51 protein-coding genes are annotated in these 55986 nt (G+C 61.5%); 31 read left to right on the plus strand and 20 right to left on the minus strand.

What is annotated here, in order from left to right; translation table 11 throughout:
• Window positions 1–239 precede the first annotated feature (239 nt).
• The gene (gene treS, locus ACIGHL_RS08445; RefSeq protein ID WP_128119793.1) at window positions 240–2309 is read left to right on the plus strand and encodes a maltose alpha-D-glucosyltransferase; all 2070 of its coding nucleotides are present in this window, start codon (window positions 240–242) and stop codon (window positions 2307–2309) included.
• Window positions 2310–2385: 76 nt separating this feature from the next.
• Here the strand turns inward: treS and ACIGHL_RS08450 are convergent, their stop codons facing one another.
• Window positions 2386–4071 (minus strand): hybrid sensor histidine kinase/response regulator, encoded by a 1686-nt coding sequence (locus ACIGHL_RS08450; protein ID WP_128119792.1) that lies wholly within the window; start codon window positions 4069–4071, stop codon window positions 2386–2388.
• A complete protein-coding gene (locus ACIGHL_RS08455) occupies window positions 4061–4699 on the minus strand; it encodes an MEDS domain-containing protein (RefSeq protein WP_128119791.1) in 639 nt (212 codons plus the stop codon). Before ACIGHL_RS08455 ends, ACIGHL_RS08450 begins: the two co-directional genes overlap by 11 nt.
• Window positions 4700–4936: 237 nt before the next feature.
• Between ACIGHL_RS08455 and ACIGHL_RS08460 the strand changes: the two genes are divergently transcribed.
• Together ACIGHL_RS08460 and ACIGHL_RS08465 are read left to right on the plus strand one after the other, a co-directional pair.
• Entirely contained in the window at window positions 4937–5569 is a 633-nt protein-coding gene (locus ACIGHL_RS08460; RefSeq protein ID WP_128119790.1) for an eCIS core domain-containing protein, read from the plus strand.
• A 64-nt stretch (window positions 5570–5633) separates the two neighbouring features.
• Window positions 5634–5816: a hypothetical protein gene (locus ACIGHL_RS08465; RefSeq protein ID WP_128119789.1), complete on the plus strand. Its 183-nt coding sequence runs from the start codon at window positions 5634–5636 to the stop codon at window positions 5814–5816.
• A gap of 85 nt (window positions 5817–5901) precedes the next feature.
• Here ACIGHL_RS08465 and ACIGHL_RS08470 read toward each other — a convergent pair whose 3' ends face one another.
• On the minus strand, window positions 5902–7695 hold the full coding sequence (locus ACIGHL_RS08470) for a sensor domain-containing phosphodiesterase (protein WP_128119788.1): 1794 nt from the start codon (window positions 7693–7695) through the stop codon (window positions 5902–5904).
• Window positions 7696–8073: 378 nt separating this feature from the next.
• On the opposite strand from ACIGHL_RS08470, the gene ACIGHL_RS08475 reads away from it, so the two are divergent.
• From ACIGHL_RS08475 to ACIGHL_RS08515, 9 genes are all read left to right on the plus strand, one after another.
• On the plus strand, window positions 8074–10167 hold the full coding sequence (locus ACIGHL_RS08475) for a hybrid sensor histidine kinase/response regulator (RefSeq protein WP_253910912.1): 2094 nt from the start codon (window positions 8074–8076) through the stop codon (window positions 10165–10167).
• Between the two features lie 157 nt (window positions 10168–10324).
• Window positions 10325–10522: a DUF2934 domain-containing protein gene (locus tag ACIGHL_RS08480; RefSeq protein WP_128119787.1), complete on the plus strand. Its 198-nt coding sequence runs from the start codon at window positions 10325–10327 to the stop codon at window positions 10520–10522.
• Window positions 10523–10681: 159 nt separating this feature from the next.
• On the plus strand, window positions 10682–12721 hold the full coding sequence (locus tag ACIGHL_RS08485; RefSeq protein WP_128119786.1) for a hybrid sensor histidine kinase/response regulator: 2040 nt from the start codon (window positions 10682–10684) through the stop codon (window positions 12719–12721).
• Between the two features lie 220 nt (window positions 12722–12941).
• Window positions 12942–13940: an NAD(P)H-quinone oxidoreductase gene (locus ACIGHL_RS08490; RefSeq protein ID WP_128119785.1), complete on the plus strand. Its 999-nt coding sequence runs from the start codon at window positions 12942–12944 to the stop codon at window positions 13938–13940.
• 242 nt (window positions 13941–14182) lie between these two features.
• Entirely contained in the window at window positions 14183–14764 is a 582-nt protein-coding gene (locus tag ACIGHL_RS08495) for a hypothetical protein (RefSeq protein WP_128119784.1), read from the plus strand.
• 96 nt (window positions 14765–14860) lie between these two features.
• Window positions 14861–15688 carry an abortive infection family protein gene (locus ACIGHL_RS08500; RefSeq protein ID WP_128119783.1) on the plus strand — a complete coding sequence of 276 codons (828 nt, stop codon included), beginning with the start codon at window positions 14861–14863 and terminating at the stop codon, window positions 15686–15688.
• Between the two features lie 97 nt (window positions 15689–15785).
• The gene (locus ACIGHL_RS08505; protein WP_206606860.1) at window positions 15786–16340 is read left to right on the plus strand and encodes a hypothetical protein; all 555 of its coding nucleotides are present in this window, start codon (window positions 15786–15788) and stop codon (window positions 16338–16340) included.
• 499 nt (window positions 16341–16839) lie between these two features.
• Window positions 16840–17223, plus strand: a complete 384-nt coding sequence (locus tag ACIGHL_RS08510) for an ACT domain-containing protein (RefSeq protein WP_128119781.1) — start codon at window positions 16840–16842, stop codon at window positions 17221–17223.
• A 110-nt stretch (window positions 17224–17333) separates the two neighbouring features.
• Complete coding sequence (locus tag ACIGHL_RS08515; protein ID WP_128119780.1) at window positions 17334–17900, plus strand: DUF1993 domain-containing protein; 567 nt, start codon at window positions 17334–17336, stop codon at window positions 17898–17900.
• Between the two features lie 58 nt (window positions 17901–17958).
• On the opposite strand, the gene ACIGHL_RS08520 is transcribed toward ACIGHL_RS08515, so the two are convergent.
• The 5 genes from ACIGHL_RS08520 to ACIGHL_RS08540 form a co-directional block, all read right to left on the minus strand.
• The gene (locus tag ACIGHL_RS08520) at window positions 17959–18345 is read right to left on the minus strand and encodes a cupin domain-containing protein (RefSeq protein WP_128119779.1); all 387 of its coding nucleotides are present in this window, start codon (window positions 18343–18345) and stop codon (window positions 17959–17961) included.
• Window positions 18346–18436: 91 nt separating this feature from the next.
• On the minus strand, window positions 18437–19249 hold the full coding sequence (locus ACIGHL_RS08525) for an AraC family transcriptional regulator (protein ID WP_128119778.1): 813 nt from the start codon (window positions 19247–19249) through the stop codon (window positions 18437–18439).
• 88 nt (window positions 19250–19337) lie between these two features.
• The gene (locus ACIGHL_RS08530; RefSeq protein ID WP_128119777.1) at window positions 19338–19535 is read right to left on the minus strand and encodes a helix-turn-helix transcriptional regulator; all 198 of its coding nucleotides are present in this window, start codon (window positions 19533–19535) and stop codon (window positions 19338–19340) included.
• Entirely contained in the window at window positions 19532–19906 is a 375-nt protein-coding gene (locus ACIGHL_RS08535) for a hypothetical protein (protein ID WP_128119776.1), read from the minus strand. Before ACIGHL_RS08535 ends, ACIGHL_RS08530 begins: the two co-directional genes overlap by 4 nt.
• A gap of 362 nt (window positions 19907–20268) precedes the next feature.
• Window positions 20269–21450, minus strand: a complete 1182-nt coding sequence (locus ACIGHL_RS08540; RefSeq protein ID WP_128119775.1) for a patatin-like phospholipase family protein — start codon at window positions 21448–21450, stop codon at window positions 20269–20271.
• Between the two features lie 307 nt (window positions 21451–21757).
• On the opposite strand from ACIGHL_RS08540, the gene pnuC reads away from it, so the two are divergent.
• The 4 genes from pnuC (at window position 21758) to ACIGHL_RS08560 (ending at window position 25809) form a co-directional block, all read left to right on the plus strand.
• Complete coding sequence (pnuC, locus tag ACIGHL_RS08545; protein WP_128119774.1) at window positions 21758–22345, plus strand: nicotinamide riboside transporter PnuC; 588 nt, start codon at window positions 21758–21760, stop codon at window positions 22343–22345.
• Between the two features lie 337 nt (window positions 22346–22682).
• Window positions 22683–24518 (plus strand): ABC transporter ATP-binding protein, encoded by a 1836-nt coding sequence (locus ACIGHL_RS08550; RefSeq protein WP_128119773.1) that lies wholly within the window; start codon window positions 22683–22685, stop codon window positions 24516–24518.
• 25 nt (window positions 24519–24543) lie between these two features.
• Window positions 24544–25068, plus strand: coding sequence for an AAA family ATPase (locus ACIGHL_RS08555; RefSeq protein WP_128119772.1), 525 nt, complete (start codon window positions 24544–24546; stop codon window positions 25066–25068).
• A 114-nt stretch (window positions 25069–25182) separates the two neighbouring features.
• A complete protein-coding gene (locus ACIGHL_RS08560; RefSeq protein WP_128119771.1) occupies window positions 25183–25809 on the plus strand; it encodes a Type 1 glutamine amidotransferase-like domain-containing protein in 627 nt (208 codons plus the stop codon).
• Between the two features lie 180 nt (window positions 25810–25989).
• Here the strand turns inward: ACIGHL_RS08560 and ACIGHL_RS08565 are convergent, their stop codons facing one another.
• Entirely contained in the window at window positions 25990–26514 is a 525-nt protein-coding gene (locus ACIGHL_RS08565; RefSeq protein ID WP_128119770.1) for an REP-associated tyrosine transposase, read from the minus strand.
• A gap of 556 nt (window positions 26515–27070) precedes the next feature.
• On the opposite strand from ACIGHL_RS08565, the gene ACIGHL_RS08570 reads away from it, so the two are divergent.
• Window positions 27071–28549 (plus strand): YdgA family protein, encoded by a 1479-nt coding sequence (locus ACIGHL_RS08570; protein WP_128119769.1) that lies wholly within the window; start codon window positions 27071–27073, stop codon window positions 28547–28549.
• A gap of 95 nt (window positions 28550–28644) precedes the next feature.
• Here the strand turns inward: ACIGHL_RS08570 and ACIGHL_RS08575 are convergent, their stop codons facing one another.
• Together ACIGHL_RS08575 and ACIGHL_RS08580 are read right to left on the minus strand one after the other, a co-directional pair.
• Window positions 28645–29796 (minus strand): sensor histidine kinase, encoded by a 1152-nt coding sequence (locus tag ACIGHL_RS08575; protein WP_128119768.1) that lies wholly within the window; start codon window positions 29794–29796, stop codon window positions 28645–28647.
• 256 nt (window positions 29797–30052) lie between these two features.
• On the minus strand, window positions 30053–31864 hold the full coding sequence (locus ACIGHL_RS08580; RefSeq protein ID WP_128119767.1) for a bifunctional metallophosphatase/5'-nucleotidase: 1812 nt from the start codon (window positions 31862–31864) through the stop codon (window positions 30053–30055).
• Window positions 31865–32242: 378 nt separating this feature from the next.
• On the opposite strand from ACIGHL_RS08580, the gene ACIGHL_RS08585 reads away from it, so the two are divergent.
• From ACIGHL_RS08585 to ACIGHL_RS08595, 3 genes are all read left to right on the plus strand, one after another.
• Window positions 32243–33511, plus strand: a complete 1269-nt coding sequence (locus ACIGHL_RS08585) for a TrkH family potassium uptake protein (RefSeq protein ID WP_241509077.1) — start codon at window positions 32243–32245, stop codon at window positions 33509–33511.
• Entirely contained in the window at window positions 33501–34184 is a 684-nt protein-coding gene (locus tag ACIGHL_RS08590; protein ID WP_128119765.1) for a potassium channel family protein, read from the plus strand. The genes ACIGHL_RS08585 and ACIGHL_RS08590 overlap by 11 nt, the downstream gene beginning before the upstream one ends.
• 97 nt (window positions 34185–34281) lie before the next feature.
• A complete protein-coding gene (locus tag ACIGHL_RS08595) occupies window positions 34282–34773 on the plus strand; it encodes a DUF4126 family protein (protein ID WP_128119764.1) in 492 nt (163 codons plus the stop codon).
• Between the two features lie 82 nt (window positions 34774–34855).
• Here the strand turns inward: ACIGHL_RS08595 and ACIGHL_RS08600 are convergent, their stop codons facing one another.
• The 5 genes from ACIGHL_RS08600 to trpB all read right to left on the minus strand — a co-directional run bounded on the left by ACIGHL_RS08600 (window position 34856) and on the right by trpB (window position 41371).
• Window positions 34856–35644, minus strand: coding sequence for a hypothetical protein (locus ACIGHL_RS08600; RefSeq protein WP_128119763.1), 789 nt, complete (start codon window positions 35642–35644; stop codon window positions 34856–34858).
• Window positions 35645–36034: 390 nt separating this feature from the next.
• Complete coding sequence (gene yghU / locus ACIGHL_RS08605) at window positions 36035–36877, minus strand: glutathione-dependent disulfide-bond oxidoreductase (RefSeq protein WP_128119762.1); 843 nt, start codon at window positions 36875–36877, stop codon at window positions 36035–36037.
• A gap of 184 nt (window positions 36878–37061) precedes the next feature.
• The gene (locus ACIGHL_RS08610; RefSeq protein ID WP_128119761.1) at window positions 37062–38246 is read right to left on the minus strand and encodes a sensor histidine kinase; all 1185 of its coding nucleotides are present in this window, start codon (window positions 38244–38246) and stop codon (window positions 37062–37064) included.
• 1107 nt (window positions 38247–39353) lie between these two features.
• Window positions 39354–40163, minus strand: coding sequence for a tryptophan synthase subunit alpha (gene trpA / locus ACIGHL_RS08615; RefSeq protein ID WP_128119760.1), 810 nt, complete (start codon window positions 40161–40163; stop codon window positions 39354–39356).
• Window positions 40160–41371 carry a tryptophan synthase subunit beta gene (trpB, locus tag ACIGHL_RS08620; RefSeq protein ID WP_177327095.1) on the minus strand — a complete coding sequence of 404 codons (1212 nt, stop codon included), beginning with the start codon at window positions 41369–41371 and terminating at the stop codon, window positions 40160–40162. Before trpB ends, trpA begins: the two co-directional genes overlap by 4 nt.
• 132 nt (window positions 41372–41503) lie before the next feature.
• On the opposite strand from trpB, the gene ACIGHL_RS08625 reads away from it, so the two are divergent.
• The 5 genes from ACIGHL_RS08625 to ACIGHL_RS08645 all read left to right on the plus strand — a co-directional run bounded on the left by ACIGHL_RS08625 (window position 41504) and on the right by ACIGHL_RS08645 (window position 45190).
• Window positions 41504–42388 carry a LysR family transcriptional regulator gene (locus ACIGHL_RS08625; RefSeq protein ID WP_128119759.1) on the plus strand — a complete coding sequence of 295 codons (885 nt, stop codon included), beginning with the start codon at window positions 41504–41506 and terminating at the stop codon, window positions 42386–42388.
• A 313-nt stretch (window positions 42389–42701) separates the two neighbouring features.
• The gene (locus ACIGHL_RS08630) at window positions 42702–43031 is read left to right on the plus strand and encodes an EF-hand domain-containing protein (protein ID WP_128119758.1); all 330 of its coding nucleotides are present in this window, start codon (window positions 42702–42704) and stop codon (window positions 43029–43031) included.
• Window positions 43032–43171: 140 nt separating this feature from the next.
• The gene (locus tag ACIGHL_RS08635) at window positions 43172–43834 is read left to right on the plus strand and encodes a NirD/YgiW/YdeI family stress tolerance protein (protein WP_128119757.1); all 663 of its coding nucleotides are present in this window, start codon (window positions 43172–43174) and stop codon (window positions 43832–43834) included.
• Window positions 43835–44073: 239 nt separating this feature from the next.
• Window positions 44074–44688 (plus strand): S8 family serine peptidase, encoded by a 615-nt coding sequence (locus ACIGHL_RS08640; protein WP_241509075.1) that lies wholly within the window; start codon window positions 44074–44076, stop codon window positions 44686–44688.
• Window positions 44624–45190: a S8 family serine peptidase gene (locus ACIGHL_RS08645; RefSeq protein WP_241509073.1), complete on the plus strand. Its 567-nt coding sequence runs from the start codon at window positions 44624–44626 to the stop codon at window positions 45188–45190. Before ACIGHL_RS08640 ends, ACIGHL_RS08645 begins: the two co-directional genes overlap by 65 nt.
• Before the next feature lie 21 nt (window positions 45191–45211).
• On the opposite strand, the gene galE is transcribed toward ACIGHL_RS08645, so the two are convergent.
• On the minus strand, window positions 45212–46282 hold the full coding sequence (galE, locus tag ACIGHL_RS08650) for a UDP-glucose 4-epimerase GalE (RefSeq protein WP_128119756.1): 1071 nt from the start codon (window positions 46280–46282) through the stop codon (window positions 45212–45214).
• A 406-nt stretch (window positions 46283–46688) separates the two neighbouring features.
• Between galE and ACIGHL_RS08655 the strand changes: the two genes are divergently transcribed.
• The 6 genes from ACIGHL_RS08655 (at window position 46689) to ACIGHL_RS08680 (ending at window position 52838) form a co-directional block, all read left to right on the plus strand.
• Window positions 46689–47873 carry a glycosyltransferase family 1 protein gene (locus ACIGHL_RS08655; protein WP_128119755.1) on the plus strand — a complete coding sequence of 395 codons (1185 nt, stop codon included), beginning with the start codon at window positions 46689–46691 and terminating at the stop codon, window positions 47871–47873.
• Entirely contained in the window at window positions 47861–49102 is a 1242-nt protein-coding gene (glf, locus tag ACIGHL_RS08660) for a UDP-galactopyranose mutase (RefSeq protein ID WP_128119754.1), read from the plus strand. Before ACIGHL_RS08655 ends, glf begins: the two co-directional genes overlap by 13 nt.
• 13 nt (window positions 49103–49115) lie before the next feature.
• Window positions 49116–50270: a glycoside hydrolase family 1 protein gene (locus tag ACIGHL_RS08665; RefSeq protein ID WP_128119753.1), complete on the plus strand. Its 1155-nt coding sequence runs from the start codon at window positions 49116–49118 to the stop codon at window positions 50268–50270.
• Entirely contained in the window at window positions 50267–52066 is a 1800-nt protein-coding gene (locus tag ACIGHL_RS08670) for an ABC transporter ATP-binding protein (protein WP_216707020.1), read from the plus strand. The genes ACIGHL_RS08665 and ACIGHL_RS08670 overlap by 4 nt, the downstream gene beginning before the upstream one ends.
• Complete coding sequence (locus ACIGHL_RS08675; RefSeq protein ID WP_128119752.1) at window positions 52063–52278, plus strand: KTSC domain-containing protein; 216 nt, start codon at window positions 52063–52065, stop codon at window positions 52276–52278. Before ACIGHL_RS08670 ends, ACIGHL_RS08675 begins: the two co-directional genes overlap by 4 nt.
• 344 nt (window positions 52279–52622) lie before the next feature.
• Window positions 52623–52838 (plus strand): dodecin, encoded by a 216-nt coding sequence (locus ACIGHL_RS08680; RefSeq protein WP_045422835.1) that lies wholly within the window; start codon window positions 52623–52625, stop codon window positions 52836–52838.
• A 70-nt stretch (window positions 52839–52908) separates the two neighbouring features.
• On the opposite strand, the gene ACIGHL_RS08685 is transcribed toward ACIGHL_RS08680, so the two are convergent.
• From ACIGHL_RS08685 to ACIGHL_RS08695, 3 genes are all read right to left on the minus strand, one after another.
• Window positions 52909–54273, minus strand: coding sequence for a cation:proton antiporter (locus ACIGHL_RS08685; protein ID WP_128119751.1), 1365 nt, complete (start codon window positions 54271–54273; stop codon window positions 52909–52911).
• A 272-nt stretch (window positions 54274–54545) separates the two neighbouring features.
• Window positions 54546–55541: an LLM class flavin-dependent oxidoreductase gene (locus ACIGHL_RS08690; protein WP_128119750.1), complete on the minus strand. Its 996-nt coding sequence runs from the start codon at window positions 55539–55541 to the stop codon at window positions 54546–54548.
• 25 nt (window positions 55542–55566) lie between these two features.
• The gene (locus tag ACIGHL_RS08695; protein ID WP_216707019.1) at window positions 55567–55977 is read right to left on the minus strand and encodes a PA0061/PA0062 family lipoprotein; all 411 of its coding nucleotides are present in this window, start codon (window positions 55975–55977) and stop codon (window positions 55567–55569) included.
• Window positions 55978–55986: the final 9 nt, after the last annotated feature.

Consider the following 55986-nt stretch of genomic DNA (forward strand, 5'->3'; position numbering starts at 1 on the left):
TGCTGCTTTCGTTGAAGGGGTGATCGTAAGGACCAACGATATCTATCACCCAGTATCGGCATAGCGCCGTCTGTAGGAGCCAGCTTGCTGGCGATCTTTTGGCACACCGCGGAGGTCCGGATCGCCAGCAAGCTGGCTCCTACGAAAAAGTGATCCATGCGACTTCGATGCAACGATGCTGGCCCGCTCTACTCAAACGTCTACATTTCCCCTCAGCGCACCGGGAACCAGACATCGTTATGAGCACACCAGACAACACCTATATCGAGTGGCTGGAAAGCCAGTCCATGCTTAAAGCCGCCCGTGATCGGGCCCGACTCTACGCCGGTCAGGCGCGGCTCTGGCAGCGGCCCTACGCTCAGGCAAGGCCGCGCGATGCCAGCGCCATTTCCTCGGTGTGGTTCACCGCCTACCCGGCGGCGATCATCACGCCCGAAGGCGGCTCAGTGCTTCAGGCGCTGGGGGACGATCGCCTCTGGAGCGCCCTGTCTGAACTCGGCGTGCAGGGCATTCACAACGGCCCGATGAAACGCTCCGGCGGTTTGCGTGGGCGTGAGTACACGCCGACAATCGATGGCAACTTCGACCGCATCAGCTTCGACATCGACCCCAACCTCGGGACCGAGGCGGAGATGCAGCAGCTCAGCCGCATGGCGGCCGCGCACAACGCCATCGTCATCGATGACGTCGTCCCGGCGCACACCGGCAAAGGCGCGGATTTCCGCCTCGCCGAGATGGCCTACGGCGACTACCCGGGCCTCTATCACATGGTCGAGATCAGCGAGGAAGACTGGCCGCTGCTGCCTGCCGTGCCCAAGGGCCGCGACGCGGTCAACCTGCCGCCGCCGGTGGTCGACCAGCTCAAGGAAAAGCACTACATCGTCGGTCAGCTGCAACGGGTGATCTTTTTCGAGCCGGGCATCAAGGACACCGACTGGAGCGTGACCGGCATCGTGACCGGGGTCGATGGCAAGCGCCGGCGCTGGGTCTACCTGCACTATTTCAAGGAGGGCCAGCCGTCACTGAACTGGCTCGACCCGACCTTCGCCGCCCAGCAGCTGATCATCGGCGATGCGCTGCATGCGATCGACGTCTCCGGTGCGCGGGTGCTGCGCCTGGATGCCAACGGCTTCCTCGGCGTCGAGCGCCGCGCCGAAGGCACGGCTTGGTCCGAGAGCCATCCGCTATCGGTGACCGGCAACCAGCTCATCGCGGGCGCCATTCGTAAGGCCGGCGGCTTCAGCTTTCAGGAGCTGAACCTGACCATCGACGACATCGCCTCGATGTCCCATGGCGGCGCCGACCTGTCTTACGACTTCATCACCCGCCCGGCCTATCATCACGCCCTGGTTACCGGGGATACCGAATTTCTGCGGCTGATGCTGCGTGAGGTCCACGCCTTCGGCATCGACCCGGCTTCGCTGATCCATGCGATGCAGAACCACGACGAGCTGACCCTGGAGCTGGTGCATTTCTGGACGCTGCACGCCTACGACCATTACCACTACCACGGGCAGACGCTTTCGGGCGGCATCCTGCGCGAGCACATCCGCGAGGAGATGTACGAACGTCTGACCGGCGAGCATGCGCCCTACAACCTCAAGTTCGTCACCAACGGCGTGTCCTGCACCACTGTCAGCGTTATTACCGCGGCGCTGGGCATCCGTGACCTCAATACCATCAGCGCGGCCGACATCGAGCAGATCCAGCGCCTGCATATCTTGCTGGTGATGTTCAACGCCATGCAGCCCGGTGTGTTCGCCCTCTCCGGCTGGGATCTGGTCGGCGCGCTGCCGCTGGAAGCCGAACAGGTTGAACACTTGATGACCGAAGGCGATACCCGCTGGCTGCACCGTGGCGGCTACGATCTGGCCGATATTGCACCGGAGGTGGAAACCTCCAGCGAAGGCCTGCCCAAGGCGCGCTCGCTGTACGGGAGCCTGGTCGAGCAGCTTAAGAACACCGGCTCGTTCGCCTGCCAGCTCAAGCGTATCCTCAGCGTGCGCCGCGCCTACGACATCGCCGCCAGCAAGCAGATCCTGATTCCTGACGTGCAGGCGCCGGGTCTGCTGGTCATGGTCCACGAACTGCCGGCAGGCAAGGGTGTGCAGATCACGGCGCTCAACTTTAGCGCCGAGACCATCAGCGAGACGGTCACCCTTCCCGGTGTTGCGCCCGGGCCGGTGGTGGACATCATTCACGAAAGCATCGAAGGCGACCTCACCGAAAACGGCGAGATGACCTTCAACCTCGACCCCTACGAGGGCTTGGCGTTGCGCGTCGTGAGTGCGGCGTCACCGGTGCTCTGACGGCGCAAACCAGGATCACGGCGCGCCGCTACCAGGCGCGGCCGTGATCGCTCTGTCGGTCGAGATGCAGGTTGGTTCAGGCCGAAGGGCCGGGTGTACGGCCAGGAGGTTGCTCTTCGCCGCAGTTGCGCCCGATCGCCGCTTCCAATGCTTCCAGCGAAACCGGTTTGACCAAGTGAGCTTCGAATCCCGCCGCTCGGGACCGCTCGAAATCCTTCGCCTGGCCATAGCCGGTGAGCGCTACAAGGCGTAGCGCGTCTGCCGGAAAGGACTTTCGCAGCGCTTGTGCCAGGGCGTAACCGTCCATTTCAGGCAGGCCGATATCCAGAACGGCAACAGTCGGTCGAAACTGCGCGGCCATGCGCACCGCCTGAAGGGGCTCGCTAGTGGCGATGACCTCGTGGCCCCGATGGATCAGGTAGTCGCGCACGCTTTCGAGCGCATCGAGGTTGTCGTCGACCACCAATATGCGCGCTGAAGGGTGGGCTGTAACAGCTGGGCTCTCGAGCGCAACAGGCGCTTCATTCGGCTGGCTGAGCAGCGGGAGCGTGACCGTGAAGGTTGAGCCACAGCCGATCCCGTCGCTGTGGGCCGTCACCGAGCCTTCGTGCAGTTCGACGAAGGTCTTCACCAAGGCCAGGCCAATGCCGAGGCCGCCTTTCGATCGATCGATCGTGGCGGTGCCCTGCTCGAAGATCTTGAACAGCTTCGGATAAAGCGCAGGACTGATGCCCGAGCCATTGTCCTGAACGGTGACCTTGACCTGCCGGTGACTGGCCGCCATCTGGATATCGATCCTGCCGCCACGGTCGGTGTACTTCGCCGCGTTGGTAAGCAGGTTGGCAAATACCTGCATCAACCGGGTGGGGTCGCCGAACATCCATACCGGCCGTTCCGGCAGCGCAACGTGAACTGCGTGGCTGCGTTCCTGAAAAAGCGTGCTGGCGGATTCGATGGCACGGGTCAGTAACCCGATCAAGTCCAGCGGCTCAGGCTTAAGCTCGACTTTGCCGCGCACGACGCGTGTCGCATCCAACAGATCATCGAGCAGGCTGGATAAATGTTTGGCCTGGCGTTCGATGATCAGATGCTCGCGGGGCAGCTCCTCGCCCTTGTTACGCAGCCGGAGCAGATCGATCACCGTAATGATGGGTGCCAGCGGATTGCGCAGCTCGTGTCCCAGCATCGCCAGGAACTCGTCCTTGGCACGGCTGGCCTGCTCGCGTTCGTAGTCGACACGGGCCGTCTGCACGCCGGTGGTGGCCAATGAGGCTGCCGCGCTCAGGAAAGCAAGGTGCGGCGCCTGGGGAAAATCAGCGCTGTCACATCCAAACCAGATATCTCCGCCAAAGGTGCCGTAGCCCATGCTCAGGCGCACCACTCGCATGGGCCCGAGCGGTGTCGACAGTTGGTGCGCGCGCCCATCGGGCAGGCGGGTCTGCTCCCACTCAGCCAGCATGGCTTCCCAGTCACGGCATTCACGCTCGCACAGGTATTCACCGTCGAGGCGCAGCACGTGGTATCGAGGCGAATCCGGCAACAGCTGTACGTTCGCCATGGCAAAACGCATCGGCACGATGCGTTCGGCGGCCTCCATGGTGATTTGCAGGATAGACGCGCCGTCGCGCCCGGCCCATAGCGCAGGAAGCGCGAGGAGGCCCATCAGATCACGGATGTTCCGCCCCTCATCTCCGCCATTCGGGCGATCCGGCGCTCGCTCAAGCATGGGCTCAGCGAACGGCGAAGGAGGTTCAGTCAGCATGGGTAGCCGAACGTTTGGCGTCGCGGCTGCGCAGCTCCTGGAGCATTTCGGCGGCGGGCGTGTAGAACGGGTTCTCCTGAACGATACCGTTGATCAACGTCAGCGGATGGGTGCGAAGCAGGTCCATCATCATCGAGCCGCTCAATTTGGCCGTGTCGTAAACGCAGATGGCTGGCTGGCGATTCTTCGAGAGCACATCGTTGACCTCCGCCTCGTAGGCGAGGATTTCCTGCGCGCCCGGTCGGTCGTCGAAGGCCCAATCCATGTTGCCCATGATTCGAACGCGAGAGTAGCCGGCCTCGGCAGCCGCCTCGCAGGTTGCGTTCAGGGTCACCAGCATGCGGTCCTTGTTGAACGCCCCATTGTCGTCCAGATAGGCGCCTTGCCAGGTTTGCAGCTCAAGCTGTCCGCAGGCTTCGCAGCCGTGGGCGTCGATGCCACCTTGAATCAACCTTTCACGGTGATCGTCCATGTTTGCCGGGTTGAGGATGTGGATGGTCTTTTCGCCCTGATCCAGTGCTTCCTTGAAGAAAGGGATCAGCACGTCGTACTCCTGTTCGCGACTGTCGAAGAACGCGCAAACGTGGAAATGCTCGATGGGCGTTCCAGCGAGGGAAAGCTCGTTCATGAATGGCTCCGGATGTGGGTCTGAGGGTTGCGATCGTGAAATCAATCGGGGCGTTGAAATCGCCGCTCCGGCGGCGTGCCGGGTATCGCTAGGCACCGTAATTCGTGTGCGATTAACGTTTCACTGCAGATTCATCGGCGCCGAATACCAAGCACTTGCTGCTTCATTGCGCACCCCTGTACTGTGCGCCGCCGGTGACCAACCCGAGCCGCCATCGCTATGGTCGAGCGTACCGCCATGCCACTTCGCTGCATTCTAGCCCAGGTTTCGTTGTTTTTAAGTGTGTTGGCTGCGATCCCTGCCTGGGCGCAAACCGTATGCCCGACCGGTCAGCAGCCGATTTGTCTTGGCAGCTGCGTGTGCGTTCCTGTTTCTCCACAGAACTACGAGGCGTTGTCCGAGCGGGTGCAATGGCTGGCTGCCGCCGGGCTCGAGACCTGGATTCGCCAGTCCCGCGATCAGCTGGCGTTGCTGGAAAGCCGGCCCATTCCGCTGCATATCCGCTCGCAACTGGAGCCTTATTTCGATATCGAGGTGCTGGAGACGGCGCGTTACCGGGTCGGCGATGACAATGTGCTGACGGCGGCCAACACCCTGCTGCGCAACCCCGACATCGTCGCGGTGACGCTGATCGACATCATCGTTTTCCGCAACGAGGCCGATGCCCTGGACAACGTTGCCCTCTGGGCGCACGAGCTCAAGCACGTCGAGCAATACCTGGAATGGGGCGTAGGCGAATTTGCGCGGCGCTATACCCGCGATTACAGCAGCGTCGAACGGCCGGGTTATGCCATGGAGCTGCAGCTCGAGCGCGAAGCGGCTTTGCGCGAAGCCGGCGGAAGCACTGCGTCGCGCCATTCAGCCGAATGATCTAGATCGAGGGATCGGCCAAGGGCAGCTCCGGTCACAACCTTATCGCCATAAGGAGACTGCCATGCCTGTTACCGTGTCCAAGCTCCGGGGCAACGATATCCCCGAGGAGATGCGTGGGCCCGAGGTCGAGGTGGTATTCCGCGTCACTGACCATGAGGGCAAGGTGAAATACCTGCTGGACGATGTCGAAGCCGCACAGAGCGCCGTGCGGGCCAGCGATGAACATCAGGCAGCGAAAGGGTGACCGCTGCGTCAGCTGAACGGCCGCGCAGGGCCTGACAATCCGAAAGCTCGTTTTCGGCTGACCGATGCCCTCTCGCCGCGGTGACTCAACCGGCGCTGCCTTGAGTCGCCTGGGTGTTTTCATCAGCCCAACCCAGCAGCAGCTCGGGCACCATGGGTCGGGCAATGTAATAACCCTGTCCCTCCTCACAGCCCCACTGGGCTACCAGATCGAAGACCGCCTGGGTTTCGATCCCTTCGGCCACGACACGCAGTTCGAGGCGCTTGGCCAAATCGATGATGGTTCGCACCAGCCGACAGTCTTTCTCGTCGTCGCCCAGGTTGCGGATGAAGGATTGATCGAGCTTGACCGTCGACGCGGGCAGGTCGCGCAGATAGGTCCAGTTGCTGTAGCCGGTGCCGAAGTCATCGATGGCCACCTCCACGCCCAGTGAGCGCAGGCGCAGCAGCTGGCGACTGACTTCGCCCGGGTTACGCATCAGGGCGCTTTCGGTAAATTCCACCTCCAGACTTCTCGGGTCGACACGCTGATCGTTCAGCAACTCAATGATGCGGTCGACAAAGGCCGGACTGTCCAGATCCGACGCCGACACGTTGATGGCGACCTTGAACCTGCCCCCCTGGCGCTGCCAGGTTGCCGCCTGCATGACGGCCTTCTCGGCGACCCACAGGCTCAGCTCGCGGATCAGCGCGGTCTTCTCGGCCAGCGGAATGAATTCAGCCGGGCCGATGGCGCCGAGCGTCGGATGATCCCAGCGCAGCAGCGCCTCGACCGCAGTGCAGTGTCCATCCACCAGGCTGATACGCGGCTGATAGACCAGCCGCAGCTGTCCGTCGCTGTGTAACGCCTCGGCGAGACCGCTGAGCAAGGTGAAGGCACGCTGCTGCACCGCATCGAGTCGGGATTCGTAAGGCGACCAGCCGATGCCACGATCACGCGCGTCGTCCGCCGACGTGATCGCCAGGCGCAGCCAGTCCTGCTCCAGCACGCCACTGTGCAGCGGCAGCACGCCGAGACCGATCTGGGTCTTGATCGGAATCGAATTGCACTGCACCGGGGCGTCGAACGCCGCGATGATGCGGTCATAGAGCTGGATCAGCTCCTGCTGCGGCCCGTCGGGAATCAGAAAAGCAAAACGACTCGGGCTGATGCAATACAGCCCGCACCGATCTGGAAGCTGCGCTTGCAGGGTCTGTTTCATGCGCAGCATCAGCGCTTGGGCAAAGCTGTGACCGAGCACCTTGATGATGTCGTTCAACAGCATCGGCCCGATCACATCGGCCACGACCAACACATTGCTCTGATCAGACGAGGCAGCTGCCCGCGCCACGTCATCTTCGAGCCGCGAGCGGTTGTACAAACCCGTGGATGCATCGATGAAGTTGGTGTTGCGCAGTGTCAGGATGCGCGCCATCGTCAGTTTGGCGAAATGACCAAGCATCGACAGTTCCTGCGGGGTCATTGCCCGTCGCGGCTGGGTGTCGATGATGCATAGGCTGCCCAGGCCCAGCCCTTCCGGCGTGATCAGTGGCATGCCCGCATAAAAACGAATGCCTGGCTCGCCCGTGACCAGCGGGTTGTTCTGGAAGCGCACATCCTGGGTGGCATCGAGCACCTGGAGCGGCTCGTTGGCGAGGATTGCATAGGCGCAGAAGGAATCCTGCCGCGGCGTTTCCTGCGCCAGCAGCCCGACTCGCGCGGTGAACCACTGGCGCTGTTCGTCGACGATCGAGATCAACGCGATCGGCGCCTTAAAATACTCAGCCACCATCGCCACGATGTGCTCGAACACCTCGTCGGGCGCCGTGTCCAGCCGGCACAGCTGCGTCACCTGCAGCTGTCGCTGCGCTTCATTTATCGGGGTTGGAGCACCAGCCATACGATCAACTGCCTGGAAATTCGAATGGGTCCGAGCCGTCGGCGCGGCGTCCGGTATGGGTTGCAACGGATATCTGGACGTCATGCCCGAATGGTCAGCACAACGGGGCCTCTTGCCGGCATATCGACCGGCTCGTTTGTTCCTTGATGAGGTGCCGACGGGAGGTGCAGATGGGTGGGGCATGAGCATCCTCATAGCGGATACACACCAGCATGCCTTTTAGGCTTCTCGCTTATCTGTCGCTCTGGAACGCCTTCGACGCAACGCTTTCCAACCTTCACCCCACTGGTGACTTCAGCTCTGTGCGGTTCATAACCGCCGAAAACCCAGCAGTACGAAGCCGCCTCAGGTGGCGGTTGCAAAGGACGATGGCCGGACATGCCCGATACGATGAATGAGGTGCCTGCTTTTCTCTCCGGTGGAGGGCAAATGGGCGCGTTGATGCGAAACCATGACTGGGCGACCACGCCGTTCGGCCCGGTCGAGTGTTGGCCGCAATGCTTGCGCTCCATGGTCGGCGCCTGTCTGAATTCCCCACTGCTGGGAACGGTGCTCTGGGGACCAGAGCTGCGAATGCTCTATAACGATGCTTACGTCGCCTCAATGGCTGATCGCCACCCTGCCGCGATAGGGCGGCCGGTAGCAGAGGTATGGGGTGACGTCTGGGACCTGGTGGCGGCCCCGTTTGAACATGCGATGCGCACGGGGGAAGGCTTCGCACAGGACCGGGTCGAGTTACCAATGGTGCGCAACGGCCAGTCAGAGATCACCTATTGGAACATCAGCGCGACACCGATCTTCGGTGAAGATGGCCGGATTCTTGGCCTGCTGAATCAGGGCATCGAGATCACCGGTCAGGTGGTTGCCGAACAGCAGCGCCTGGTTGCCAAGCAGCAGTTGCGTGACATGAACGAGCAGTTGGCTCACGAGGTTGCCATCCGCACGGAAGAACGCAACCTGATGTGGGACACCTCGCCCGACTTGATGGTGGTGATCAACTTCGAAGGGATATTCCAGCGTGTGAACCCGGCCTGGCTTACCCTGCTCGGCTACCAGCCCGAAGAACTGATCGGGCATCACGTCAACGAATTCATCACCGACGAAGACCACCTGAGCACGGTTGATGCCTACCTGGCTACAGCCGGTGGCAAGCAGGTGCGGATCGTCAATCGCTACCGACACAAGAACGGGGCTGAACACTGGATTTCATGGGTCGCCGCCCCGGCGGGTGACAAGACCTACGCCACCGGCCGGGACATCACCGAAGAGAAAGCGCGTCAGGCTCAACTCGAGTCGACCCACGAGCAGCTGCGCCAGGCACAAAAGATGGAAGCAGTCGGCCAGCTTACCGGCGGCCTGGCGCACGACTTCAACAACCTGCTCGCCGGCATCTCGGTCAGCCTGGAAATGATCGAGGCCCGCATTCGGCAGGACCGCACCGGCGAGGTCTCGAAATACCTGCTGGTCGCGCAGGGTGCGACCAAGCGGGCCGCAGCGCTGACCCATCGCTTGCTGGCCTTTTCCCGTCGTCAGACACTGGCCCCCAAAGCCATCAATGCCGGACGGCTGGTCAGCGGCATGCTCGACATGGTCCAGCGCACGGTGGGGCCGAACATCGTCGTAGAGAGTTACTGCACCGCTGATTTGTGGACGGCTCGGGTCGACCCGTCACAGCTGGAAAATGCCCTGCTCAACCTGTGCCTCAATGCCCGCGACGCGATGCCTGAGGGCGGTCGCATCACGGTCGAAACCGGCAATCGCGTGTTCGATGCCGAGAGTGCCCGGCAGCAGGATATTCCCGAGGGCGAATACCTGGCCATCCGCGTCACCGACAGCGGCACCGGCATGTCGCCCGAGGTGCTGACCAAAGCCTTCGAGCCCTTCTTCACCACCAAGCCGATGGGGGAAGGAACAGGTCTCGGCCTGTCGATGATCTATGGATTTACGCAGCAGTCCGGTGGTCAGGTGCGTATCCGTTCTCAGCTTGGTATCGGCACCACCGTCAGCCTCTACTTGCCGCGATACATCGGCACCGCGGAACGCGATAACGGCCCGCTCGGTTTGGCGCCCGTGCTGTCCGCCCAGCGAGGCGAAACGGTGCTGGTCGTCGATGACGAACCGACGGTGCGGCTGCTGATCACCGATCTACTGGCGGATCTCGGCTATCGTGCCATCGTCGTTGCCGACGGGGTTGCGGCACTCGAAGTGCTGCAATCCGGCGTGCACCTTGATCTGCTGCTGACCGATGTCGGCTTGCCCGGCGGCATGAACGGTCTGCAGCTCGCCAATGCCGGTCAGCTCGCTCGTCCCGATCTGCGCGTGCTGTTCATCACCGGTTATGCCGAGAACGCACTGTTCCACAACGGCCTGCTGGAGCCTGGAATGTCGGTGCTCAGCAAACCGTTTTCGGTTAACAGCCTGGCCGAGCGGATGCGCGAGCTGATCGGACAGCCGCCTGCGCATCACGGCTGAACTCCTACCCTTTTACTGGGGCTTTCGTCGGCTTCCCGGTTTATTGCCGGAACCATCCGCCTGCTAATCCCCTCTGCTGAATACCCGGTGAGAAACCACCGAACCGAGACGAGACGCCGTGTTATGGCGTCTCTATCAGCACAAAGAGGGCAAACACATGGCTGACGAACAACGTATCCGCGAACGTGCCCACGAAATCTGGGAAGCCAAGGGCCGTCCCGAAGGCCAGCAAGACGAGCACTGGGCACAAGCCCGCGACGAAATGGAACCGTTCTACAAGGAAGGTGATGCCACCGCTGGCAGCATCGAAAGCAGTGTCGCGATACCCATGCCCAAGCCGGAAGGCGAACGCTGATTCTGACCATTTCGACGCCCGGCGATACCCGGTTACTAATGGATACAGCGCCTCGCTAGGCGTGGCGCTGCTTTGGGCTAACCACGTGCAGCAGCGAGGCGTTGTATCCGGCGCTCATAGCCTCTATTCGTCGAACCAATTAGCAGGCCTACCGTCCTGATGAACCGAACCCTAGACCTGAAGGCAATCTTCGAAGCCTTGCCAAACCTCAACCTGATTCTCTCCGCTGATCCGGAGTTCATCATGTTGGCGGCCAGCGATGCTCGGCTGCAGGCAACCAACTCGACTCGCGAAGCCTGCATTGGTCGGTCGATTTTCGAGGTGTTTGGCAACAACCCGGACGAAACGGCGGCATCTGGTGCAGGTGCATTACGCGCCTCGCTGGAACGTGTGCTGGAAACGCGGGCGCCCGACCGTATGGCGATCACCAAATACGACATCCCGCGACCAGCCACTGAAGGTGGCGGATTCGAGGTGCGCTACTGGAGCCCCATCAACGTGCCGGTGCTGAACGAGCAGAGAGAAGTCACCTGCATCATCCATCAAACGCAGGACGTCACCGAACAAGTGATGGGCCGGGATGCCCCGACCCGGGGGCATTCTGATGAGCGATTCCGCGCCGCGCTGCTAGCGTCCGGCACCGGAACCTTCAATTGGTATCTCCAGGATGACAGCCTCTACGTTGACCATGCACTGGAGCAGATATTCGGTTTAGGTATGGAGCGAAAGCTCGATACCTTTGAGCGCCTCATTGAGCTCGTCCATCCAGCGGATCGATCACGTGTTCGTTTCGCCTTCGAACGATACGGTCAGGCTCAGGATCTCACGGTTGAATTCCGTCTGGCGCGGCCTGGCGAGGAGCAATGGTTGGCGTGTAAAGCCCGTGTCTTCCGCGACGCCAGTGGCAGTCTTTCGTACGTGGCCGGTGCCTGTACAGACATCAGTGCGCGCAAGCGCGCCGAAGAAGCCCTGCGCGTCAGCGAGAACAGGCTGCGCCAACTCAACGAAACTCTTGAAGCGCGTGTGGCCGCGGAAGTCAGCGAGCGCAGCCGGACCGAACAGGCGCTGCGCCAGGCGCAGAAGATGGAAGCTGTCGGCCAGCTCACTGGCGGTATCGCTCACGACTTCAACAACCTGCTGACCGGCATCATCGGCAGCCTGGATCTCATGCAGCGACGTTTCCGCCGTGGAGAGGTCGCGGACGTGGAGCGCTACATCAATGCGGCGGCGACCTCTGCTCAGCGTGCGTCGGCACTGACGCAACGGCTGCTGGCCTTCTCTCGCCAGCAGGCCCTCGACCTCAAGCCGGTCGACGTCAACCATCTGGTCGCCTCGCTGGAAGATCTGCTCCATCGCACCACCGGCGAGAACATTGCGGTCATCACCCAGCTCAGTGCGGGGCTGCCGCCCGCCTGCATGGACGTGAACCAGCTTGAAAACGCCGTGATCAACCTCGTCATCAACGCGCGTGATGCCATGCCGCACGGTGGCCGAATCACCATCTCCACGGCCAACTTTCAGCTGGGCAGCGAGCCAGATCCCGCTCGGCGCGGGCTGACAGAGGGCGAGTATGTACTGCTGACCGTCAGCGACACCGGCGTCGGCATGACCCCGGACGTCATCGAGCGCGCCTTTGAGCCCTTCTTCACCACCAAGCCCATCGGCAAGGGCACCGGGCTTGGGCTTTCGATGATCTATGGCTACATCAAACAGGCCAAGGGCTACATCCACATCGAGTCCAAGCCTGAAAGCGGCACCCGCGTGCACCTTTACCTGCCTGTTCATCATGGCGAAGCCAGCGCTGTGGAAGTGGCGCAAGAGCGCACCCTACAAGGCACTGGCGAGACAATTCTAGTGGTCGAAGACGAACCCGTGGTCCGCTCGTTGGTGGTCGAAGTGCTCAACGACTTGGGCTACGAGACGCTGGAAGCCGGCGAAGCCTCCGAAGCGCTGTTGATCACCGAAAGCTCGCAGCGGATCGATCTGATGGTCTCGGACGTCGGCCTGCCCGGCATGAACGGCCGGCAACTGGCCGAAATCGTCCGCCAGCAACGCCCCGGCCTGAAAGTGCTCTTCGCCACCGGCTACGCCGAAAGCTTCGCCGCCAATGACATCCTCGGGCCGGACATGGCCGTGATGGCCAAGCCGTTCGCCATCGATGCGTTCGCGCAAAAGGTCGGAGAGATGTTGGGTTCGTAGGCCTGTTGACGGCCGCTCTGCCGAGGCGCTGCCCAACGCTGACTCCGGGCCGCTCAGCGCCCTGCCCCTGCCCTTGCCAAACGCCACCGCGTTGCGGTTCTGGCAAGCCCGCAGATCAACCTGACCTATCAGGGTTGGCTCTGCGACTCGCGGGAACTACCGTGTACCAGCAAGCCACTTCAATCAACGCGGCCATCAGCCGCCTTTGAAAGGAAAAACTATGAGTGCTGAAACCATGCGTCATATCGATCACCGCCCCGGCGGCGGCCCCGAATGCCTGCGAATGGCCGAAGGTCCGGTGCCCGAACCCGGCCCGCACGACGTGCTGGTCCGGGTGGCCTACGCCGGCATCAACCGGCCCGATGTGTTTCAGCGCTCTGGCAGCTACCCGCCACCACCGGACGCCTCGCCGCTGCTCGGCCTGGAAATCTCCGGCGAGATCGTCGCGCTCGGCGCTGACGTCAGCGGCTGGAAAGTCGGCGATCAGGTCTGCGCGCTGACCCCTGGCGGCGGCTACGCCGAATATTGCGTGGCCCCGGCCGAACACTGCCTGCCGGTGCCCGCCGGGCTGTCATTTCTGGAAGCGGCGGCGCTGCCCGAAACCTACTTCACCGTCTGGAGCAACGTGTTCGAGCGCGGTGCCCTGCAACCCGGCGAAGCCTTCCTCGTGCACGGCGGCTCCAGCGGCATCGGCCTGACCGCCATCCAGCTCGCCAAGCAATTCGGCGCCACTGTCTACACGACGGTTGGCAGCAGCGAAAAAGCCGACGCCTGCCGGCGTGCCGGTGCGGACCGGGTGATCAACTACCACGAAGAAGACTTCGTCGAGGTGCTCAAGCAGGCCACCGACGGCAACGGCGTCAACGTCATCCTCGACATGGTCGGCGGCGACTACATCCCCCGCAACATCAAATCCCTCGCCGTCGAAGGCCGCCTGGTGCAGATCGCCTTCCTCAAAGGCAGCCGCGTCGAACTCGACACCGCGCCGATCATGCGCAAGCGCCTCACCTTCACCGGCTCCACCCTGCGCCCCCGCAGCCGTGCGGAAAAAGCCGACATCGCCAAGGCGCTGCAGGACAAGGTCTGGCCACTGCTCGACCAGGGCCTATGCCACCCCGTCATCCACGCCACCTTCCCCCTCAAAGAAGCTGCCGAAGCGCACCGGCTGATGGAAAGCAGCAAGCATATTGGGAAGATTATGTTGGAGGTTGGGCGCTAGACACGAGGACGGGCCGGTAATGCTCCGGCCCTTGCTGTGTTTTGAACCAGATGCCGAAGGAACGGAATGGTGCGCATCCAGCTGAAAAACTCATGGTGTATAACATTCCGGACGGGTGCCGATAACGTTGTAGCGCCTATGCTAGAGCTGTTCGGATAGGCGTAGACGGAATGCTATACACCACGCCCGTCCGGCGTCTTATACACCAAATGGTGTCAAATTATAGTTATGGAAAAAGTTAAATGGATGTGTTTTCGTCACTAGTCGAAGAGCAAAAATCAAAAAGCGAAGTCGTTCAGTTATTCGGCGTAATTCTATATACCGACAAGCATCCTAATATTAAAAAAGTACTGCGTGATGACGATTACTGGTTAGCTCTTCATGAATTAACCGGAGAGAATTTTGCGGTGTTTTCTGTGCGCCCTGAAAAGGGCCGTTATGAACTCCCGAAATTCCCACCGGGCGTAATAGGCATGATGATTCAAATCTGGAAAGAACCAAGAGACAATCAAAAACTCCTAAACCTGTTTGAAATCGAGAGCACAGAAAAACTACCATTGCTTTTGCTATTCACTGAAATCAATGGAGAATATCTATCCGTCCAATTCAATATCAACGACACCAGTGAAACTGAAGCCTATAACACAACAAAAGAACATCTTGAGTTTGCGTGCAGCGTGATATCCGGCATCAAGAAAGAAAATTACGGTAATCCTGAAGGGGTCTTTGCGGCACTATCACTGCAAAACGATCAAAGACAAGCATGGAAAATAGTTAAAAACGGAATAAATATATACGCATACATAAAGGGGCTTCTCCCATAACAATTGGTTCAAATCACTCGCTTCGCTCGTTGGGACGGGCTAAAGCCCGCCCCTTAACCAAACGTTAGAATTTCAAAATAAATCATGAGTCAGTCCATGAAGAAAGAAATTCCGGCTCCGGTTATAGCTGCGCTCTCGGAAAACATGCCCGAAATGGAAACTCATGCCAGCTTAAATAATCTATTCTCATTCGCTGGAGCTCCGGGCGAACCGCCTGAAGGCTCTAAGTCAGTAAAGGTGCAAGGATGGCTTCGGCGCGTAAATAAAGAGGTTGAGCGACCTCTAGCTGTTCTGGGCCGAATAATTGAATGCTATATGGAGTTACCGGACACAGAGGAAAGCTCGCGCTCTTTATTTGGCGTGTCCATCACAGACGCAAAAAAAGAACTCAAAACAAAACTTGAGGCAATACTGTCACGTTGTAACCTTACATACATTACTGGCGGCATAATTTCAGACGGCAGCTCTGCGTCTAGCCGATCACTTGCCGAATTAATTAAAGGCCGAGATATTCCTTCAATAGACGCTGAATTCAACAGGGCACTTGCCAACGTTAATTCGGAGCCTAGAGAAGCAGTCTCTGCCGCATGCAATATACTTGAATCTATCTTCAAGACTTACATTGCAGACGAAAATTTAGAAATGCCTCAAAAACAGGATCTCCAGAATGTTTGGAAGGTTGTGCGATCTGATCTAGGCTTTGAGCCTGGTCTATTACAAGATGACGATCTGAAGAAAATTCTTTCTGGCGTATTGTCCGTTGTTGATGGAATTGGAGCTTTCAGAACGCATGCAAGCTCAGCTCACGGAGAAGGTCGAAAGGTATATAACCTTAAACCACGACATGCGAGGCTCGCTATCAATTCAGCTCACACCATAGCGCTATTTGTATTAGAAACATGGGACGAGAGAAAACTCCGATAAAAATTCTAACAAATGGTTCAAATCGTTCGCTTCGCCCACTGGGACGGGCTAAAGCCCGCCCCTTAACCAAACGTTAGCTGCATGACTGGAGCATTCCATGGAGTTGAATGATGATAATCTCGTTTATTTAGACTTGGAGTTCGTTTCCAGAAAGTATGAGGAGTTAGTTGGGGCGAATCCTCATGAAAAGATCACTAAACAAGAGGGTGCTTCCGCTGGGTTGAAAGCCTTTTTTGCCACAGCAGGCTTAAGCACTCAAGAATCCAGATCCTACTCAATAACGTCTCGTCAGATGCTACATGCACTCTGGCCTGGCATACTCGATAACTACGATGATTTTGGCGCTTTTGAGAACTACAAAGGAACGCGCATCGCTTGGATGAAAGGGGACCTCACTCTCGGCGAGTGGCGAGATTCGGAGAAGAGAGAGCCTGGCTATGAGTTCTATCAGTTAATTCATAACTCTCAACGTACTGCTTTCCTCGCTGACCCCAGTTATTTTTCTGCGGGCTTCTCTAAGATTTTTGGTGCCTCCCCAGCATTAAAGGGAAATGTCGGTATTCCAGTTATGTGTTTGGCCAGAGTGATGTGGCACGTTGATGATGCGCGAAATTTTGTTGCGTGTCCTTATGTAATAGTGGAAAGCAGATAACAAGGCGCATAACGCGGATGGGTTGCCGCCGCCGCTTCGCTCAGCGTTATACGGACCAGCATGAAATCTTGGTTAGAACTTGAAGAAAGATTCCGCGAAATTAAAGAACCGCTCATATATCTCCGGCTGGATATTCAGTCGGGACCCGCTGGTGAGCACTGGTGCATTACTGGAATGCCGCACAGCCATGAATCTCCAAATTTGTTCTTCTAGCGGGAGTCTGCGGGCGACTTTTAGAAGAGTGCATTGACCACAAGAGCGAGGTAGCCTGGACGAAACGCGTGGAAAAGGCTCCGCCGTTTTCCACCCTACGTGATGCCGAGGCCCGGCGGAGCAGGCGAGGGTGGTGGCGTAGGGTGGACAACGCTTCGCTTGTCCTCGCGCTACTGTCTGATGGTGACGCCTGGGTAAAGGGACCGATTTATCTCCTGCCGTTATTTGCCGGGTCGCCTAGGTCTTACCGTCGCGGCCCGCTCGCTTACTCACAAGGTGACATGACATGAACCACTCCTTTTCTGTCCTCCCCCAAAGCTTCGTGATTGCACAGTTGGAGCGGGATGCTGACCTGCCGAACGCGGTTTTGGCATCGCCGGGTTTTATGTCGATCACCCGGACGGATGATGAGCTTTCGATTGTCTGCGCTGAGGGTGCCGCAACCGGTTTAGCCCGAGTGGATAGCGATTGGCGCGCAATCAAGGTGCAGGGACCGTTCGCCTTTGATCAGACGGGTGTCCTGGCCTCCTTGCTTGACCCCCTCGCGGCTGCCGCTATCGGCATTTTCGCGGTGAGCACGTTCGATACCGACTACATACTGGTCAAGTCGATGAATCTCGAAAATGCCGTGCAGGTTTTGAAAGACGCGGGTCACCGTCTCTTGGGCTGATAACTCGCAGTAGGGAAAAGCGAACGGTTATTTACCTTTCAGTTAGTTAGCTTCATAACACCCTGTCACTTTCTTCGACGTAGCCGCTCAATCCCACAAGGTGTGAAGCCATGCAGCTAACGACACTGCTCATCCCAACTTATACCCAAATGCTCAAAACCCTCTCAGGCTGGTTAAAGAAGGCGCAGGCCCAGCTACCGGAAGCAGAGGCACAAGCACTGTTATCCGCACGTTTGGCGCCCGACATGTACCCGCTGTCGACGCAGGTTCGTTTTGCCTGTGTGCAGGCGCGAGAAGCCGTGTGTCGGCTGAGAGGGGAGCCGTTTCCGCCTGCCATCAACGAGCTGTTGAATGAGGGGCGTCAGGCTGTCAGACAACCCGGATCGCTCGCAGATGCTTACGCCCGGATCGATGAGACGGTGGCGTTGCTAAACGGCCTCGCAGCCGATGCGCTGGATGCGAAGGCAGATATGCCCATCGCCCACGAACTTCCAAACGGGATGGTTTTCGACCTGACCGTGGAGCAATACGCCCGTGACTGGACGCTGGGTCAGTTCTATTTCCACGTCATGACCGCGTATTCGATATTGCGTAGCCAGGGGATCAATCTCGGCAAGGCCGATTACGTGGCGCACATGCTGCCCCATCTGCGTCCGGAAACGATTCCAAAGGGCTAGCGGCGGATAAAGGGGCAGGCCTATTGATCTGTCCCCTCCGCTTGCGGGTCTCTCTCAATCAAATCCAAACATCATTCACAGCCGTTCGCTCATTCGTCTCATCGCCGGTATTCAAAACGCCCCGCGGCTCGATCAATAGCAGCTTTATCTCCTTTGGAGCATGGGGCTTGTGCTCGATTCCCTTCTTCACCACATACATCTCGCCGGCGCGCACGGTGACCTCTCCGTCTCGAAAATAGATGACCAGCTCGCCCTCCAGCACGATGAAGGTTTCGTCGGTATCGGAATGGGTATGCCAGATGAACTCGCCCTCCAGCCGAGCGAGTTTGAACTGGTAGTCGTTCATTTCGGCGACGACCTTTTGCGCCCACTGGTCATGAAACAGCGCAAATTTTTCGGCGAAGTTGATGGCTAGATAAGGGGAGGGCGTTGGGTGCGTGGTCATGCGAGGCTCGCTGTTCGTTACGGTTGAGCCATACGTTAGCGGCGCTCCAGCGCGCGGTATTGCATGATCGTGCAAGCCCGGCACGCAGCGGCTAACGGCTTGTCAGCATCCTCAACCAGCGTGCCGGCGATATACCGAAGGCTTGGGTGAACAGGCGGGTCATGTGGCTTTGATCAAAGAAGCCGCTCTCAAGCGCCGCATCGGTTAGCGACTGGCCAGCCAGTAACCGATAGCGCGCCTCGGCCAGGCGCCGCTGGGTGATGTAGCGATAGGGGCTGGTGCCATACAACGCACGGAAGTCGCGCGACAGGCTCCAGCGGTCGCGTCCACTGGCCTGCACCAGATCATCCAGCGTGATGCTCTGGTCCAGCGCGTCATGGATAAAGGTACGGGCCCGCTCGGCCGCCACGTAATCAACCGCTTTACGGCCATGCGGTTTGCCGCCGGCGACCTTCAGCGCCTGCGCCAGGTCGTAAATCGCGTCGTCCTCTTCGAGCGGGTCGAGTGCCGTGTCGAGGCTGTGAAGCAGGCGAGAGGTGGCAGCTAGCAGCCGAGGGTCGTGGGACAAGCCGCCTACTATGAAGGGCAACGGCTCGCCGCCCAGTACGTCCTGAATCAACGACGGTTCGATATAGAGGATCCGGTAGCGAAAGCCGGCATTGGTGCCTGCCTCGCCATCATGGATCTCGTCCGGGTGCAGCACGATGGTGCCGCCGGGCAGGCTATGCCGCATCGATTGCCGATAGTGAAAGCTCTGCACGCCCGCCAGCGTACGGCCGATGGCGTAGGTGTCGTGCCGGTGGGGCGTATAGCCGTGCCCGCGAAAATAGGCCTCGATGCGCTCCATCTTGGTCGATGGCGCGGCGCGCTCAAGCCAGTCGCCTTCAGTGCTGAGTCTGTTCATCGGTCGGCGATATGAGAATGCAAGGCTGAAGCATACCCGGCGATTGGAGGCTTGTTGGCATGCGCGCTTACGTCCCTTGGATTGCCCCTTATTCCTCTGGAGGCTGAAACAGCGCCTCGATGCTCGACTCGAACAGCCGGGCGATCTTGAAGGCCAGCGGTAGGCTGGGGTCGTATCGGCCGGTCTCGATGGCGTTGATCGTTTGTCGCGAGACACCCAGTTTCGCGCCTAAGTCAGCCTGAGACCAGCCACGCTCAGTGCGCCGCTCACGCACATGATTGATCACCGGTAGCGCCTGTGGGCGAAGAAGGCACCGATTGCCCAAAGCGGGCCCATCAGGCTCCAGACCAGGAACATCGACAGACGCGGAAAGCCCGCGGTCTCCAGAAAACCGTAGCTGAAGGTGATCAACGCCGTGCCGACGAATGCGACTGCCAAGCCCTCCAGATGGATTTTCCGGGCCAGCTCGTCGAGGTGCCGGATATGGCGGATAACCAAGGTCGCCACGGCTATCATCGGCAATACCGGAAGCAGCGCTGAGGCAATGCGCAGAGTGCCATCCTGAACTTGGGCAAGGAGGAGGGAGCTGGCTATCACGGCGCCTGCATAGACGGCCATTGCAAGCCAGAAGTGAACTAGAAATCGCTTTTTGCCCATGGCGCGTGACCTCTGAATGGAAAGTACGCTTTACATTAGGGCTGGCTAGCAGGGGAGTCAAGGTAACTTTACATCCGATAGGGCTTGGCATCATCCGCAAGAGGTTGGTCGACGGTTATGGGATCAATCGAACTCATGCTCGCAATCGTACGAGCGCTCTCGACGGCTCCATGCGCTTGCAATGATGCGTCCTGGCCCCGGCGCGTGGAAAAGGCTCCGCCGTTTTCCACCCTACGCGGCGCCCGGGCTTCGGCGGAGCAGACGGGTGGAGTGGCGTAGGGTGGACAACGCTTTGCTTGCCCACGCGGGATCCATCGCCCACCGCTGCATGCGCTGTACAAGCGCTTAGCGAAAACAGCAGGCTACGCGTGCTCTGGCCACTCAAGCCCTAGAAATGCCCTGAGCTCCGCCTTCTTGGCCATGGCATCCTGGTAACCCAGTTCGATCAGCTCGCTGCAGTAGCCGGGTTCGAACAACAGGTAACTCAACAGCCCACCACCGCCTTCTCGCGTGCCGCCGGGGCCGCGCAGGAACAGTCTCAGGGCCGCAGGCAGCTCTCGCCGATGGCGGGCAGCGATCTTGTCCAGCGGCTGGCTTGGGGAAATCACCAGCACCTCGACGGGCGTCAGGCCGTAGGCGCGCTTGCGCTGTTCGATAGGCACCAGTTTCCCCAGTAGATTTAGGCGCTCCAGCAGCTCGATATCACTCTCGACGTTGTCGATGAAGGTACTGTTGAGCATGTGCCCGGACATTTGCGCCAGGCTCGGGATGGCGCCAGCCGGCCTCGGTGTTGGAGTCGTCTCGGCCTGGTTACCCTCCGGATTGCCGCTCACCCCGACCACCAGCACCCGCGTGGCGCCCAGGTGCAAGGCGGGGCTGATCGGTGCGGTCTGGCGTACCGCGCCATCACCAAAATACTCCCGGTTGATCTTTATCGGCTCGAAGATCAGCGGAATGGCAGTGCTAGCCAGCAAATGGGGTATTGCCAGGCGGGTCGGTACACCCACCCGACGATGGCGAAACCATGGGTCGATGGCTGCACGCCCTTGGTAGAAGGTCACCGCCTGGGCCGACTCGTAGCCGAATGCCGTCACAGCCACCGCGCGTAATTGCCGATGGCGTATTGCTGCGGCGATGCCGGAAAAATCCAGCTCGCGCTCGAGCAGCCTGGCCAGCGGCGAGCTGTCGAGCAGCGCAACGGGCACCTGCTTGCCGAACCCGAGCACGCTGTGGCCGAGGAAGCGGCTGGCCTGGTGCAATACGCCCGGCCAGTCACTGCGGTACACCTGATCAGTATGAAAACTGCCCCAAATGGTACTCAGCCGCCGCACCGCCTCGCGAAAATGCAGCGCGCCGCACGCCAGGCTGACGGCATTGATCGCGCCCGCCGAGGTGCCGACGATCACCGGGAACGGATTGCCTGAGGAATCGGGCAGCAGATCGGCAATCGCCGACAGCACGCCAACCTGATACGCCGCTCGCGCACCGCCACCCGAGAGAATGAGGCCGGTGGTACCTGGGTTGTTTGCGGTGTCCTCGATCATCAATGATTCCAGTTCGGGGTTTTCGGTAGAGCTAGGGCTCGCACATGACAACGAAGAACAGATTACTGAAAAAGGGGGGCAGTCACCCGCCGGCGAAGGCAGTAAACGTAGGGTGGGCTTTAGCCCTCCGGATGGGTGGGGTTTGACGGTGGGCTGAAGCCCACCCTACGAGTACGTGCGTGGCTGACCAAGATTTGTGAACCTGAACTGAATAGCCCAGCCATTCCCACTCACCCGGTGCGCTTCGAACCGTTCCGCATGCTTGCCGTATCATGCCCGCCCCGTAGCCGCTTCTGACCTCCACCCCATGACCACCCTCGAAATCATCGCCTCCGCACTCGGTGTGCTTTCCGTTTGGCTCACCGTCCGCCAGAACCCGCTGTGCTGGCCCATCGGGTTGGTGATGGTGTCGCTCTACGCCTGGTTCTTTTTCGAGGTGCGGTTGTATTCGCAGGTGCTGCTCAACGGGGTGTTTGCGGCCATGCAGGTTTACGGGTGGTGGCAGTGGACGCGGGGCAGCGGCAGTGAAGGCGGTCGGCCGGTGGTGGGCGCGACGGCCCTGGAGGTAGGCGTTGGGCTTGTTGTCGCGGTGCTGGGGAGTGTCGGGCTGGGTGTGCTGATGGCGACCGCTACCGAAGCGGCATATCCCTGGCCAGATGCAACGCTCACGGCCTTTAGCCTACTGGCGCAGCTGTGGATGGCGCTCAAGCGCTGGCAGTGCTGGGTGCTGTGGATCGTGGTGGACACGCTCTATGTGGCCTTCTTTGTCTTTCAGGAATACTGGCTCACCGCAGGGCTGTATGGGTTGTTCACGTTGCTGGCGGTGATGGGCCTGCGCGAATGGCGGCAGGCGAGGGCGGCGGTTCATGAACACGCGGCGCCCGCAGACAGTTAACGATGTAGGGTGGGCTTTTAGCCCACCCTACGGATAAGGGCCAGCGGCCCCGGTGTCATAGACCTGATGAACAGGCCCAACTAGTCCCAGCCTGGCTGGCGCACTTTAAGCTCTTCTTGCACGCGTAAATTGGCAGGCCTGTCTACTTTCGGCACGAGGCTCATTTCCGACCAGGGTGCCGCCAGGCACTTCGGATACTGCTACGCTGCATCAGCAAAACCCGCGTTTCAGAGCGCCTCGACCCACGTCCAGGTAGACCCCGGTTGCCGCTCTCAAAGATCGGCATCGCCCCTGTCAGCAACAACCCCGCCCATTCGCCAACAGCAGACCTTGCCCCATGTTGTTCAGCCGTTTCGAAAACCTGATCGATGTCTTCAAGCCCAGCCCGGACGTGGAGCCGCCCGCCGGCATGCTGCAGTTCTATGCCCACTACCTGAAGCAGGTCTGGCCGTTGATGGTCGCCGTGCTGGTGATCGGCTTTTTCGGGGCGTTGATCGAAGTGGCACTGTTCAGCTTTCTCGGCCAGTTGATCGACATGGCCCAGACAACCGATGACGCACGGACCTTCTTCACCGAACACCGCAACACGCTGCTGTGGATGGCGGTGGTGGCGCTGATCATCCGGCCGCTGGTATTCGGCCTGCACAACCTGCTGACCCATCAGGCGATCAATCCTGGGCTGACCAATCTGGTGCGCTGGCAGAACCACCGCTACGTGCTCAAGCAAAGCCTGAATTTCTTCCAGAATGATTTCGCCGGGCGCATCGCCCAGCGCGTGATGCAGACCGGCCCGTCGCTGCGCGATTCGGCCATGCAGGTGATCGACGCGTTGTGGCATGTGGTGGTCTACGCCGGCAGTGCGCTGTACCTGTTCGCCGCCGCCGATCTGCGCCTGATCGTGCCGCTGGTGCTGTGGATCATTGGCTACACGGCCGCCCTCTGGTACTTCGTGCCGCGCATCCGGGCCCGCTCGGCTGCTGCCTCAGCGGCGCGCTCTAAGGTGATGGGCCGCGTCGTAGACGGCTACAGCAACGTCGCCACGCTCAAGCTGTTCGCGCACTCCAAGGAAGAAGAAGGCTACGCCCGCGAGGCCATGCAGGAGCTGCTCGGCAAGTTCCGCCTGCAGTCGCGCATCATCACCAGCCTGGATTTCCTGATTACCTGCATGAACGGCCTCTTGATCGTCGGCACCGGCGCGCTGGCGCTGTGGCTGTGGAGCGAGGCGCTGATCAGCACCGGCGCCATCGCCCTGGCGCTGGGCCTGGTGATCCGCATCAACAACATGTCCGAGTGGATCATGTGGGTGGTCAACGGCATTTTCGAGAACGTCGGCACCGTGCAGGACGGCATGCAGACCATCGTCCAGCCGCGTCACGTGGTCGACCGCGAAGACGCCAAGCCGCTGGAGGTAGAGCAGGGCGGTGTGCGCTTCGAGGACGTGCATTTCCACTACGGCAAAAAGGGTGGCGTGATCAGCGGGCTGAGCATCGATATCCGTCCTGGGGAGAAAATCGGCCTGGTCGGGCCGTCGGGCGCGGGCAAATCGACACTGGTCAATCTGCTGCTGCGCCTTTATGACCTGGAAAGCGGTCGCATCCTGATCGATGGGCAGAACGTCGCCGAGGTCAGCCAGGAAAGCCTGCGCGCCAATATCGGCGTGGTCACGCAGGACACCTCGCTGCTGCACCGGTCGATCCGCGACAACCTGCGCTACGGCAGGCCGGATGCCACCGATGAACAGCTCTGGGAGGCAGCGCGCAAGGCTCGCGCGGATGGCTTTATCGCCACCCTGGACGACAGCCTGGGCGGGCACGGCTTCGAGGCCAAGGTCGGTGAACGGGGCGTCAAACTGTCCGGCGGGCAGCGCCAGCGCATCGCCATCGCCCGGGTGCTGCTCAAGGACGCGCCCATCCTGGTGCTGGACGAAGCCACCTCGGCGCTGGATTCGGAAGTCGAAGCAGCAATTCAGGAGAGCCTCGATACCTTGATGGAGGGCAAGACGGTGATCGCCATCGCGCACCGGCTGTCGACCATCGCGCGCATGGATCGCCTGGTGGTGATCGACGAGGGCCGGGTGATCGAGACCGGTACCCACGCCGAGCTGATCGAGCGCGGCGGCCTTTATGCTCGCCTGTGGCAGCACCAGACCGGTGGCTTCGTTGGGGTCGATTGATGCGGAGCGTGAGGATGAGCATGCTATGAAGGTGCTGGTACTGACGGGAGCCGAATCCACCGGCAAGAGCTGGCTGGCTGCACGGTTGCAGCAGCGCTTCAGTGGTGTGGTGGTGGGTGAGTACGTCCGCCATTTCATCGACAGCGAGCAGCGCGAGACCTGCCTGGACGACATCCCAGCCATCGCCCGCGGCCAGCTGGCTTGGGAAGACGCCGCGCGGGGCAGGGCGCCTGGCCTGCTGATCCTCGACACGCACCTGCTGAGCAATATGCTCTGGAGCGAGACGCTGTTCGGCAGCTACCCGACATGGCTGGAAGACGAGCTGCTCGCGCGCCGTTACGACCACCATCTGTTGCTGTCGCCCGAAGGCGCCGAGTGGCACGCCGACGGCCAGCGCTGCCAACCTGAGGTTGCACAACGTTTGGGTTTCCATGAGGCCTGCCGCAGCTGGCTCGAGCGCCACCGTCAGCCATTCGTGGAGATCGCTGGGGACTGGGTCAGCCGGGAAGAGCAGGCGATTGCTCAGGTCCAGGCGCTACTGGAACGGTGATGCATAAACCGCACGCGCGAGTGAAGCGGCTGTCATCTTTCAAATGCTTGCGCAGATGATTCCAAACCCGGATAGGACAGGTCCGCTTGGTCAACCCGCTTACCGGAGATTGCTATGAATATTTTCCTGACCTCTTCGTTCGCCGACGTCGCTGATTTGTTCGTCGCCTTCACCCGAGGTAAGTGCAGGGGCAAGCGGGTTACGTTGATTCCTACGGCAAGCCTTGCTGAGGAAGTGAATGCCTACCTGATCGCGGCCAAGGATGCGCTGGTTGAAGCGGGCCTGGTAATCGATGAACTCGAGGTGTCGACCGCCAGCCGGGAAGACATCGTCGGAAAGCTCGAACGTAACGACTACATCTATGTGGCGGGCGGGAACACCTTCTTTCTGCTGCAGGAGCTGAAGCGCACCGGCGCGGACAAGCTGATCGCGGAGCAGGTCAGGGCAGGCAAGTGCTACATCGGCGAGTCCGCCGGTTCCGCCGTGCTGGCGCCCAGCATCGAGTACCTGCAGAGGCTGGATGACCCCAGCGCCGCGCCCGATCTCGACTCGTTTGCGTCGCTCGCATTGATCGATTTCTACCCGCTGCCGCATTACGGAAACCCACCATTCAAAGAAGCAGTCGAGCAGGTATTGATCGAGTACCGCGATACCCTGGACCTTCGCCCGTTCAGCAATCACCAGGCGATCGCCATCGTGGGCAATGAGGTCGATATCCAGACGAGCGCGCAGCCCCTCTGAGTAACGGGGCTGCGCGATGATCCCTGTTGGCCGGGTTCGAATGGGCAGCGGTGCGGGGCGATTTATTTGTCGTGTGGGCCATGGTGCACTGGCTATTCGACACCGCAGCGATCTGACGGCCATGTAGCTGCCGTAAGTGGACATGTGGCGTTCCAAGCATGCCCTAGGTTTGGCTGATACCTACTCACCGAACGAGCCGCTGTGCCCGGCGTTACCCGCCCAGTCCTGTGCTAACAGGCCTTTCTCCAAGTACCGGTTGAAACTCGAATAGGGCCAGTCGGCGACCTGTTCTACCAGGCCGTGCTTGACCGGGTTGTAGTGGATGTAATCAACGTGCCGCTGCAAATCCGTTTCGTTCCGAATTTGATGTTCCCAGTAGCGTCGTTGCCAGATGCCTTTCTCTCGCTTACGGACTTGGCTCGCGTTCCGAGGCACTGCCGGAAGTTGTCGAGAGAAGGTGCTCTTGAGCAGGCCCCAGCGGGCGGCAAAGTCGGCGTCGTCGTTCGGGAGTGTCCAGATAGCGTGCAGGTGATCGGGCAGGATGCAGATGGCGAGGGTTTGGAAAGGACGGGAGTGCTGGGTCAGGCCATAGGCCTGTCGGAGCAGTGTGATTTGTTCAACCAGCAAGCGAGATTGGCGGTCGGCCAGGGTCACGGTGAAAAACCATGTGCCGCCAGGCACCAGACTGCGGCGGTAGTTGGACATGGAGGCCTCCTTGCCTTCACGAGATGTATGTCAACGCCGTTGCGCTTCTGTCGATTGAGTAAAGATACATGCCGGGCAATGGTGGGCTGAAGCCCACCCTACGGCCGTGGGTCTACGGCATCGGCTTGCGTAACGGGGTGGATGAAATTGTAGGGTGGGCTTTAGCCCACCAATTGGTAGCTGGGCGCGCCCAGAGGGCCGACCCTACAGCGCTGCATGGTTACCGGGCAACGGTGGGCTGAAGCCCACCCTACGGGCGTGGGTTTGCGGCATCAGCTTGCGTAACGGGGTGGATGAACTTGTAGGGTGGGCTTTAGCCCACCGATTGGTAGCTGGACGCGCCCTGAGGGCCAACCGTACAGCGCAGCATGGTTATCGGGCAATGGTGGGCTGAAGCCCACCCTACGGCGCTCAAGCAGTATTTTGCCCAGGTTCTCAACCTGCTCATCGCGCCGCATGGCGTGCTGGAGCCTGTACAGGTGCGCTGTTAGAGTGCCGCCGCTTGCCAACTACCGGCTGACAGGACGTCTGCCCAGCCGCCGCACAGGATGTTTCCATGAAAAAACTCGTACTTGCCGTTGCCGTACCGCTGGCTCTCGTCGGTGCCGCTACCCTTTACACCAGCACCCAGGTTGAATCGACTGCCCGCGATGCGGTCGAGCAAGCCAATATCCAGCTGCGCGAGATGAGCGTTGGGGCCGGCGCCGAGGTTGCCATCAAAATGCTCAGTTTCGAAAGCGGCCTGCTGTCCAGTAACGCCCGCTATCAGGTCGACATCGAGACCCAGGACACTGACGGCGAGCCCCGGCAGTTCACCGTGCTGCTGCAAGACCGCATCGAGCACGGCCCCTTTCCGGTGTCGCGCCTGACCCGCGGACAGCTGATGCCGGTTGCCGCCCAGAGCCATTTCCACCTCGAGCGGTCAGCGCAGACTGAAGCGCTGTTCGAGGCCGCCGCCGGTAAAAACCCGCTGGTCGGCGATGTCGCCTTCGGCTATGACGGCAGTCAACAAGGCGCGCTGCGCTCGGCCCCCCTCAATTTTGATAACGAAGACGGCACGGTTCGCGTTGCGGCCGGCACCGTGAACTTCGAAGTGGCCGACGAAACCACTACCGTGCGCCTGGAAGGTCAGCTGCCGGAAATCGACATGAACCTGCAACGCCGTGACGATGGCAAGCCGGTGCGGGTGAAGCTAAGCGGGATCGGCATGACCGTCGACAAGCATGACTACGTCAAGGGGTTCGGCCAAGGCCCCTCGGCCATCACGCTTGAACGCATGGAAATCCGGACCGACGACAATCCCGCCGTGGTCATCAAGAACGCCTCCATTGAAGAAGCGTCGAGTCGAAGCAGCGACGGCTTCGACCAGTCGATCGCTTACCGCGTCGGCGAGGTGGGGGCCAACGGTCAGTTCATCCGCAACCTGACGCTCGCCCTTAGCCTGCGCAACCTGGATGAAGACAGCCTCAAGGCGCTGGTGGAAAGTTACAAGCAGATCCTCGACAGCGCGGCCACCCCGCAGGAGGCACTCGACAACATCACCGACGTTCAGCAGCAGGAGCTGCAGGCGCTCGCCCTGCAATTGCTGGAGCACAAGCCCACCGTGGCGCTCGACGAGTTCGGCTTCGAGACCGCTAACGGTGCGGCCCGCCTGTCCGTGGTGGCCGACCTGCAGGGCCCGAGCGCAGAAGCCTTTACCCCCGATGCGATGATCATCAGCATGCTGGCGTCGCTCAAAGCCGAAGCCGGTATTGATAAAGGCCTGGTTCGCGATGTTGCCAGTCTGATCGCTCAGCGCGAGCCGCAGTACAGCGCCGACCCGGCTGCGTTGCAGCAGCAGGCAGACCTGACGACCGAGTTGTTCAGCGGTATGGCACTCGGTGCGGGCTGGTTCCAGCTGCAAGGCGATCGCCTGGTCAGCTCACTGCATTACGCCGACAACAAGGTGACCTTGAACGGCCGCGATATGACCGTTGAGGAATTCATCGGCTTTGCCTTCGGCTCGGTACTGGGCGCCGGCCTGCTCGGCCAGTAAGTACGGGGCCAGCATGAAAAAGGCGACTTCAGGGTCGCCTTTTCTTCGCGCGTGGATTGCGCACTACGATATGAATGGTCGCTGGCGCCGAGGCGCTAGTCAGTTGCGCGTCGTGATGCGTGCGCAGCCAGCGGCAGTTTCACCGTAAAGGTGGTGCCTAGCTCGGCGGTTGATTCGACGACAATAGTTCCCTTGTGTGCCGCTACGATCTCGCTGGCGATGTACAGCCCCAGGCCCAGCCCCGAGTGCGGGCCGTGTTCTCCTGCAGCGTACTGCGAATGACGGCTCATAGGATTGAAGATGTCTGCGATTGCATCCTTGGCAATGGGTTCTCCCTGGTTATGTACCGTGAACACCGCATGCGCCTGCTCGGCATGCATCCCTACCCTGATGGCTCCAGTCTTGCTGCCATGCTGCACCGCGTTGCTGATCATGTTGGAGAACACCTGTTCCATGCGCGAGGCGTCGAACAGGCCAGTCAGGTTTCCACTGGTGTCATAGGTAATCTGGCGTTCGGGGTTGTAGGCCCGCACTTCCTCCACCATGCCTTCGCACACCTCCGCCAGGTTGGCGTCAACCCGATGCAACGGGATGCCCGAGCCGCTCTGGGAGCGGGTGAAATCAAGCAAGTCGGTGACGATCTTGTTGGCTCGCTTGGCACTGGTATAGATCCGCGAGGCGAGCATGGTCGGTTTGGCCGTCAGGTTGTCGTCCAGAATCAGCACTTCAGCACCGAGTTGGATGGCGCCCAACGGGGTGCGTAGATCGTGTCCAAGAATGCCGAGAAAGACGTTGCGCGTGCTGGTCACCGTCCGTGAGTAGCTGGTAACGGATTCGGCGAGCGCCTGGTCGATGGCCTCGTTGAAGCGCGTCATATCCTCGACCTCGAAGTCCGTGCCACTCTTGATTTCCTGCAACCACTTTCGAAGGACACTTGAGCGCAGGGCACGGTACTCGGAAACCATCTCGTTAATGCTGAAGCCTGCATCGTGGCGCAGGACGGCGTGGGCTTCCGCCGCCGTTTCGCCGTCGCCCTTGCTTGCCTTGCCTATGGACTTGTCGATCTGCTCGGTCGTCGACTGACGGGTGCGAAGGTCCTCGGCGATGGTACGGAGCATCTGCTCGGCATGGTCGCGCAGGGCGTCAACGTCCATTTTGGGAGAGGCCCCAGGGATGGTTCTGGCGAAGTCTTCCCACGACTGGAGAATGGGCTCGAGGTTATCGAGGATGAAGTCGGCAAGACGCATGGGGCTGCTCCGCAACAAGGTGGACGCCGCACAACGTACCTGAATAACCGGGAGGCTTCTTGGCATCCCCACGCTGTTGCGGCTGTGGCAAGGGCGATCAGGTGGCCCTGTAAAACGTCCCAAAGTGCCCCCATCAGCCCAGGCATGGTGCTCGTAGACCGCTTGGCTGGGGGTAACCGTGCCGCCATGAGCAAAACGGGGAAACAAAAAGGGGACAGATTGAAGTCTCTGTCCCCTTTGTCTGCTGCGAGTTCAATCAGTCGACGCGCTCGATCCGTCCCTCAATGCTCCCGCTGAATGGCTGCGGGAGCGACTCGATGTAGTCGACCAGCGCATCCAGATCCACCGGGCCGACGACGCGATTCTTGCCTTCGGTGAGCACGGTGAAGTTGTCGCCGCCGCCGGCGAGGAAGGAGTTGACCGTTACGCGGTAAGTCGCCGCCGGATTGATCAGCGCACCGGTAGCATCGCGCATCTCGATCACGCGGTTACCCACGGGGCGCCCGGCGGACCAGCTGTACTGAATGCCGGAAGGCTTGAGCAGGCGCGCATAGCTCTGGCCGAGCCACTGTTGTTCGAGCAGGGTTTTGATCTGCGCGCCGGTCAGGTCCATGGAAACCAGATCGTTGGCGAAGGGCTGGATGGCGAACAGCTCGCCCCAGGTCACTTCACCGCTGTCCAGATCCGCACGAATGCCGCCCGGGTTCATAAAGCTGATTTGCGCGTCGGTAGCCACCCGCTGTGCATCGGCGATCAGGTTGCCCAGTGCCGACTCACCGGCTGGTGTTTCGGTGCGGGTGATGTCGCCCTGGGCCACGCCTACCGCACGCGCCACCAGCGGTTCGACACGTGCATCGGCCTGCGCCACCAGCGCGGCGACCTCCGGGTCCGGCGTCAGACCGGCGCCCTGGTCGGCCCAGGTGGTCATCACGGCGGCGGACTTCTCGACGATGTCGCGGCTGCGGCGGCTGACCTGGAGCTGGATATCGGCATAGGCGGTGCCGGCCGAGAAGGCTTGAGTCACCAGGATCGGTTTGCCGTTGGCATTGGGCACCAACGCATTGGTAAAGCCGTGGGCATGGCCGGAAATCACCACATCCACTTCGTCATCCAGACGCTCGATGATGTCGACTACCGGGCCGGTAACGGTGTCGGCTTCTGGGTTGGTCGGGCCGTCATAGCTGGTCTGCCGGCCACCCTGGTGCAGCGCGACGACAATGGCGCGTACACCGTGTCGGCGCAGCTCGGCCACGGACTGGTTGATGGCGTCCGCCTCGTCGACGAAACGCAGCCCGGCGACGCCGGAAGGCGAGACGATGGTTGGTGTTTCCTTGAGCACGGCGCCGATCACGCCGATGCGCACGCCGCTGGCGTAGTAGATGGAATAGGGCGGCAGCAGAGGTTCGCCAGTGGCCCGATCGATGACGTTGCTCGACACCGTGGGATAGCGCGCGCCCTTCCATTGGTCTTCGAGGAAAGGCCCTTTGGCGTGGTTGCCGCCGGTGAGCTGGCGCAGCAGCTCCGTCCTGCCATTATCGAACTCGTGGTTGCCGAGGGTGCCGATCAGGTTGCAGCGTTGCTGAGCGAAGGGCTGCGCATTGCGCGGCATGTCCAGCTGGCGGTTGAACGGCCGGCAGTGCGGGTTGGCCAGCAGGTTGAAGAAGCTGATCGAGGGTTCGTCGCGCAACAGCGCGGAGTTGGGTGGCGAGGCGCCGACCTGGTCACCGTCATGCACGATCAGCGTGTATTCGCCGCTGGCCGATTTCAGGTAGGAAGCGAGCACCGCCGCGCCACCGGCAGGCCGGCCGGCGACAGCGCGCGGCGACAGTTGGCCATGAAAGTCGTTGATGCTGAGCAGGTTGACCGACACCACCGGCTCGACCCGCCAGTCGGGCGCGCGCCAGCTGCGACGCTCACTGGCGCGCTGTCTGGCGCTCAGGCCTTCCAGCTGCTGCTCGCGATAATCCTGTTCGATGGAGCCGTGCTCGGGCAGTGCCTGAGCAAGCGCCGGGCCGGCAAGGCCGATCAGGCTTGCCGCTAACAGCCAATCCAGTGCGCGCGTATGCATTGTTGTGTCCTCGGTGCGGTGGAGTCCGACCGAAACTAGAAAGCGCGCGTGGCAGGTTGATGACTGCTTCTTGGCGTTTTGGCGAGAGGCGACGTGCGGTCTGTTCAGTGCCGGCAGGCTCAGATAGACCGCGCCCGGCGGGCATGCCTGCTCTGGATGTCGCGAGGTTACGCACGTATGCGTGACCGCGCCGTATCGATACGCTTTTGCTATCGTGGCGGCCAGTTCGCCGAGGCTGGCTGTTGTTCGGCAGGCCCAGAACCCACACAGCTCAATGGCCGGACGTTCGGCCTCGCAACCGTTTAGGTGTCGCCTTTGCTACACAACGCTGCCCGCCGACCGGCTCGTCTCATTCCGCTCGCCTTTCTCATCGCGACCTTGCTGGGCACGGCGCTGCTGTCGCTTCCGGCGGCCACGGCCGGGCCTGGTCAGGCACCGCTGCTGACGGCACTGTTCACTGCTGTGTCGGCGGTGTGTGTGACGGGGCTCATCGTGCAGGACACGGCCGTGTATTGGTCGTTTTTCGGGCAATGCGTGATCCTGCTGCTGTTCCAGATCGGCGGCCTGGGCATCATGAGTGGCGCGACGCTGCTCGGCCTGATGGTCAAGCGACGGCTGCAGTTGAGCAGCCGTCTGGTCGCGCAGCAGGAGACACGCTCGCTCGGGCTCGGGGACGTCACGGGCGTGTTGCGGCTGATCCTGCTGGTTACCTTGAGCGTCGAACTGGTCGTGACGGCGATCCTCACCCTGCATTTTCGCCTGAGCTATGACCTGACCTGGTCCAAGGCACTCTGGGACGGGCTTTTCCATGCGGTATCGGCGTTCAACAACGCCGGTTTTTCGACCTATTCCGACAGCCTGATGAGCTTTGCCACGGACCCGGTGATACTGGTGCCGGTCATGCTGGCGGTGATCATCGGCGGTCTGGGCTTTCCCGTGCTCTACGAGTTCCGCCGCGACCAGCGCGGTAAACCCTGGACCATCCATACGCGCATCACGCTGTGGGGTTCGGCGGTGCTGCTGTTCGGCGGCATGGTGGCGATCCTGTTCTATGAATGGAGCAACCCAGGCACGCTGGGCGGCATGTCGCTGGGTGACAAGCTATTGTCGGGGCTGTTCACATCGGCAGTGGCGCGCACGGCGGGCTTCAACAGCCTGGACGTCAGCCAGTTCGAGGCGCAGACGCTGGCCGTGCACTATTTCCTGATGTTCGTCGGCGGCGGCAGCGCGGGCACCGCGGGCGGAATCAAGGTGACGACCTTCTTCCTGCTGTTCTTCTTCATTTGGGCTGAGATTCGGGGCAACGCCGACACCGTGGCTTTCCGCCGGCGCATCTCCTATGCGACGCAACGCCAGGCGCTGACCGTGCTGTTTCTCGGCTCGCTCACCGTGGCCATCGGCACCATGATCCTGCTCAGCGTGACGCGGCTGGAGCTGGGCGTCGTGCTGTTCGAAGTGATTTCCGCGTTCGCCACGGTCGGTCTGTCGACCGGCATCACGGCTGACCTGCCAGCGTCCGGTCAGCTGGTGATCATCGCGCTGATGTTCATCGGCCGGGTCGGCACCATCACCCTGGCCACGGCCCTTGCGCTGCGCAGCGTGACCAAACACTACCGCTACCCGGAGGAGCGCCCCATTGTTGGATAACCTGTTCGGCAAGACATTCGAGAACGACAGCGTCGCCGTCATCGGCCTGGGGCGATTCGGTTCGGCCGTGGCCGATTCGCTCACGTCCATGGGCCACGAAGTGCTGGGCATCGACAGCAACAGTGCGAACGTCCAGCAATGGGTGGATCGGCTGACCCATGTGGCCCAGGCCGACTCGACCGACGTGCGCGCGTTGCGGCAGCTGGGCGTCGATCAGTTTCGTCATGTGGTGGTAAGCATCGGTACCGATCTCGAGGCCAGCGTATTGACCGTGCTCGCGCTGCAGGAAATCGGCGTGCCGGACATCTGGGCCAAGGCCCTGAGCAAGCGCCACGGGTTGATCCTCGAGCGCACCGGCGCCCATCACGTCGTCTACCCGGAAACTTCGATGGGCGAGCGTGTGGCGCATCTGGTCACCGGCAAAATGTTCGAGTTCATCGAGTTCGACGACGGCTTCGCCATCGCCTCGACCCACGCGCCGAAGCGAATCCACAACAAGACACTCGCCGATTCCGGGGTGCGCACGCATTACGGCGTGACCATCGTCGGGGTGAAGCGGACCCATGAAGACTTCATCTACGCCAAGCCAGAAACCCTGATACATCCAGGTGACATTCTCATCGTGGCGGGCGAAACCAAGCGGGTGGAAAAGTTTGCGGCGGCAAAGGGCTAGCCGCGCAGCCGCTGCGGCTAGCTGACCGCTCGGAGCTGAACATGAACGGCTGATGCCCTATCCCGGTCGCACATAAGAGCAATCGGGAGGCACACGCATGACCACTCTGAGCAATGTTTTATGGGGCGCTCTGGCGCTCGGCCTGGTAACCGGGATGCGCAGCACGCTGGCGCCCACCATGACCAGTCGGGCACTGGCTGCGCAGGACGATATCGACGAGGCAGACGAGCCGGCGCGCACCCTGGCCTCGCACCGCGCACAGCAATTTCTGCTGCCCATGGCGACGGGCGAACTGCTGGGCGACAAGATGCCCTTTGCACCGGACAGGACCATCCTACCGTCGATGATGTTTCGCGCCCTGTCGGGAGGGGTGACTGCTGCGGCGCTGGCCAGCGCACGGCGACAGCCGATATGGCTTCCGGCATTGGTTGGCGCAACGGCCGCGCTTGTCTCGTCGAAGGTCGGGCTCGCGTTGCGTAAACCCTATCAGGCCAATCCCTATGTCAACGCCGCGCTGGGGCTGACGGAAGATTGCGTGGCGCTGGCACTCGGTAGCGCCGGGCTGCGGTCCGCGCTGGGCAAGCGCTAAGGGGAGGTGGCGCGGTTCGCTAAAGCCGGTTGAAAACACACGGGCCGCATCCGCGGCCCGTGATCGCTCAGCGGTCGGCGTTCTACCGCTTGATCACGCACACCCGGTCTGTGCAGGTGCCGGCGTGAGTGGCGTCCAGGCTTTCCGTTGCGTCGCGGGTGCCGACGGTCTCGCCAGCGAGGCCGCCGCCAGTCGGGGAAGCAGTGCCGGTGTTTTCCGGGTAGTCCGTACCGGCCCGTTTGGCCGCAGTGCCCACGTCGTAGCGCCCGGTATCGCCGGAGCCGGTGTGAGTGTCGCCGGTACTCGCAGTACCCGTTGTGCCGGTGACCGGGGCAGCCGTATCTCGGGTTCCGGTTGACTGGTCCGCAGCCCCGGCTGCATGGCTGGTGGACCCCGCGAAATGCTTGTCCAGGTGACTGTCACCGCCGGTGGCGCCGGCATAGGGGCTGGTCGCTCCGGCATAGCCAGGGGTCGAACTTGCACCGGCGCCGTTGTCGTCGATATTGAGCGCGCCGTTGTACTCCAGTGCGTCACGTGCACGGAGCAGTTGGTCCTCGTCGTACACGTCGACTGCGATCACCAGCGAGCCTCGGCGCACGGCCTCCGGATATGCCGTGGCGTGGCGACGGTGCTCTTCATGCGGCTCATGGCCGAACAATGACTTGAAGAAGTGAGCGACTTTGGACTCGTGATGTTCGCGGTCGACGGTCTCGCCAGTGGCGGAATAGGGCTCGTCGTAGGCATGGATTTCCGCGCGGTCGGCGCCTACTGAATGGATCTGTTCTCTGGCGATGCCCCGCGACATCAGGTCACCCTGGGTGCGGTTGGCATCGGTCAGCGTCGCGAACGCTGCTACTAGTGTGTGTTTCATGGTTCACCTCGCGTTGTGTTGAACAACTGGGTAGTCGAGCGCTGCGCTGTCAGTACCGCATGACACATTGGGTGCGGGTAACCACGGCAGCCTGCTGCTTGATCGGCTGCAACAAGAGCAACGCTCATTGATATTGGGTCGGGACGTGCCGCTATAGTTCAGATCAGCGGTCGGAAACTCGGCCAACCTGGCTTGCGCAGGCGATGGCGGCTCAAGGCGAGATGGGCATTGCTTGAGAATGAATGCGCTTGATGACGGCCGTCAGCGCTGCCCACAACGGCGAACGCAGGGGCGGCAGCTGCAGTGTTGCGTCGGCCGGAAGGCGGCTGCGGGGTGGGGCTTCGCTGGTGTGTTCGAAGGCCGGTCAGTTTGCCTGACCGGCCGCGTGGCTTAGTCCAGGTCCGACGCGTCGTGGCGTTCCGGCGCCTGTTCGGACTCATCGCCCCAGGTGCGATTGACCTTGCGTCCGCGTATCACCCCCGGCCGCTCGGCCACTTCAGCGGCCCAGCGCTGTACGTGTTTGTAGTGCTGCACCGAGAGGAATTCACCGGCCTCGTACAGCTCACCGCGGGCCAGCACGCCGTACCAGGGCCAGATCGCCATGTCGGCGATGGTGTAGTCGTCGCCAGCGATGTAACGGTTGTCGGCCAGCTGGCGGTCGAGCACGTCGAGTTGGCGCTTGACCTCCATTGCGTAGCGGTTGATCGGGTACTCGTACTTCTCCGGCGCATAGGCATAGAAATGCCCGAAGCCGCCGCCGAGGAAGGGCGCCGAGCCCATCTGCCAGAACAACCAGTTCAGGGTTTCGGTCCGTGCGCGGGTTTCGGTCGGCAGGAAGGCGCCGAATTTCTCGGCGAGATAGACCAGGATCGAGCCGGACTCGAACACCCGCAGCGGTTCGCCTTCGACGCTGTGGTCGGCGAGTGCAGGAATCTTTGAGTTCGGATTGATCTCGACAAAGCCGCTGCCGAACTGGTCGCCATCGCCGATCTTGATCAGCCAGGCGTCGTATTCGGCACCGCTGTGGCCGAGCGCCAGCAGCTCTTCGAGCATGATCGAGACCTTTACCCCGTTGGGTGTGGCCAGCGAATACAGCTGCAGCGGATGCTTGCCCACCGGCAGCGCCTTCTCTTCCCGCGCTCCGGCGGTAGGCGCGTTGATGCTGGCAAACTTGCCGCCCGAGGGCGCGTCGTGGGTCCAGACTTTTGGCGGTACGTAAGGCGTGTCAGGCATGGGCAATCTCCTCGAGTGGGTTGAACCGGGGATGTGCACAGCATCCTACGCGTTTGCACGGCAGGGTCGAAATCAAGCGGGTTGATAGTGGGCATCAACGTCGCGCAGGCGTGCGCTTTCTTTCGGTGGGCAGGGCTGGTAGTCCGTGGCTAAAAGGGCCTATTGATCGCCAGCAAGCTGGCGCCTACAGCGGTCTATCCAGGGCGACAGTGGCGAGTCGGGACTCTCTGAGAGGCGGCAGGGCGTGTTCGGTCAGCGGCAGTCGGACGATAAAGGTCGTGCCTTGCTCGGCATTGGATTCGACATGAATGCTGCCCTGGTGGGCGGCCACGATCTCGCTGGCAATATAGAGCCCCAGGCCTAGTCCGGACTGAGGCCCATGCTCACCGGCGGCGTACTGGGAGTGGCGGCTCATGGGGTTGAAGATGTCAGCAAGTGCCTCCCCCGCGATCGGCTCGCCCTGGTTGTGCACGGAAAACACTGCATGCGCCTGTTCGGCGTGCAAGGACACCCTGATCTGTGATGTAGCGCTGCCGTGCTGCACAGCGTTGCCGATCAGATTGGAAAACACCTGCTCCATCCGCGAGGCGTCGAACAGCCCGGTCAGGTTTCCGCTGGTCTCGCAGAGAATATTGCGGTCCGGGTGATAGGCCAGCACTTCTTCGGCCATGCCTTCGCACACTGCGGCCAGATTGGTTTCCATACGGTGCACCGGAATGCCTGCACCGCTCTGCGAGCGGGTGAAATCGAGCAGGTCGTTAACGATCTTGTTGGCACGTTTGACGCTGGTATAGATGCGCGTCGCCAACATGGTCGGTTTGGGGCCGAGGCTGCCGTCGAGCAACAGCACTTCCGCACCGAGCTGAATCGCGCCCAGAGGCGTGCGCAAATCGTGTCCAAGGATGCCCAAAAAGACATTCCGCGTGCCGTTGACCGTTTGTGAGTAGCTGGCCACGGACTCGGCGAGCGCTTGGTCGATGGCCTCGTTGAAGCGGGTCATGTCCTCGACTTCGAAGTCAGTGCCTGACTTGATTGCCTGCAACCACTTGCTCAGTACGCTGGAGCGCAGGGCGCGGTACTCGGACACCATTTCATCGATGCTGAAGCCGGCGTCATGACGCAACACCGCGTGGGTTTGCGCCGCCGTTTCACCGCCGCTTTTGTGTGACTTGCCGATGGATTTGCTGAACTGCTGGGCTTTCGACTGACTGGTCCCCAGGTCCTCGGCAATCGTTCGCAGCATCTGCTCGGCGTGGTCCCGTAAGGCTTCGGTGTCCATGGAGCGAGTTCCCAGAATGGTTCTGGCGAAGTCTTCCCACGACTGAAGAATGGGCTCGAGGTTATCGAGGATGAAATTGGCAAGGCGCATCGGGCTGCTCCGCAAGGTTGGACGCCGCTAAGCTCACCTGGACAACGGTGGCGTCTTGCCCACGGCTGATGCGGATGTGGCCGACGCGAAATCAAAGGGTCGTGTAACGCGCACTCAGTATGCACCAGCCCTGTCGCAGTTATGGCGCGAACCGCTGCTCGGTCACCGGGCGGCGGCCTGGGGAAGTCTAGGGGGAACGGTCAGCAGCGAACACCGAGGACCAGGCGGTGCACCTCGTAAGGTCGATCAAGCAGATTCGATAGGGGTCGTTGGCATCGGATAGCCGAGCGGCTTTGTAGGAGCCAGCTTGCTGGCGATCCGGGGCTGCAGGGCGTTATTGATCGCCAGCAAGCTGGCTCCTACAGGGGAGATGGCTTATTGCTGATTGCCCACGGCTGATGCGGATGTGGCCGACGCGAAATCAAAGGGTCGTGTAACGCGCGCTCAGTATGCACCAGCCCTGTCGCAGTTATGGCGCGAACTGCTGCTCGGTCACCGGGCGGCGGCCTGGGGAAGTCTAGGGGGAACGGTCAGCAGCGAACGACGGGGACCAGGCGGTGCACCTCGTAAGGTCGATCAAGCAGATTTGATAGGGGTCGTCGGCATCGGATAGCCGAGCGGCTTTTGTAGGAGCCAGCTTGCTAGCGACCCGGGGCTGCAGGGCGTTATTGATCGCCAGCAAGCTGGCTCCTACAGGGGAAATGACTTACTGCTGATTGCCCACGGCTGATGCGGATGTGGCCGACGCGAAATCAAAGGGTCGTGTAACGCGCACTCAGTATGCACCAGCCCTGTCGCAGTTATGGCGCGAACCGCTGCTCGGTCACCGGGCGGCGGCCTGGGGAAGTCTTGGAGGAACGGTCAGCAGCGAACACCGGGGACCAGGCGGTGCACCTCGTTAGGTCGATCAAGCAGATTTGATAGGGGTCGTCGGCATCGGATAGCCGAGCGGCATTGTAGGAGCCAGCTTGCTGGCGATCCGGGGCTGCAGGGCGTTATTGATCGCCAGCAAGCTGGCTCCTACAGGGGAGATGGCTTACTGCTGAAACGAAAAAGCCGCTGCCCAGATCATGGTGCAGCGGCTTTAGGTTCGTTTTGCGAGAGAGCTTAGCCGCGAGCGCCCCGCACCCCTTCGCTCAACTCACGGCACAGACCGAGCACGCCCTTGACGGCTTGTTCAGAGGTTTCGGCATTGGCGATCTGGTCGATTAGCGCCGAGCCCACCACCACGCCATCGGCGAGTCGGGCAATGGCAGCAGCCTGGTCCGGGGTGCGGATGCCGAAGCCGATGCACAGCGGTAGATCGGTGTGGCGCTTGAGGCGTGCCACGGCTTCTTCGACGTGTTCCAGCGTGGCCGAACCGGCACCGGTCACACCGGCCACCGAGACGTAATAGACGAAGCCCGAGCTGCCGTTGAGCACGGTAGGCAGGCGCTTGTCGTCGGTGGTCGGGGTGGTCAGGCGGATGAAGTCGATGCCCGCGGCCTGGGCCGGGTCGCAGAGGTCTTCGTTATGCTCCGGCGGCAGGTCAACGACGATCAGGCCGTCGACGCCGGCTTCCACCGCCTCGGCGAGAAAGCGCTCGACGCCCATCTTGTGGATGGGGTTGAAGTAGCCCATCAGCACCAGCGGCGTAGTCTGGTTGCCCTCGCGGAATTCGCGAACCATCTGCAGGGTTTTCGCCAGGTCCTGCTTAGCCGCCAGGGCGCGGATGTTCGCGAGCTGGATCGCCGGGCCGTCGGCCATCGGGTCGGTGAAGGGCATGCCCAGTTCGATGACGTCCGCGCCGGCGTCCGGCAGGCCCTTGAGGATGGCCAGCGAGGTGGCGTAGTCCGGGTCGCCGCCGGTGACGAAGGTCACCAGGGCCGCGCGGTTTTCCTGTTTCAGCTGCTCGAAGCGCGTCTGCAAACGGCTCATATATGTTCTTCCTGTTCGTCGTAGTGGTGCATGACGGTCTGCATGTCCTTGTCGCCGCGGCCGGAGAGGTTGATCACCATCAGGTGATCCTTCGGCAGGCCGGGTGCGCGCTTGAAGACTTCAGCCAGCGCATGGGCGCTTTCCAGGGCGGGGATGATGCCTTCCAGGCGGCAGCACTTGTGGAACGCGGCCAGGGCTTCGTCGTCGGTCACCGAGGTGTATTCGACACGGCCGATGTCATGCAACCAGGCGTGTTCCGGGCCGATGCCCGGATAGTCGAGGCCGGCGGAGATCGAGTGGGCGTCGATGATCTGACCGTCGTCGTCCTGCAGCAGGAAGGTGCGGTTGCCGTGCAGCACGCCCGGCACGCCGCCGTTGAGGCTGGCGGCATGCTTGCCGGATTCGATGCCATGGCCGGCCGCTTCCACGCCGATGATCTTCACGTCTTTGTCGTCGAGGAATGGGTGGAACAGGCCCATGGCGTTGGAGCCGCCACCGATGCAGGCCACCAGCGAATCGGGCAGGCGACCTTCTTGCGCCATCATCTGGTCACGGGTTTCCTTGCCGATCACGGACTGGAAATCGCGAACCATGGCCGGGTAGGGGTGCGGGCCGGCGACGGTGCCGATCAGGTAGAAGGTGTCGTGGATGTTGGTCACCCAGTCGCGCAGGGCTTCGTTCATCGCGTCTTTCAGGGTGCCGGTGCCGGCGGTGACCGGGATCACCGTGGCGCCGAGCAGCTTCATGCGGAAGACGTTGGCCTGCTGGCGCTCGATGTCCGTGGTGCCCATGTAGATCACGCACTGCATGCCGAAGCGCGCGGCGACGGTGGCCGTGGCCACACCGTGCATGCCGGCGCCGGTCTCGGCGATGATGCGCTGCTTGCCCATGCGCCGCGCCAGCAGGATCTGGCCGATGCAGTTGTTGATCTTGTGCGCGCCGGTGTGATTCAGCTCTTCGCGCTTGAGGTAGATCTTGGCGCCGCCGCAGAACTCGGTCAGGCGCTCGGCGTAATACAGCGGAGAAGGGCGGCCGACGTAGTCGCGCTGAAAATACGCGAGCTCCTTGGCGAACTCGGGATCGGTCTTGGCTTTTTCGTACTCGGCGGCCAGCTCATGGATGAGCGGCATCAGGGTTTCGGCGACGTACTGACCGCCAAAGTGGCCAAACAGGCCCTTGGCATCAGGGCCGCTGCGGAATGAGGTCATGGTCATCTCCTGCGGGAATGGGTGGCGGCAATCCATTCAAGGGAAAGGATCGCGCGATGGGCGGAAAATTAACCGACTCTGGCCGGGATAAAAAGCGATAAGATCGCCTAGACCTGTCAGGAAAACTCACTAATGAGCCAAGCCCTTCCTCCCCTCAATGCACTTCGCGCTTTCGAAGCGGCCGCCCGGTTGCAGAGCGTAAGCCAAGCGGCAGCGGAACTCAGCGTGACGCACGGAGCCGTCAGTCGGCAGATCCGGCTGCTCGAAGACGACCTTGGCGTGGCGCTGTTCAGCAAGGAAGGTCGCGGCGTAAAACTCACCGATGCGGGGCTGCGGTTGCGTGATGCAGCAGGCGAGGCGTTCGAGCGGTTAAGGGACAGCTGCGCCGAGCTGCGCCAGCAGACCGCCGATGCGCCGTTCGTGCTCGGCTGTCCGGGCAGCCTGCTGGCGCGCTGGTTCATTCCGCGGCTGGACAGGCTCAACCGCGACCTGCCGGATCTGCATCTGCAACTGTCCGCCAGCGAGGGCGAACTGGACCCGCGCAGGCCGGGGCTGGACGCCACCTTGCTCTATGCCGAGCCGCCGTGGCCAGCCGATATGCAGGTATTCGAGCTGGCCACCGAATGCATCGGCCCGGTACTGAGCCCGCATCATCCGAACTGTGCGGCGTTGCGCCAGGCACCGCCGTCGGCGCTGTTCAACGAAGCGCTGCTCTACACCGCGTCGCGTCCGCAGGCGTGGCCCGCCTGGGCCCAGGGCAATGGGCTTGATCCCAACTTGTTGCGCATGGGGCAGGGCTTCGAGCATCTCTATTTTTTGCTGGAAGCGGCGCTGGCCGGGCTGGGTGTTGCCATCGCACCGCAGCAGCTGGTGGCTGACGACCTGCGTCAGGGCCGCTTGCTGGCGCCCTGGGGATTCGTCGAAACCCGGGCGCGGCTGTCGCTGTGGGTGCCGTCACGGCGCATGGATCGACGCGCTGAGCGATTGGCGGACTGGTTGCGCCAGCAGCTGGCTTGACGGAGCCCCACCCTAGGTGCGACGTGAAAGATCGAGCGGTTTTTGGCTCCGATGACCCCTGCTCGGAACGCTAGCGCGGCGCTCGTAGCGGTTCGTCTCGTAAGATTTCGTAACGTCCTCGCGGGTGCGCTCGGCAACTTTTCCGCAACCCGCACCAGAAGCGCGATCCGCGTTTCGCCTCATTTGTATCGGTGAGGGGCTCGACGGCTGATTCCTCGATTTTCATGAACTCACAAACGGCCCGGGCGCTCGGTATTTATGTGAGCGCCATCCTCTGGTGCTGACTTCCAATCAATCACAGAGGAGAAGCACGATGACTAACAAACTTCACACGATGCTCGGTGGTATCGCACTCGCAACGGCCATGGCAGCCAGCGCTCCGGCTTTCGCAGAAGTAGGCGATTTCAGCGTTTGGGATAAAGACAATTCCGGCGTGGTCACCATGGGCGAATGGGACACCGGTTTCGATAACGACGCCTTGTTCACCAGCTGGGACAGCGACAAGGACGGCATGCTCTCCAACAACGAGTACGGACAAGGTCTCTACGACGCCTATGACACCGACGATAGCGGCGATTGGAGCGAGACTGAATACAACGCCTTCTATGACGACGCGGGCGATGGTGGCTGGCTGGATATCTGACGTATCCGCTCTGCACCATGAAAAGACCACTGATGTACTGGCGGTTTTTTCATGATGCGGGCCGCTCGCCTAGCGTTATCTCGTGAGCGTTGGAGTTAGGTCTGTCGCTCTACAAAGAACCTATCGCAAGAGAGGTTTCCATGAACACGATTACGAAAACGCTGATTGCAACCGCTATCGCCGGATTCGCGACTGCACCTCTTGCAGCGGAATCGGGTAAGGCGCCTAGCCCCTACCAGAAGCACGATGGGACCTGGATCAGCCTGAACGGCACCGTAGAATCGGTGAAGCCCGATTCCTTCATGCTGAACTACGGCAAGGGCAGCATCGTCGTCGAGATGGACGACTGGGACTGGTACTCCGAAGGCACTGCCTTGAAGGCCGGGGACAAAGTCACGGTCTATGGTGATGTGGATGACGACATATTCGAAGTGACGTCGATAGAAGCCAACAGTGTTTACGTCGAGGGCCTGAACAGCTTCTTCTTCGCCAGCGCCAACGATGAAGAAACGCCATGGCGGACCGCAACCTTTGTGCCCTCTGCCGAAACCACGATTCAGGGCACCGTACAATCGGTCAAGGATCGAGAAATCACCCTCGATACGGGTGATGGCTCGCTGACCATCAATACCCTCACCATGTCCTATAACCCTTTGGACAAGGACGGTTTCCAGCAGGTCGAGAAGGGCGACCGCATTAGCGTCATGGGTCAAATGGACCCTGCCTTCTTTGGCAACCGTGAGTTCAACGCGAAGTCGATCATCACGATTTCCGAGGACAGCCAGAAACAGCAGAACAGCTAGTTCGCTTCCTCCGCGCGTCATCTCCTGTTTCGCCCGTTTCGCTAATGTGAAGCGGGTTTTTTTTGGAAAGCTTCCAGCCGCAGTAGCTGAAGTAACTCCCCGCCGTTGCCGATGAGCGGTTGTGCCACTCGTCTGGCGCCACTAAATCGACACCATCATTGCCGATACAGTTCAAACACCCACCGAGCGGCCATGTTGCCTGTCCGTGGGACTGTCTGTAGTCGTTCGGGAGAACAGTGATGGTCTATAAAAAGCGTGTCGGTATCGTGATGTGTGCCCTGCTCGCGGCCGGAGCAGAACAGGTAGCCGCCAAGCCCAACCCTGCGGTTGATGCTTCGCTCAAAGCCGGTCGACCCTTTGTGCAAGGAGAGTTGCTTGTGCAGTTCAAGGCCGGCGCCTCGGAGGCGGCAAAGAATGCCGCTCTGAGCCGTCAGGGCGCCAAGGCCGCACAGAAGCTGCTCGCCAAGGCCGCACGCAAAGATGCTAAAGGCGATCTGGTACACGCGAAGCTGGGCAAAGGCCAAAAAATAAATGCGGCACTGATTGCGCGGCTCGCATCGGATCCGGCGGTGGAATTCGTGGAGCCCAATTGGACCTATCGGCGCCAGCTGGCCAACCCCAAGGACCCCGGCCTGAGCCTGCTCTGGGGTATGCAGGACGCGACCACCTCTCCAACATCGCCGTACGGTAGCGGTGCGCTGGGCGCCTGGAATGCCGGAGCGCTTTGCTCGAACAAGATTCACATCGGCATCATTGATGAGGGCGTCATGACCACTCACGGTGACCTGCGTGCCAATATCTGGATCAATCCTGGCGAGGGTACCGAAAAAGATCAACCTCGTCGCTACCAATAATTCCTGGGGCGGGGGCGGCTATTCCCAAGCGCTCTACGATGCGATCAAGGCGGCGGGTAACGCCAATATCCTGTTCATTGCTGCGGCCGGAAACAGCGGTCTCAACATTGATAAGACGCCTAGCTATCCGGCGAGCTACAAATTACCCAACGTAATTTCGGTGGGTGCAATCGACAAATCAGGCCGGCGTGCGAGCTTCTCCAACTTCGGCGTAAATAACGTGCACATCGCTGCGCCTGGGGTGAGCATCGCATCTACGGTTCCTACCCGAACGGGCGCCGCAGGCTATGCCTACATGAGCGGGACCTCGATGGCCGCCCCTCATGTCGCGGGAGCCGCTGCGTTGTATGCCTCGCTGAACCCCTGCGCGACGGCGGCGCAGATTCGCTCCGCGCTGCTGACGCTGGCCGTGCGGGATCCGCAGCTGACCGGAGCGGTTCAGCTGAATCGCCGTCTGAGCGTCGCCAAGATCCGTCGTGAGCTGAGCTGCAGTAAGACCTAAGGGTTCTCTCGTGGCGGGTGCTCAGCTGGCCATCGCAGTATTGCCGTTCGCCGCCACCGGAGCCTTGGCCGCTGGCTTCTCCGTTCCATAACCTTGCGGATTGCGGCTCTGCCAGCGCCAGGCGTCAGTCAGCATGACCAGCAGGTCACGCTCTGCTTTCCAGCCCAGGTCGTCACTGGCCTTGCTCGGGTCCGACCAGCATTGTGCGGCGTCGCCCGGTCGGCGCGCCTTGAACACATAGGGCAGTGGTCTGCCGATCACTTCTTCGAACGCGGTGATCATCTGGCGTACTGAGTAGCCTCGTCCGGTGCCGAGGTTCCACGTGGAAACACCATGAACCAGGTCGAGGCGCTCCAGTGCCTTGAGGTGCCCCTTGGCCAGATCCACCACGTGAATGTAATCGCGCACTCCCGTGCCGTCCGGCGTCGGGTAGTCCGCTCCGTATACGTTCAATTGCTTACGACGGCCCACGGCTACCTGCAGCATGTAGGGCAGCAGGTTATTGGGGGTGCCGTTGGGGTCTTCGCCGATAAGGCCAGACTCGTGAGCGCCAATCGGATTGAAGTAGCGCAGCAGTGCAATCGACCAGCGTGGGTCGGATTCGGCCAGCCCTTTCAGCACGTTCTCCGCCATCAGCTTGGATTGGCCGTAGGGGTTGGTTGGAATGCCGGTGGGGCAGTTCTCGGTGATCGGCATCTTGGGTGAGTCGCCGTAGACAGTCGCCGATGAGCTGAACACCAATTTGAAAACGCCGGCTTCGGCCATGGCCTGACACAACGCGATGCTGCCGCTGACGTTGGTTTCGTAATAGCGCAGCGGTTCACGCACACTTTCACCGACGGCCTTGAGACCGGCGAAGTGCAGCACCGCCGTGATGGGGTAAGAGGCAAACAGCGCCTTGAGCAGCGAGCGGTTACGCACGTCACCCTTGATGAACTGCAGCGTGCGGCCAGCCAGATGCTCCACGCGATCCAGTGCCACTTTCGAACTGTTGCTGAGGTCGTCCAACACCAGCACCTCATGGCCAGCCAGCAGGAGCTCAAGCACCGCATGGGACCCGATATAACCAGCACCACCCGTGACGAGAATCATGTCTCTACCTCATGAACCGAATTATCTGACGCACACGGGAGCGCACGGCTGACCGTATGAGCGCGGCCGCTGCAAGCATCTCCAGGGTTGGGTCGGCGAATCGGGCGGTACTGACTGCAGGAAGCACACAGCACCGATGCCGGGTGAAACAGGCGTCCTGTGATAGGGACGGGGGAAGGTGTGAGCAAGTTCCAACGAAACGGCAGTCACCCGATGACCGACCTCTGCAGTAGGGCATCGGGAACCTTGGCTCATCAGCTGTCGTCCATAGCCGGCGGACAGCGCTTGCGGATTGGTCATTTCTGCCACCGAGCGCCATCAGGTTTTGCTTTGCGCGGGCTGCGCAGGCCTATGCGATGCGGCAGAAGGGACTCTGGAGGGCATTGCCACCCTTTACGAGGTTTCCATGAGCTGGGCCGGCCCCTACCAATACGAAATTGGCAAATCCCCCGATAAACAAGCGACGCCACCTGAAGTCATCTTCGATGAGCTGGTGCCGACCTTGTTGTGTCTTTCCCATTTGCGCTGGAGCTTCGTCTACCAACGCCCGCAGCACCTGATGTCGCGCTTCGCCCGTGACTTCAACGTGCTGTTTGCCGAAGAGCCGATCCCGACCGAAGACGCCCAGCCCTGGCTGGAAGTACGGCCCGAGGAAAATGGCGTTCAGGTACTGATTCCGCGTCTGCCTCAGGGCTGCGAGGGCGAGGCAGCGCTGCGCGTGCAGCGCGATTTGCTCGACGGCTATCTGGAAAAGCTCGGCGTCAATGAGCTGATACTCTGGTACTACACGCCGATGGCGCTCGGCTATGCCGGCCACCTAAAGCCCAAGCTCACCGTGTACGACTGCATGGACGAACTCTCGGCATTCCGTGGCGCGCCGCCGGAGCTGGTGCAGCGCGAGCGTGAGTTGCTTGAGCGCGCTGATCTGGTCTTCACGGGTGGCTACAGCATCTGGGAAGCCAAGCGCGAACTGCACGACAACGTATTTGCCTTTCCCAGCAGCGTCGACGTGGCGCACTTCGCCGAGGCGCGGCGGACCCAGGCCGACCCCGACGACCAATCCGAGATCCCTCATCCACGGCTGGGCTTCTACGGCGTGATCGACGAGCGTTTCGATATCGAACTGGTGGCCGACATGGCGGAAAAGCGTCCTGACTGGCAGTTCGTGCTGGTTGGGCCGGTGGTCAAGATCGATCCGGCGGAGCTGCCGCAGCGCGACAACATCCACTACCTGGGCGGTAAGACGTACGACGAGTTGCCCAAATACCTGGCCGGCTGGGACGTGGCCATCATGCCGTTCGCGATGAACGAATCGACCCGTTTCATCAGCCCGACCAAGACGCCTGAATACCTGGCCGGCGGCCGGCCCGTGGTGTCCACGCCGATCAAGGACGTGGTGCGCACCTATGGCGACACCGAGATCGTCTACATCGCCGACACGCCCGATGCGTTCATCGCGTCTGTGGAAGAGGCACTGGCCGATGCTGAAGACCGCGACCGTTTGTTGAAGACCGCTGACGAAATTCTCGGCGACATGTCTTGGGACCACACCTGGGCGTTGATGAAGGAAAAGATGCAATGCGCGAAGTGAGCCCGCGAGACAGCAATCCCGAATACGCAGGCGGCGGCGCCAGCGACGGCTCGTCCTATGGCCGCCGCGGCTTCGACTACCTGATCGTCGGCGCCGGCTTTGCCGGCAGTGTGCTCGCCGAACGGCTGGCTGCCGGGCTGAACAAGCGTGTGCTGGTGGTCGACCGGCGTCCGCATATCGGCGGCAATGCTTACGATCATTACGACGAAGCCGGCGTATTGATCCACCGCTACGGCCCGCACATCTTTCACACCAATGCCCAGCGCATCGTCGATTACCTCTCCCGGTTCACCGAATGGCGCCCCTACGAGCATCGGGTGCTGGCGCAGGTGGATGGTCAGGAAGTGCCGATCCCGATCAACATGACCACGCTGAACAAACTCTACGGTCTGACCATGACCACCGAACAGGAAGCGGCGGACTTCCTCGCCAGTCGCGCCGAACCGGTGGAAGACATCCAGACCAGCGAGGACGTGGTGATCAACGGCATCGGCCGTGAGCTGTACCAGAAGTTCTTTCGTGGCTACACGCGCAAGCAGTGGGGGCTGGACCCGTCGCAGCTGGACAAGTCGGTCACCTCGCGCATCCCGACGCGAACCAATACCGACGACCGCTACTTCACCGATACCTTCCAGCAGATGCCCAAGCATGGCTACACCAAGATGTTCGAGAAAATGCTCGCGCACCCGAACATCAAAGTCATGACCAACACCGATTACCGCGAGATCCGCGACGAGGTGCAGCACCACCACCTGATCTTCTGCGGGCCCATCGACGAGTATTTCGACTACCGCTTCGGCAAGCTGCCCTATCGTTCGCTGAAGTTCGAACACAAGCAGCTCGACCAGGAACAGTTCCAGGCGGTCGGTACGGTCAATTACCCGAGCGAAGATGTGCCCTATACGCGCATCAGCGAGTACAAGCACGTGACCGGGCAGGTTCATCCGAAGACCAGCATCACCTATGAATATCCGTCGGCGGAGGGCGATCCCTATTACCCGATTCCGCGGCCGGAGAATGCCGAGCTGTACAAGCGCTACCAGAAGCTGGCGGACGAGACCCCCGGCGTAACCTTCGTCGGCCGCCTCGGCACCTACAAGTACTACAACATGGATCAGGTAGTCGGGCAGGCGCTGGCGCTGTACAAGCGCATCGAAGAGGCCGAGCGTGGCCCTGCGGCGGGCGAAAGCGCGGCGCACGGTCAGTCCCTGGCCGAACAGGCCCCCTGAGAGAGGCTCACGGATGCATCAGCCAAGCGTGTTTCAGAGCTTCTTTATGGGCGGCTTCGAATGCTCGAATCACCGCCGCAGCGATGGCCGACGCCTCGATCTGCTGGCCGCCACCGGGCATGACCGCTGGGCCGCCCATGATTACGCAGTGCTGCATCGACATGGCTTGCACAGCGTGCGTGACGGCCTGCGCTGGCACCTGATCGAGACGTCACCAGGCCGCTACGACTGGTCGAGCTTTCTGCCAATGCTGCAGGCGGCCCGGCGCCAGGGCACCCAGGTTATCTGGGATCTGTGCCACTACGGCTGGCCGGACGACATCGACATCTGGCGACCGCAGTTCGTCGAGCGCTTTGCCCGCTATGCGGCCGCGGCTGCGCAGTTGATCAAGGACGAGACCGATACGGTGCCGTTCTACGCGCCGTTGAACGAGATTTCCTTCTGGGCCTGGGCTGGCGGCGACGAGGCCTACTTTAACCCCATGGCACGCGGCCGTGGCTTTGAGCTCAAGCATCAGCTGGTGCGCGCCACCATCGCCGCGTTGCAGGCGATCCGCGAGGTTGAACCGCGGGCGCGTTTTATTCAGGTCGAACCGGCCATTCACGTCGTCGCGCCGAATGATCGGCCCGGCCCGCAGCGCGAGGCCGAGCGCTACCGCCAATCGCAGTTCGAGGCCTGGGACATGCTCTGCGGCGAACTCTGGCCGGGCCTCGGCGGTGCGCCGGAATACCTTGATCTGCTCGGCGTGAACTATTACCCCGACAACCAGTGGTATCACGGCGCAGGTAATACCATCGGCCGGGACAGCCCAGACTATCGACCTTTCAAAGGCATCCTCAGCGAGATCGCGCAGCGCTACAAACGGCCGATCGTGATCGCCGAAACCGGCGCCGAAGGCGATGTGCGCGGCGACTGGCTGCGCTACGTCAGCGAGCAGGCCGGCCTGGCGATGCAGCGTGGCGTGCCGGTGGAAGGTATCTGCCTGTACCCGGTGGTGGACTACCCGGGCTGGACCGACGACCGTCACTGCCCGGTGGGGCTGCTGGGCTTCCCGGACGAAGCCGGAAACCGCCGTGTGCATGAGGGGCTAGCCGATGAGCTGCGGCTGCAGCAGGCGCGCTTCAGCCACTCGAGTCCGGTTTCGAACATCGCTGAAGCCTTTTCATGAACGCCCCGGCACTGCGCAAACCGCCCCTGGTGCCGCTCCTGCCGGATCGGCCGGTCGCCTTCTTGTGGCGCTACGTTTGCGCGCGGCCCTGGCATTTCGGCGGCTTGCTGCTGCTGATCGTCGGTGCGGCGACCTGCGCGGTGGCGGTGCAGTACGGCATGAAGCTGCTGGTCGACGCCATGGCGCAGGGCAGCTCCAACCGGGGCGCTGCCAATGTGTGGTTTCCGCTGGGGCTGTTCATCGGCCTGATCGTCATTGAAAACGTGTTCTGGCGTCTCGGCGGCTGGCTCGGCTGCCGAACAGTCGTGGCGAGCATGGTGGATATTCGGGTTGACCTGTTCAAACACCTGACCGGTCACCCCATGCGTTACTTCACCGAGCATTTCGCCGGTTCGCTGGGTAATCGGATCTCGGCGCTGGGCCAGGCAGCAGGGGCGATCTATGGCGGTCTGGTCTGGAAGATCGTGCCGCCCATCGTCGACTTCATCGGGGCGGTGGTGGTGCTGCTGACCGTGGATTGGCGCATGGCGGTTGCGCTGATCCTGTTCGTGGCCATCGTCGCGGTACTGATCACCGGGTTCGGTATTCGGGGCCGCGCCAAGCATCAACGCTTCGCCGCGCAATCGGCGCGGGTTGGCGGCGAGCTGGTCGATGCGGTGTCCAATGTCTGGACCATCAAGGCGTTTTCCGCACGTGACCGTGAAGCGGAACGCCTGGCCAACGAGATCGGCTACGAGGCCAAGGCCCAGCGGCGCAGCTGGATGTATCTGGAAAAGGCCCGCGTTATCCACGACATCTGCCTGTCGCTGATGGCCGGAGGCATGCTGGTCTGGGCAATCGCTTTATGGGTGGACGGCTCGGTGACCGCCGGCGACGTGGTGCTGGTCAGCGCGCTGACCTTCCGTATCCTGCATGGCTCGCGTGATCTGGCCTTGGCCTTGGTGGACACCACGCAGCAGATCGGTGCCATCGACGACACCCTGCGCATCATCGTCCAGCCGCACGGCCTTGAAGATTCCGAAACCCTACTGTTGCTGGCCGAAGGGGACATCACCTTCGAGGACATCAGCTTCGGCTATCCGAAGCGCGGCATCATCTTTGAGCATCTCAATCTGCATATCCCGGCTGGGCAGAAGGTCGGCGTGGTCGGGCCGTCCGGGGCGGGCAAGTCGACCCTCATTCAATTGCTGCAACGGCTGGACGACGTGCAGGCCGGGCGCATCCTGATCGACGGTCAGGATGTCCGCTCCGTCAGCCAGAACAGCCTGCGCGAGAAGATCGCGGTGGTGCCGCAGGAGACCGCGCTGTTCAACCGGACGATTCGCGAGAACATCCGCTACGGGCGCCCTGATGCGACCGATGGCGAAGTGGAGGAAGCGGCCCGCCAGGCCTTCTGCGATGCGTTCATCCGCGAGCTTCCGCAGGGCTACGACACTTTGGTCGGCGAGCGCGGCGTGATGCTCTCCGGTGGCCAGCGTCAGCGTCTGGGTATCGCTCGGGCGTTCCTCAAGGATGCGCCGATCCTGATTCTCGACGAGGCGACCTCAGCGCTGGATACCCAGTCGGAAGGCGAGATCCAGGCGGCGCTGAACAACCTGGTACACAACCGCACCGTAGTCGCCGTCGCCCATCGGCTGTCGACGCTGGCGAGCTTCGATCGGATCATCGTGCTGCGCAACGGGCTGATTGTCGAAGACGGCGCACCGATGGAGCTGCGCAGCCGCGGCGGTGCTTTCGAGGCGCTTTGGCGAATGCAGGCCGAGGGCTTCAAACACGAGCCCGATCCGGCGGTATGAAGCGAGTCACGGTGAATTCGAGCAGCCTGCGCGCCTTGGGTTACGACCTGGACGAGCAGGCGCTGGAGGTTGAGTTTCATAACGGCTCGCTGTATCGCTACGAGCAGGTGCCCGCCGACGTGGTGCAGGCGCTGCTGGAGGCTGATTCCCTCGGGCGGTATTTCAATCAGGTGTTCAAGGCGCAGCAGTATCCCTATCGGCGTATCGATTAACCTGCGCTGCGTGTTGCCACTCGGGCTACGAGTGGAAGCGGATCGCGAGCAAGCTCGCTCCTACAGACGCACGAAGCCTACTGCCGGTGGGTTGCAGAGTTGTAGGGTGGGCTTCAGCCCACCAACTTGGGCCGAGCGTTCCGGTGGGCTGAAGCCCACCCTACGGCTGTACGTCGATCAACACGGATAACCTTCGAGTTATCCAGGTCGTGGGTGCTGAGATGCGCCGGCCGCCATCGGCGGATCGACCGCTCCGCTGAACTTCCGAGGCCCTTCGCGGGCCTCAATGAACAGGACGCGTCATTACCGAGCGGAGGCTCCTCAGACCAGAAGGGGATTTATTCATGTCGGATCATCACACGTACAAGAAGATTGAAATCGTCGGCTCTTCGCGCAATAGCGTCGATGAAGCGATTCAGAACGGTATCGCCGAGGCCAGCAGCAAACTGCAGAACGTTGAGTGGTTCGAAGTCGGCGAGATCCGCGGCCATGTCGAAAACGGCAAGGTCGGCCATTTCCAGGTCACCATGAAGGTCGGCTTCCGTCTCGCGGACAGCTGATCTGCCGTGCAGGCGGCCCGGCAGCGGCTATCCAGCCAGCTGCCTGGGAGGCCGGCTCGCCTCGCCGTAATCAGGCGTGGTCCGTCGGCGCCTCGCCGCGGCTGCGTTCGTAACGTCGTAGCAATGGCTGAGTGCTCAAGCCGTGCAGGACGATGCTCAACACCACCACTGAAATCACCAGTGAGATGATCGCTTCGGCCTCTTCCGGCAACAGGCCGTGGGTGACCGCATAGCTCAGGTAGTACAAGCTGCCGATGCCTCGGATGCCGAACCAGCCGACGGTCAGGCGTTGGGTACGGTCCAGGTAGCGGCTTGGCACCAGCAGCCATACGCTCAGCGGCCGGATCACCACGAATAGCGCCAGCGCCAGGGGCACCGCACGCCAGTCCCAGTGCACCGAGACCAACACGCCAAGAATCGTCACCAACAGCACTTCCAGGCTGCGCTCCAGCTGGCCGCCAAAGGTGAGGATGTCACCCACCATCACACCTGCCGCGACCTTGGGTTCGGCGATTTTCTCGTTTTCCATCGGCAGCTCTCGTGGGCTCAGGCCGCCTTCAGCCAAGTGCGGCACAGCGTGTGCGATCAGCTCCTCGGAGGGCGTATCTGATTCCTCTGCTGCGTCCTTCTCCGCGTGGCGCAACCCCAGGCCGGCCGCAAATACCGCGAGGAAGCCCCAGGCGCCGATCAGCTCGGCGCCGACGTAGGCCAGTGCGATCAGCGCAAGCGCCAGCGAATCGTTCGGCGACATGGACGTATCGGCGTGGCGGGCGCGCAGAAAGATCGCCAGCTTGCCGATAAGCCTGCCGAGCAGATAACCGAACCCCAGGCCAGCCGGTACGGCCCAAACCAGCCGATGCAGCGCCCATTCGCTCACCCAGCCGCTAGCCAGGGTTTCCTGCTCGATCAGCAGCAGACCGAACACGACGAATGGAAAAGCGGTGCCATCGTTGAAGCCGGCTTCGCCGGACAGGCCGTAGCGGACGTGATCGCTGTCGCGGGAATTGTTTACCTGTACCAGGCTGGCGAGCACGGGATCGGTGGGGGCGAGGATGGCGCCGATCAACACCGAGAGCCCCCAGCTGAGCCCGAGCAGGTAATGGCAGAGCGCGGCGACGCCCGCGATGCAGGCGAGCATCACCGGGCCAGCGAGTATGTACGCGCTTCTCCATGCCCGGTGATGCAGCGGCATGCGCAGTTTGAGGCCGCTGACAAACAGTGACACCAGCACCGCGATCTCGGTGAGGTGCTCCATCCAGCTGGCGATGTGAATGAACTCCATCTCCCACAAGCCGACGCCGAGCTGGCCGATGAGCAGGCCGAAGCCGAGGTAGATCAGTGACGTGGTGACCGGCAGCCAGCGCAGGTAGGCCGATGCCAGGGCGAGGATCAACAGCAGGATGCCGAGCACGGCCATCCATTCGAGAAAATTCATTCAGTCTTCCGCAAACAAGCGTGACGCGCCGAAGTACGCATGGGCTGCTGTTTTGATCGGCGCGATTGGATGGGGTTCAGCCGCGTTCGTCGAGCGGAACGCCAGCGCGTCCAATGCAGACGCGGCGCTCGCCTTGCCGGCCTCGTGGAAGGCCCGTCGCGGTGCGAAGTGTTGTTTGCGAGTCACCCGCACGGGCCTGCTGGCGAGTGGCCCTTTCACAGGTTGCGCTGGTGCGACGGGGCGCTAGGTGTCGCCCCGATGCGTTTTGTTGATCAACGCAGCCCGGCGAGGATTTCGAAGGCGCGGTGGCGGTCGGCGGTTTCGTAAAGGTCGCAGGTGAAGATCAGCTCGTCAGCCTGAGTCTGCTCGAGCAGGACGTCCAGGCGAGCGCGGATCTTTTCTGGACCACCGATCAGGGCCATGCCGAGGAAGCTGCCGACGGCGTCCTGCTCGTGGGGCAGCCATTTGCCCTGCATGCTCGTCACCGGCGGCACCAGCACCAGGCTCTGGCCGCGGATCAGCGCGAGGATGCGCTGATAGGCGGTGGTCGCCAGGTACTCGGCTTGCTCGTCGGTGTCGGCTGCCATCAGCGGCACGCCGAGCATGACGTACGGCTTGTCCAGCACCTCGGAGGGGCGGAAGTTCTCGCGGTACAGGCGAATCGCGTCGTGCATATAACGCGGCGCGAAATGCGAAGCGAAGGCGTAGGGCAGGCCTTTGGCAGCAGCCAACTGAGCGCTGAACAGGCTCGAGCCGAGCAGCCAGATCGGGACATTGCTGCCCATGCCAGGCATGGCGATGACGCGTTGGTTGGGCTGGCGCGGACCGAGCAGCAGCTGCAGTTCTTCCACGTCCGCCGGGAAGTCATCGGCGCTGCCCATGCGGTCGCGGCGCAAGGCATGGGCGGTGAACTGATCGGCGCCCGGCGCACGCCCCAGACCCAGCTCGATCCGCCCCGGGTAGAGCGCCTCCAGCGTGCCGAACTGTTCGGCCACCACCAGCGGCGCGTGGTTGGGCAGCATCACCCCGCCCGCGCCCAGGCGAATCCGCGAGGTACCGGATGCCAGATAACCGATCAGCACCGAGGTGGCGGCGCTGGCGATGCCGTCCATGTTGTGGTGCTCGGCAACCCAGAAGCGCTCGAAGCCAAGCTTCTCGACATGCTGCGCCAGGGCCAACGAGTTGCGCAGGGCCAGGCCGACGTCGCCGTCATCGCGGATTGGCGCCAGGTCCAGGGTGGAGAAACGGGTGTGTTCGATACGGGACATCGTCTACCTCTTTGCTGACGGCTGCTCAGTAGCAGTGCTCGGCCTCGGCGCGCGCCAGAACCTTGTAGTCTTCGTCGCGCAGCCAGCCTTGTGGGGTGAAGCCCAGCGAGCGGGCCTGGAATAGGTAACGCCGGCCGGGCTGGAAATCGTCGTAGTTGATCACCATGGTGCAGCGCAGGTATTGGGTGTCGCCAAAATCGCCAAAGCCGCCACTGCTGATTTCGAATTCGTAGCGCGCTTCGAGTTCATGCGCACCGGGGCTGACTTGGAAATAGCGGCCATCTGGTGTGCGCTCACCGTCCAGCTGGTCGGACATGAAAATGTCACTGGGTTGAGCGGTCAGCTCGACCCAGGCCATGTTCGGGTCGGGTGCGGGCAGGGGGCCGGCACAGCCGGTCAGGCCGAGCGCCAGCAATGGAGCCAATAACAGACGCATGGTGAATCC

The organism is Pseudomonas sp. NPDC077451 (assembly GCF_044543345.1).
Lineage (GTDB): Bacteria > Pseudomonadota > Gammaproteobacteria > Pseudomonadales > Pseudomonadaceae > Stutzerimonas.

What these genes read in the sequence shown, in the direction of transcription:
- ACIGHL_RS08460 (WP_128119790.1), top strand. Translation starts at nt 4,937, where the DNA reads ATGCCACTTCGCTGCATTCTAGCCCAGGTTTCGTTGTTTTTAAGTGTG.
- ACIGHL_RS08500 (WP_128119783.1), top strand. Translation starts at nt 14,861, where the DNA reads ATGAAGAAAGAAATTCCGGCTCCGGTTATAGCTGCGCTCTCGGAAAAC.
- ACIGHL_RS08550 (WP_128119773.1), top strand. Translation starts at nt 22,683, where the DNA reads ATGTTGTTCAGCCGTTTCGAAAACCTGATCGATGTCTTCAAGCCCAGC.
- ACIGHL_RS08570 (WP_128119769.1), top strand. Translation starts at nt 27,071, where the DNA reads ATGAAAAAACTCGTACTTGCCGTTGCCGTACCGCTGGCTCTCGTCGGT.
- ACIGHL_RS08475 (WP_253910912.1), top strand. Translation starts at nt 8,074, where the DNA reads ATGCCCGATACGATGAATGAGGTGCCTGCTTTTCTCTCCGGTGGAGGG.
- ACIGHL_RS08635 (WP_128119757.1), top strand. Translation starts at nt 43,172, where the DNA reads ATGAACACGATTACGAAAACGCTGATTGCAACCGCTATCGCCGGATTC.
- ACIGHL_RS08455 (WP_128119791.1), bottom strand. Translation starts at nt 4,699, where the DNA reads ATGAACGAGCTTTCCCTCGCTGGAACGCCCATCGAGCATTTCCACGTT.
- glf (WP_128119754.1), top strand. Translation starts at nt 47,861, where the DNA reads ATGCGCGAAGTGAGCCCGCGAGACAGCAATCCCGAATACGCAGGCGGC.
- ACIGHL_RS08665 (WP_128119753.1), top strand. Translation starts at nt 49,116, where the DNA reads ATGCATCAGCCAAGCGTGTTTCAGAGCTTCTTTATGGGCGGCTTCGAA.
- ACIGHL_RS08640 (WP_241509075.1), top strand. Translation starts at nt 44,074, where the DNA reads ATGGTCTATAAAAAGCGTGTCGGTATCGTGATGTGTGCCCTGCTCGCG.
- ACIGHL_RS08655 (WP_128119755.1), top strand. Translation starts at nt 46,689, where the DNA reads ATGAGCTGGGCCGGCCCCTACCAATACGAAATTGGCAAATCCCCCGAT.
- ACIGHL_RS08630 (WP_128119758.1), top strand. Translation starts at nt 42,702, where the DNA reads ATGACTAACAAACTTCACACGATGCTCGGTGGTATCGCACTCGCAACG.
- ACIGHL_RS08510 (WP_128119781.1), top strand. Translation starts at nt 16,840, where the DNA reads ATGAACCACTCCTTTTCTGTCCTCCCCCAAAGCTTCGTGATTGCACAG.
- ACIGHL_RS08565 (WP_128119770.1), bottom strand. Translation starts at nt 26,514, where the DNA reads ATGTCCAACTACCGCCGCAGTCTGGTGCCTGGCGGCACATGGTTTTTC.
- ACIGHL_RS08465 (WP_128119789.1), top strand. Translation starts at nt 5,634, where the DNA reads ATGCCTGTTACCGTGTCCAAGCTCCGGGGCAACGATATCCCCGAGGAG.
- ACIGHL_RS08525 (WP_128119778.1), bottom strand. Translation starts at nt 19,249, where the DNA reads ATGAACAGACTCAGCACTGAAGGCGACTGGCTTGAGCGCGCCGCGCCA.
- ACIGHL_RS08625 (WP_128119759.1), top strand. Translation starts at nt 41,504, where the DNA reads ATGAGCCAAGCCCTTCCTCCCCTCAATGCACTTCGCGCTTTCGAAGCG.
- trpB (WP_177327095.1), bottom strand. Translation starts at nt 41,371, where the DNA reads ATGACCTCATTCCGCAGCGGCCCTGATGCCAAGGGCCTGTTTGGCCAC.
- ACIGHL_RS08555 (WP_128119772.1), top strand. Translation starts at nt 24,544, where the DNA reads ATGAAGGTGCTGGTACTGACGGGAGCCGAATCCACCGGCAAGAGCTGG.
- ACIGHL_RS08675 (WP_128119752.1), top strand. Translation starts at nt 52,063, where the DNA reads ATGAAGCGAGTCACGGTGAATTCGAGCAGCCTGCGCGCCTTGGGTTAC.
- galE (WP_128119756.1), bottom strand. Translation starts at nt 46,282, where the DNA reads ATGATTCTCGTCACGGGTGGTGCTGGTTATATCGGGTCCCATGCGGTG.
- ACIGHL_RS08505 (WP_206606860.1), top strand. Translation starts at nt 15,786, where the DNA reads ATGGAGTTGAATGATGATAATCTCGTTTATTTAGACTTGGAGTTCGTT.
- ACIGHL_RS08690 (WP_128119750.1), bottom strand. Translation starts at nt 55,541, where the DNA reads ATGTCCCGTATCGAACACACCCGTTTCTCCACCCTGGACCTGGCGCCA.
- ACIGHL_RS08670 (WP_216707020.1), top strand. Translation starts at nt 50,267, where the DNA reads ATGAACGCCCCGGCACTGCGCAAACCGCCCCTGGTGCCGCTCCTGCCG.
- ACIGHL_RS08600 (WP_128119763.1), bottom strand. Translation starts at nt 35,644, where the DNA reads ATGAAACACACACTAGTAGCAGCGTTCGCGACGCTGACCGATGCCAAC.
- treS (WP_128119793.1), top strand. Translation starts at nt 240, where the DNA reads ATGAGCACACCAGACAACACCTATATCGAGTGGCTGGAAAGCCAGTCC.
- ACIGHL_RS08540 (WP_128119775.1), bottom strand. Translation starts at nt 21,450, where the DNA reads ATGATCGAGGACACCGCAAACAACCCAGGTACCACCGGCCTCATTCTC.
- ACIGHL_RS08685 (WP_128119751.1), bottom strand. Translation starts at nt 54,273, where the DNA reads ATGAATTTTCTCGAATGGATGGCCGTGCTCGGCATCCTGCTGTTGATC.
- ACIGHL_RS08480 (WP_128119787.1), top strand. Translation starts at nt 10,325, where the DNA reads ATGGCTGACGAACAACGTATCCGCGAACGTGCCCACGAAATCTGGGAA.
- ACIGHL_RS08680 (WP_045422835.1), top strand. Translation starts at nt 52,623, where the DNA reads ATGTCGGATCATCACACGTACAAGAAGATTGAAATCGTCGGCTCTTCG.
- ACIGHL_RS08595 (WP_128119764.1), top strand. Translation starts at nt 34,282, where the DNA reads ATGACCACTCTGAGCAATGTTTTATGGGGCGCTCTGGCGCTCGGCCTG.
- yghU (WP_128119762.1), bottom strand. Translation starts at nt 36,877, where the DNA reads ATGCCTGACACGCCTTACGTACCGCCAAAAGTCTGGACCCACGACGCG.
- ACIGHL_RS08495 (WP_128119784.1), top strand. Translation starts at nt 14,183, where the DNA reads ATGGATGTGTTTTCGTCACTAGTCGAAGAGCAAAAATCAAAAAGCGAA.
- ACIGHL_RS08580 (WP_128119767.1), bottom strand. Translation starts at nt 31,864, where the DNA reads ATGCATACGCGCGCACTGGATTGGCTGTTAGCGGCAAGCCTGATCGGC.
- ACIGHL_RS08535 (WP_128119776.1), bottom strand. Translation starts at nt 19,906, where the DNA reads ATGGGCAAAAAGCGATTTCTAGTTCACTTCTGGCTTGCAATGGCCGTC.
- ACIGHL_RS08485 (WP_128119786.1), top strand. Translation starts at nt 10,682, where the DNA reads ATGAACCGAACCCTAGACCTGAAGGCAATCTTCGAAGCCTTGCCAAAC.
- pnuC (WP_128119774.1), top strand. Translation starts at nt 21,758, where the DNA reads ATGACCACCCTCGAAATCATCGCCTCCGCACTCGGTGTGCTTTCCGTT.
- ACIGHL_RS08520 (WP_128119779.1), bottom strand. Translation starts at nt 18,345, where the DNA reads ATGACCACGCACCCAACGCCCTCCCCTTATCTAGCCATCAACTTCGCC.
- trpA (WP_128119760.1), bottom strand. Translation starts at nt 40,163, where the DNA reads ATGAGCCGTTTGCAGACGCGCTTCGAGCAGCTGAAACAGGAAAACCGC.
- ACIGHL_RS08575 (WP_128119768.1), bottom strand. Translation starts at nt 29,796, where the DNA reads ATGCGTCTTGCCGACTTCATCCTCGATAACCTCGAGCCCATTCTCCAG.
- ACIGHL_RS08490 (WP_128119785.1), top strand. Translation starts at nt 12,942, where the DNA reads ATGAGTGCTGAAACCATGCGTCATATCGATCACCGCCCCGGCGGCGGC.
- ACIGHL_RS08560 (WP_128119771.1), top strand. Translation starts at nt 25,183, where the DNA reads ATGAATATTTTCCTGACCTCTTCGTTCGCCGACGTCGCTGATTTGTTC.
- ACIGHL_RS08610 (WP_128119761.1), bottom strand. Translation starts at nt 38,246, where the DNA reads ATGCGCCTTGCCAATTTCATCCTCGATAACCTCGAGCCCATTCTTCAG.
- ACIGHL_RS08515 (WP_128119780.1), top strand. Translation starts at nt 17,334, where the DNA reads ATGCAGCTAACGACACTGCTCATCCCAACTTATACCCAAATGCTCAAA.
- ACIGHL_RS08695 (WP_216707019.1), bottom strand. Translation starts at nt 55,977, where the DNA reads ATGCGTCTGTTATTGGCTCCATTGCTGGCGCTCGGCCTGACCGGCTGT.
- ACIGHL_RS08470 (WP_128119788.1), bottom strand. Translation starts at nt 7,695, where the DNA reads ATGGCTGGTGCTCCAACCCCGATAAATGAAGCGCAGCGACAGCTGCAG.
- ACIGHL_RS08450 (WP_128119792.1), bottom strand. Translation starts at nt 4,071, where the DNA reads ATGCTGACTGAACCTCCTTCGCCGTTCGCTGAGCCCATGCTTGAGCGA.